Annotated in this window: 52 protein-coding genes (2 of these 52 running past the window's edge); 31 read left to right on the forward strand and 21 right to left on the reverse strand. The window is 76.0% G+C overall.

Translation table 11 applies throughout. The features are described 5' to 3' along the window. Window positions 1-666: the final stretch of an FdhF/YdeP family oxidoreductase gene (locus H505_RS0100395; protein WP_026400378.1), read on the forward strand. The gene continues 1,617 nt to the left of window position 1, outside the view; 666 of the gene's 2,283 nt are visible here — the last part of the coding sequence; the start codon falls outside the window, past its left edge; the stop codon is at window positions 664-666. A 38-nt stretch (window positions 667-704) separates the two neighbouring features. Continuing rightward, window positions 705-1,358, forward strand: coding sequence for a DUF1707 SHOCT-like domain-containing protein (locus H505_RS39040; RefSeq protein WP_051299962.1), 654 nt, complete (start codon window positions 705-707; stop codon window positions 1,356-1,358). A 33-nt stretch (window positions 1,359-1,391) separates the two neighbouring features. On the opposite strand, the gene H505_RS39045 is transcribed toward H505_RS39040, so the two are convergent. Next, entirely contained in the window at window positions 1,392-2,162 is a 771-nt protein-coding gene (locus H505_RS39045; protein WP_051299963.1) for a TetR/AcrR family transcriptional regulator, read from the reverse strand. A gap of 164 nt (window positions 2,163-2,326) precedes the next feature. On the opposite strand from H505_RS39045, the gene H505_RS0100410 reads away from it, so the two are divergent. Next, window positions 2,327-3,346: an alcohol dehydrogenase catalytic domain-containing protein gene (locus H505_RS0100410; protein WP_026400379.1), complete on the forward strand. Its 1,020-nt coding sequence runs from the start codon at window positions 2,327-2,329 to the stop codon at window positions 3,344-3,346. Window positions 3,347-3,361: 15 nt separating this feature from the next. On the opposite strand, the gene H505_RS0100415 is transcribed toward H505_RS0100410, so the two are convergent. Further along, window positions 3,362-4,753, reverse strand: a complete 1,392-nt coding sequence (locus tag H505_RS0100415) for an amidase (protein ID WP_026400380.1) — start codon at window positions 4,751-4,753, stop codon at window positions 3,362-3,364. Beyond that, entirely contained in the window at window positions 4,750-5,778 is a 1,029-nt protein-coding gene (locus tag H505_RS0100420) for a D-2-hydroxyacid dehydrogenase (protein WP_034516059.1), read from the reverse strand. Before H505_RS0100420 ends, H505_RS0100415 begins: the two co-directional genes overlap by 4 nt. Window positions 5,779-6,049: 271 nt before the next feature. Between H505_RS0100420 and H505_RS0100425 the strand changes: the two genes are divergently transcribed. The 6 genes from H505_RS0100425 (at window position 6,050) to H505_RS0100450 (ending at window position 11,577) form a co-directional block, all read left to right on the forward strand. After that, a complete protein-coding gene (locus H505_RS0100425) occupies window positions 6,050-6,532 on the forward strand; it encodes a DUF3830 family protein (RefSeq protein ID WP_199748066.1) in 483 nt (160 codons plus the stop codon). Between the two features lie 16 nt (window positions 6,533-6,548). Further along, complete coding sequence (locus H505_RS0100430) at window positions 6,549-7,310, forward strand: maleate cis-trans isomerase family protein (RefSeq protein ID WP_034516244.1); 762 nt, start codon at window positions 6,549-6,551, stop codon at window positions 7,308-7,310. Window positions 7,311-7,342: 32 nt separating this feature from the next. Then, window positions 7,343-8,125 (forward strand): maleate cis-trans isomerase family protein, encoded by a 783-nt coding sequence (locus H505_RS39050; protein ID WP_051299965.1) that lies wholly within the window; start codon window positions 7,343-7,345, stop codon window positions 8,123-8,125. Between the two features lie 16 nt (window positions 8,126-8,141). Then, on the forward strand, window positions 8,142-8,807 hold the full coding sequence (locus H505_RS0100440; RefSeq protein WP_026400384.1) for a GntR family transcriptional regulator: 666 nt from the start codon (window positions 8,142-8,144) through the stop codon (window positions 8,805-8,807). Between the two features lie 101 nt (window positions 8,808-8,908). Then, complete coding sequence (locus tag H505_RS0100445; protein WP_026400385.1) at window positions 8,909-10,162, forward strand: aspartate aminotransferase family protein; 1,254 nt, start codon at window positions 8,909-8,911, stop codon at window positions 10,160-10,162. Between the two features lie 275 nt (window positions 10,163-10,437). Continuing rightward, a complete protein-coding gene (locus H505_RS0100450; protein WP_026400386.1) occupies window positions 10,438-11,577 on the forward strand; it encodes an acyl-CoA dehydrogenase family protein in 1,140 nt (379 codons plus the stop codon). A gap of 12 nt (window positions 11,578-11,589) precedes the next feature. On the opposite strand, the gene H505_RS0100455 is transcribed toward H505_RS0100450, so the two are convergent. Then, window positions 11,590-12,264, reverse strand: coding sequence for a TetR/AcrR family transcriptional regulator (locus tag H505_RS0100455; protein ID WP_026400387.1), 675 nt, complete (start codon window positions 12,262-12,264; stop codon window positions 11,590-11,592). 71 nt (window positions 12,265-12,335) lie between these two features. On the opposite strand from H505_RS0100455, the gene H505_RS39055 reads away from it, so the two are divergent. Continuing rightward, entirely contained in the window at window positions 12,336-13,796 is a 1,461-nt protein-coding gene (locus tag H505_RS39055; protein WP_051299968.1) for an MFS transporter, read from the forward strand. A gap of 92 nt (window positions 13,797-13,888) precedes the next feature. Next, window positions 13,889-14,239, forward strand: coding sequence for a hypothetical protein (locus H505_RS0100465; RefSeq protein WP_157432848.1), 351 nt, complete (start codon window positions 13,889-13,891; stop codon window positions 14,237-14,239). Between the two features lie 56 nt (window positions 14,240-14,295). Here the strand turns inward: H505_RS0100465 and H505_RS0100470 are convergent, their stop codons facing one another. Then, window positions 14,296-15,432, reverse strand: a complete 1,137-nt coding sequence (locus H505_RS0100470) for a CaiB/BaiF CoA transferase family protein (RefSeq protein ID WP_026400389.1) — start codon at window positions 15,430-15,432, stop codon at window positions 14,296-14,298. 74 nt (window positions 15,433-15,506) lie between these two features. Beyond that, the gene (locus H505_RS0100475) at window positions 15,507-17,030 is read right to left on the reverse strand and encodes a hypothetical protein (RefSeq protein ID WP_026400390.1); all 1,524 of its coding nucleotides are present in this window, start codon (window positions 17,028-17,030) and stop codon (window positions 15,507-15,509) included. Between the two features lie 563 nt (window positions 17,031-17,593). Between H505_RS0100475 and H505_RS47170 the strand changes: the two genes are divergently transcribed. Next, window positions 17,594-19,219 carry a serine/threonine-protein kinase gene (locus H505_RS47170; RefSeq protein ID WP_051299970.1) on the forward strand — a complete coding sequence of 542 codons (1,626 nt, stop codon included), beginning with the start codon at window positions 17,594-17,596 and terminating at the stop codon, window positions 19,217-19,219. Between the two features lie 71 nt (window positions 19,220-19,290). On the opposite strand, the gene H505_RS0100485 is transcribed toward H505_RS47170, so the two are convergent. The 6 genes from H505_RS0100485 to H505_RS0100510 all read right to left on the reverse strand — a co-directional run bounded on the left by H505_RS0100485 (window position 19,291) and on the right by H505_RS0100510 (window position 29,051). Then, entirely contained in the window at window positions 19,291-21,387 is a 2,097-nt protein-coding gene (locus H505_RS0100485) for a fibronectin type III domain-containing protein (RefSeq protein WP_026400391.1), read from the reverse strand. A gap of 91 nt (window positions 21,388-21,478) precedes the next feature. Next, entirely contained in the window at window positions 21,479-22,420 is a 942-nt protein-coding gene (locus tag H505_RS0100490) for a threonine ammonia-lyase (RefSeq protein WP_026400392.1), read from the reverse strand. Between the two features lie 54 nt (window positions 22,421-22,474). After that, window positions 22,475-24,664 (reverse strand): transglutaminase TgpA family protein, encoded by a 2,190-nt coding sequence (locus tag H505_RS39065; RefSeq protein ID WP_157432849.1) that lies wholly within the window; start codon window positions 24,662-24,664, stop codon window positions 22,475-22,477. Beyond that, the gene (locus tag H505_RS52250; RefSeq protein WP_051299973.1) at window positions 24,661-25,797 is read right to left on the reverse strand and encodes a DUF58 domain-containing protein; all 1,137 of its coding nucleotides are present in this window, start codon (window positions 25,795-25,797) and stop codon (window positions 24,661-24,663) included. The genes H505_RS39065 and H505_RS52250 overlap by 4 nt, the downstream gene beginning before the upstream one ends. 10 nt (window positions 25,798-25,807) lie before the next feature. Continuing rightward, window positions 25,808-26,791: an AAA family ATPase gene (locus tag H505_RS0100505; protein ID WP_026400393.1), complete on the reverse strand. Its 984-nt coding sequence runs from the start codon at window positions 26,789-26,791 to the stop codon at window positions 25,808-25,810. Window positions 26,792-26,912: 121 nt separating this feature from the next. Then, window positions 26,913-29,051: a fibronectin type III domain-containing protein gene (locus H505_RS0100510; protein WP_026400394.1), complete on the reverse strand. Its 2,139-nt coding sequence runs from the start codon at window positions 29,049-29,051 to the stop codon at window positions 26,913-26,915. A gap of 277 nt (window positions 29,052-29,328) precedes the next feature. Here H505_RS0100510 and H505_RS39075 point away from each other — a divergent pair, with 277 nt between their 5' ends. The 11 genes from H505_RS39075 to H505_RS0100570 all read left to right on the forward strand — a co-directional run bounded on the left by H505_RS39075 (window position 29,329) and on the right by H505_RS0100570 (window position 41,023). Next, window positions 29,329-30,090, forward strand: a complete 762-nt coding sequence (locus tag H505_RS39075) for a M50 family metallopeptidase (RefSeq protein WP_034516260.1) — start codon at window positions 29,329-29,331, stop codon at window positions 30,088-30,090. Window positions 30,091-30,178: 88 nt separating this feature from the next. Continuing rightward, entirely contained in the window at window positions 30,179-30,616 is a 438-nt protein-coding gene (locus H505_RS0100520) for a hypothetical protein (RefSeq protein WP_026400395.1), read from the forward strand. A 152-nt stretch (window positions 30,617-30,768) separates the two neighbouring features. After that, a complete protein-coding gene (locus H505_RS0100525; RefSeq protein WP_051299975.1) occupies window positions 30,769-31,521 on the forward strand; it encodes a DsbA family protein in 753 nt (250 codons plus the stop codon). Then, window positions 31,518-32,387 carry a cytochrome c biogenesis CcdA family protein gene (locus H505_RS0100530; RefSeq protein WP_026400397.1) on the forward strand — a complete coding sequence of 290 codons (870 nt, stop codon included), beginning with the start codon at window positions 31,518-31,520 and terminating at the stop codon, window positions 32,385-32,387. Before H505_RS0100525 ends, H505_RS0100530 begins: the two co-directional genes overlap by 4 nt. Window positions 32,388-32,614: 227 nt before the next feature. Continuing rightward, the gene (locus tag H505_RS39080) at window positions 32,615-33,547 is read left to right on the forward strand and encodes an SWIM zinc finger family protein (protein ID WP_157432850.1); all 933 of its coding nucleotides are present in this window, start codon (window positions 32,615-32,617) and stop codon (window positions 33,545-33,547) included. A 10-nt stretch (window positions 33,548-33,557) separates the two neighbouring features. Then, window positions 33,558-35,108, forward strand: coding sequence for a DUF5691 domain-containing protein (locus H505_RS39085; protein WP_034516066.1), 1,551 nt, complete (start codon window positions 33,558-33,560; stop codon window positions 35,106-35,108). After that, entirely contained in the window at window positions 35,105-36,220 is a 1,116-nt protein-coding gene (locus H505_RS0100550) for an ATP-binding protein (RefSeq protein ID WP_026400398.1), read from the forward strand. The genes H505_RS39085 and H505_RS0100550 overlap by 4 nt, the downstream gene beginning before the upstream one ends. Then, the gene (locus H505_RS0100555) at window positions 36,217-38,430 is read left to right on the forward strand and encodes a DUF5682 family protein (RefSeq protein WP_034516068.1); all 2,214 of its coding nucleotides are present in this window, start codon (window positions 36,217-36,219) and stop codon (window positions 38,428-38,430) included. Before H505_RS0100550 ends, H505_RS0100555 begins: the two co-directional genes overlap by 4 nt. After that, window positions 38,427-39,602: a VWA domain-containing protein gene (locus H505_RS0100560; RefSeq protein WP_026400400.1), complete on the forward strand. Its 1,176-nt coding sequence runs from the start codon at window positions 38,427-38,429 to the stop codon at window positions 39,600-39,602. The genes H505_RS0100555 and H505_RS0100560 overlap by 4 nt, the downstream gene beginning before the upstream one ends. A gap of 42 nt (window positions 39,603-39,644) precedes the next feature. Continuing rightward, window positions 39,645-40,028 carry an ArsR/SmtB family transcription factor gene (locus H505_RS0100565; RefSeq protein WP_026400401.1) on the forward strand — a complete coding sequence of 128 codons (384 nt, stop codon included), beginning with the start codon at window positions 39,645-39,647 and terminating at the stop codon, window positions 40,026-40,028. Continuing rightward, window positions 40,025-41,023, forward strand: a complete 999-nt coding sequence (locus H505_RS0100570) for a cation diffusion facilitator family transporter (RefSeq protein WP_026400402.1) — start codon at window positions 40,025-40,027, stop codon at window positions 41,021-41,023. The genes H505_RS0100565 and H505_RS0100570 overlap by 4 nt, the downstream gene beginning before the upstream one ends. A gap of 4 nt (window positions 41,024-41,027) precedes the next feature. On the opposite strand, the gene H505_RS0100575 is transcribed toward H505_RS0100570, so the two are convergent. Next, window positions 41,028-41,927: an amidohydrolase family protein gene (locus tag H505_RS0100575; protein WP_026400403.1), complete on the reverse strand. Its 900-nt coding sequence runs from the start codon at window positions 41,925-41,927 to the stop codon at window positions 41,028-41,030. 163 nt (window positions 41,928-42,090) lie between these two features. Between H505_RS0100575 and H505_RS0100580 the strand changes: the two genes are divergently transcribed. After that, window positions 42,091-43,077, forward strand: coding sequence for a diacylglycerol/lipid kinase family protein (locus H505_RS0100580; protein WP_026400404.1), 987 nt, complete (start codon window positions 42,091-42,093; stop codon window positions 43,075-43,077). A 43-nt stretch (window positions 43,078-43,120) separates the two neighbouring features. Here the strand turns inward: H505_RS0100580 and H505_RS0100585 are convergent, their stop codons facing one another. The 4 genes from H505_RS0100585 to H505_RS0100600 all read right to left on the reverse strand — a co-directional run bounded on the left by H505_RS0100585 (window position 43,121) and on the right by H505_RS0100600 (window position 46,957). Next, the gene (locus tag H505_RS0100585) at window positions 43,121-43,807 is read right to left on the reverse strand and encodes a PadR family transcriptional regulator (protein ID WP_026400405.1); all 687 of its coding nucleotides are present in this window, start codon (window positions 43,805-43,807) and stop codon (window positions 43,121-43,123) included. 68 nt (window positions 43,808-43,875) lie between these two features. Beyond that, window positions 43,876-45,447 (reverse strand): MFS transporter, encoded by a 1,572-nt coding sequence (locus H505_RS39090; RefSeq protein ID WP_034516071.1) that lies wholly within the window; start codon window positions 45,445-45,447, stop codon window positions 43,876-43,878. Further along, entirely contained in the window at window positions 45,444-46,007 is a 564-nt protein-coding gene (locus H505_RS0100595) for a TetR/AcrR family transcriptional regulator (RefSeq protein ID WP_026400406.1), read from the reverse strand. Before H505_RS0100595 ends, H505_RS39090 begins: the two co-directional genes overlap by 4 nt. 77 nt (window positions 46,008-46,084) lie before the next feature. After that, window positions 46,085-46,957, reverse strand: coding sequence for an oxidoreductase (locus tag H505_RS0100600; RefSeq protein WP_026400407.1), 873 nt, complete (start codon window positions 46,955-46,957; stop codon window positions 46,085-46,087). Between the two features lie 97 nt (window positions 46,958-47,054). Here H505_RS0100600 and H505_RS0100605 point away from each other — a divergent pair, with 97 nt between their 5' ends. After that, on the forward strand, window positions 47,055-47,747 hold the full coding sequence (locus H505_RS0100605; protein ID WP_051299979.1) for a helix-turn-helix transcriptional regulator: 693 nt from the start codon (window positions 47,055-47,057) through the stop codon (window positions 47,745-47,747). A 2-nt stretch (window positions 47,748-47,749) separates the two neighbouring features. Here the strand turns inward: H505_RS0100605 and H505_RS0100610 are convergent, their stop codons facing one another. The 3 genes from H505_RS0100610 to H505_RS47180 are packed head-to-tail and all read right to left on the reverse strand — an operon-like array spanning window position 47,750 to window position 50,720. Beyond that, entirely contained in the window at window positions 47,750-48,154 is a 405-nt protein-coding gene (locus tag H505_RS0100610; RefSeq protein ID WP_026400409.1) for a hypothetical protein, read from the reverse strand. Further along, window positions 48,151-50,505, reverse strand: coding sequence for a DUF4132 domain-containing protein (locus H505_RS47175; RefSeq protein ID WP_051299981.1), 2,355 nt, complete (start codon window positions 50,503-50,505; stop codon window positions 48,151-48,153). Before H505_RS47175 ends, H505_RS0100610 begins: the two co-directional genes overlap by 4 nt. Next, window positions 50,472-50,720 (reverse strand): hypothetical protein, encoded by a 249-nt coding sequence (locus tag H505_RS47180; protein ID WP_026400410.1) that lies wholly within the window; start codon window positions 50,718-50,720, stop codon window positions 50,472-50,474. Before H505_RS47180 ends, H505_RS47175 begins: the two co-directional genes overlap by 34 nt. Window positions 50,721-50,817: 97 nt before the next feature. Here H505_RS47180 and H505_RS39100 point away from each other — a divergent pair, with 97 nt between their 5' ends. The 5 genes from H505_RS39100 (at window position 50,818) to H505_RS0100645 (ending at window position 55,403) form a co-directional block, all read left to right on the forward strand. Then, entirely contained in the window at window positions 50,818-52,275 is a 1,458-nt protein-coding gene (locus tag H505_RS39100; protein ID WP_034516267.1) for a flavin-containing monooxygenase, read from the forward strand. A gap of 9 nt (window positions 52,276-52,284) precedes the next feature. Beyond that, window positions 52,285-53,052, forward strand: a complete 768-nt coding sequence (locus tag H505_RS0100630; RefSeq protein ID WP_026400411.1) for an SDR family NAD(P)-dependent oxidoreductase — start codon at window positions 52,285-52,287, stop codon at window positions 53,050-53,052. A 100-nt stretch (window positions 53,053-53,152) separates the two neighbouring features. Then, on the forward strand, window positions 53,153-54,079 hold the full coding sequence (locus H505_RS39105; RefSeq protein WP_051299982.1) for a DMT family transporter: 927 nt from the start codon (window positions 53,153-53,155) through the stop codon (window positions 54,077-54,079). Between the two features lie 84 nt (window positions 54,080-54,163). Next, entirely contained in the window at window positions 54,164-55,072 is a 909-nt protein-coding gene (locus H505_RS39110) for an NAD-dependent epimerase/dehydratase family protein (protein WP_034516073.1), read from the forward strand. A 10-nt stretch (window positions 55,073-55,082) separates the two neighbouring features. Continuing rightward, window positions 55,083-55,403 carry a GroES family chaperonin gene (locus H505_RS0100645; protein WP_026400412.1) on the forward strand — a complete coding sequence of 107 codons (321 nt, stop codon included), beginning with the start codon at window positions 55,083-55,085 and terminating at the stop codon, window positions 55,401-55,403. On the opposite strand, the gene aztA is transcribed toward H505_RS0100645, so the two are convergent. Continuing rightward, the gene (gene aztA, locus H505_RS0100650; protein WP_034516084.1) at window positions 55,394-56,059 is read right to left on the reverse strand and encodes a zinc ABC transporter ATP-binding protein AztA; all 666 of its coding nucleotides are present in this window, start codon (window positions 56,057-56,059) and stop codon (window positions 55,394-55,396) included. The genes H505_RS0100645 and aztA overlap by 10 nt on opposite strands. Window positions 56,060-56,108: 49 nt before the next feature. Between aztA and aztB the strand changes: the two genes are divergently transcribed. Next, window positions 56,109-56,357 carry the 5' portion of a zinc ABC transporter permease AztB gene (gene aztB / locus H505_RS39115; RefSeq protein ID WP_034516086.1) on the forward strand. The gene runs 606 nt beyond the window's last position, so the window shows 249 of its 855 coding nt (coding positions 1-249); it begins with the start codon at window positions 56,109-56,111; its stop codon lies beyond the right edge, outside the window.

Genomic DNA, 56,357 nt, shown 5'->3' on the forward strand with positions numbered 1-56,357 from the left:
GCGTCCCGGGGCCGGCTCGCGCCGGCGTCGGAGCACCTGCTGTCGGAGGTCGCGATCGTGTGCCGGCTGGCCCGCGCGGCGCTGCCCGCCTCGGTCGTCGACTGGGCGGCGATGGAGCGCGACTACGACGTCGTCCGCGACCACGTGTCCCGGGTGGTGCCGGGGTTCGCCGACTACAACGCCCGCGTGCGCGCGCCGGGCGGGTTCGTCCTGCCGCACGCGCCGCGCGACGAGCGCCGCTTCCCGACCGCGACCGGCAAGGCAAACCTCACCGTCAACGGGCTGGAGGTGCTGCGGGTCCCGGAGGGGCGGCTGCTGCTGCAGACCGTCCGCAGCCACGACCAGTACAACACCACCGTCTACGGGCTGGACGACCGCTACCGGGGCATCAAGGCCGGACGCCGCGTCGTGTTCGTCAACCCGTCCGACCTGGCCGCCCTCGGCCTCCCGGACGGCGCCCTCGTCGACCTCGTGTCCGAATGGTCCGACGGGACCGAGCGGCGCGCACCGGAGTTCCGGGTCGTCGGCTACCCGACCGCGCCCGGCTGCGCGGCGGCCTACTTCCCGGAGACGAACGTGCTGGTGCCGCTCGACAGCACCGCCGAGATCAGCAACACGCCGACGTCGAAGTCGGTGGTGGTCCGGCTGGAGCGGCGCGCGGATTGACCCTGCACGCGGGCGTCCCGGCGGATTAGGCTGGCTCCATGACGAACCTCCCCGACCATGCCGGGACGTCCGGGACGCCGGAGATGCGGGCGTCCGACACCGATCGGGACCGGGTGGCGCAGATCCTGCGGGACGCGGCGGGCGACGGCCGGCTCACGCTCGCCGAGTTGGACGAGCGCCTCGACGCGGTGTACGCGGCCAAGACGTACGCCGAGTTGCAGCCCCTCACGCGGGACCTGCCCGCCACCGGCGCCGCCGCGGCCCCGCCGCCGGTGGTCGGGGCGGACCACCGTCCGGTGGACGGCGCGCCCACGTGGAAGACCGGGATCGGCGTCCTCAGCGGGTTCCGCCGGTCGGGCGTGTGGAACGCGCCCCGCTCCTTCTTCGCGTTCGCGTGGTGGGGCGGCGGCAAGATCGACCTGCGGGAGGCGCGGTTCACCGAGGGCGAGACGACGATCCACGCGTGGGCGATCATGGGCGGCGTCGAGGTGGTGGTGCCGGACGACGTCGCCGTGCACGTCCGCGGCCTCGGGATCATGGGCGGGTTCGACGGGCGCGCCAGCGGGCCCGGCGAGCCGGGCGCCCCCAAGGTGGTCGTCAAGGGGTTCGCGTTCTGGGGCGGCGTCAACGTCAAGCGCCGCGCCCGCAAGGGCACGAAGGACGACCGCGCCCGCAAGGCCATCGAGGACTGACGGGGCCAGCGGGACTGGCGCGGACGAGCGGGGCTAGCCGGGATCGGCGCCGGCCGGCGCGGCCGGGCGGTGCGCGGCGGGCCCGCCGACGATCCGGTCGAGCCACTCCCCCAGCAGGGCGTTCTCGGTCGGGGTGAGCCCGGCGGCGGGCTCGTCGGCGAGCGCGGCCCGCAGCGCGATGGCGAGGGCCGGCGCGCCGCCGTCCCCGGCGCCGTCCGCGCCGCCCGCCGCACCGCCGGACGTCCCGTCCCGGGGCCCGGCGGGGAGGATCAGCGCGGCGAAGAGGGCGTCGCGCATGCGCGCGGGCAGGGCCGGGTCGCCCTCACCGGCGATCAGCGCCAGCACCACGCCCGTCCCCGCCGCGTGGACCATGCGGGCGGCGATCTCGACCGGCACCCGCAGCCGCCCCGCGCGGGCGACGGCCCCGATGAGGCCGAGCAGGATCTCGTGGGCCTCGGCGGCGGCGGGCGGGCGGCGGGCGGTCCCGTACATGAGGGTGTAGAGCTCCGGGTTCGACAGGCCGAACTCGAGGTGCAGGTCCCAGCCCCGGCGCAGGTCCTCGACGGGGTCGCCGGTGCGGGGCTGCGCGCGCTTGCTCGCCAGGTACCGCTCGAACCCGTACGCGGCGACGGCGTCGAGCAGCCCCCGCTTGTCGCCGAAGTGGTGGTAGAGGGTCGGCGCCCCGACTCCGGCGGCGCCGCAGATGGCCCGGGTCGAGACGGCCTCGCCGCCCGACTCGGCGACCAGCCGCGCCGCGGCCCGCAGGATCCGCTCCCGCGCGTCGACGTCCTTCTGCACAGTCACAACAACGATGCTACAGAAAATTTGCGAGCACCGATATGGCGGTGTGACCTGCACAAACGCGCGCCCGGACCGTCGGCGCTCTATAGCAGAGCTACAAGAGTTGCTATATCGTCGTTAGCGGCGGTCGGCGCGGCCGCCACCGCAACGACGAAGGGAGCGCAGCCATGCGCAGCGCCGTTCTCACCGCACCGGGCAAGCCGCTGGAGATCGTCGAGCGCGACGTGCCCGCGCCCGGCCCCGGGGAGATCCTCGTCCGGGTCACCGCGTGCGGGATGTGCTTCTCGGAGGTCAACCACCTCCACGACCACTACCCCTTCGGGGCGTTCCCGACGGTGCCCGGCCACGAGATCACCGGCGTCGTCGAGGCGCTCGGCGACGGGGTGTCCTGGCCCGCGCCCGGCACCCCGGTCGGCGCCGCCTGGATCCACGACTCCTGCGGGCGCTGCGACAACTGCGTCCGCGGCGACCAGATCCTGTGCACCGGCGGCCCGAAGCACGTCACCGGCGTCAACCGGGACGGCGGGTACGCCGAGTACTTCGTCGCCCGCGCCGGATTCGTCACCCCGCTCCCCGACGGCCTCGACCCGGTCGCCGCCGCGCCGCTGATGTGCGCCGGGATCACCGCGTTCAACGGGCTCCGGCAGGGCGGCGCCACCGCCGGGTCGAAGGTCGCCGTGCTCGGCACCGGCGGCGTCGGGACGCTCGCCGTCCGGTTCGCGGCGGCGATCGGCGCCCGCGTCGCCGTCGTGTCCCGGTCGCGCCGCGCCGAGGCGGAGGCCGCGGCCCTCGGCGCCGAACTGTACGTCGCGACCGACGAGCAGGACCCGGCCGAGGCCCTGCGGGCCTGGGGCGGCGCCGACCTGATCATGAACACGGCGCCGAGCACCGCGGCGGCGCTGGCCGCGTTCGAGGGGCTGCGCCCGGACGGGACGCTGCTGTTCCTCGGCTTCGACGGCGCCGAGGCGTCGGTGCCGCCCGTCTCGCTCGTCCTGCACCGGCGGCGGATCATGGGCAGCCCGTCGGGGTCCCCGCACGACCTGCGCGACACCCTCGCGTTCGCCGCCGCGCACGGGATCGTCCCGGACGTCGCCCCGATCACGCTCGACGAGGCGCCCGGCGTGCTGGCCGCGATGGACGCGGGCACGCATCGGGGCCGCGCCGTGATCGTCTTCGACCGGCCCTGACCGGCGGGCGCGGCGTCAGGGCCACCAGGGGCGGGCGGCCTCGAACGCGGAGCAGGCCCGCATCACCAGGGCGTCGGCGTGGCGGGCGCCGACGACCTGCAGCCCGACCGGCAGCCCCGCCGCGGTCGTCCCGCACGGGACGCTCGCGGCGGGCTGCTGCGTCATGTTGAACGGGTACGTGAACGGGGTCCAGCCCGTCCAGCGCGGGGACGGCGACCCCGCCGGGACCTCCGCGCCCGCCTCGAACGCCGGGATCGGCATCGTCGGGGTGAGGAGCAGGTCGTAGCGCTCGTGGAACAGGCCCATGATCCGGCCCAGCTCCATCCGGCGGGCGGTCGCCGCGAGGTAGTCCAGCGCCGAGTACCGGGCGCCCTGCTCGCAGATCTCCCGCAGCCCCGGGTCGAGGGCCGCGAACCGCTCGGGCGTCAGATGCTCGACGACCTTCGCGGCCCCGGCGAACCACAGGACCTCGAACTCCGCCACGGGGTCGCCGAAGCCGGGGTCGGCCTCCTCGACCTTCGCGCCCAGCTCGGCGAAGGCTTCGGCGGCCGCCGCGGCCAGCGCCGCGACCTCCGGGTCGACCTCCGCGAACCCGAGCGCCGGGCTGTAGGCGACGCGCAGGCCCGTCAGGTCCGGCTCCCGCTCCGCGGGGGAAAGCCGGAACGGGGCCGCCGGCGGCGCGAGCGCCGACCAGTCGCGGGCGTCCGGGCCGCACACCGCGTCCAGCAGGAGCTCCGCGTCCTCGACGGTCCGGGTCATCGGCCCGACGTGCGCGAGCGTCCCGAACGGGCTCGCCGGGTAGTGCGGGATCCGCCCGTACGTCGGCTTGATCGTGAACGTGCCGGTGAAGCTCGCGGGGATCCGGACCGAGCCGCCGCCGTCGGTGCCGAGCGCGAGCGGCGCCATGCCCGCCGCGACGGCCGCCGCCGCCCCGCCGGACGACCCGCCGGCCGTCCGCGACGGGTCGGCCGGGTTGCGGGTGACGCCGGTCAGCGGCGAGTCGGTGACGCCCTTCCACGCGAACTCGGGCGTGGTCGTCTTCCCCGCGAACACCGCGCCCTGCGCGCGCAGCCGCGCCACCGACGGGGCGTCCTCGGTCCACGGGCCGGACGGGTCGATCGTCGTCGAGCCGCGCAGCGTCGGCCAGCCCTCGGTGAGCAGCACGTCCTTGATCGAGACCGGCACGCCGTCCAGCGGGCCGAGCACCGCGCCGCGCCGCCACCGCTCCGCGGACGCCCGCGCCATCGCGAGGGTCGTGTCCGGATCCACCAGGCAGTACGCGTTGATCCGCGGGTCGTCCCGCTCGATGCGGGCGAGGACGGCCTGCGCCGCCTCCACCGGGGACAGCGCGCCCGCCCGGTAGCCGTCGACCAGTTCGGCCGCGGTCAGGTCGGCCGGGTCCGTCATCGTCCTACCCCCTCCGGGCGGCGCGGGGCACCCGTCCCCACGTAGCCGAGTCGCTTGTCCACGACGTTGCGCAGCGGCCGTCCGGTCGCGAAGCGGTCGAAGTTCTCGACGAACAGCTCGACCAGTTCGTCCCGCCAGCCCACCGTGTCGCCCGACATGTGCGGCGACACGATCACGTTCGGCAGATCCCACAGCGGGGACTTCTCCGGCAGCGGCTCCTCCTCGAACACGTCGAGGGCCGCGCCCGCGATCCGCCCGTCCCGCAGCGCCGCCACCAGGTCGTCCTGGACGACCAGCGCGCCGCGGCCCACGTTGATCAGCCGTGCCGACGGCCGCATCCGCGCCAGCGCGGCGGCGTCGATCATGCCGCGGGTCCGCGGGGTGAGCGGGGCGGCGAGCACGACGTAGTCGGCCTCGGCGAGCGGCCCGGCCAGGTCGTCGGCGGCGTGCACGTCGCCGAAGTCGGGGTCGCCGGTGCGGGCGGTGCGGCCCGCGCCGCTCACCCGCAGCCCGCAGGCGGCGAGCCGCCGCGCGACGGCCCGGCCGATCGGGCCGGTCCCGACGACGAGCGCGCGCCGGCCGGTGACCCGCTCGGTCTCCCGGTGCCGCCAGCGCCGCTCCGCCTGCAGCCGGACCGTCCCGTGCAGGTCCTTCGCGAACGACAGCACCAGCCCGAGGACGTACTCCGCGATCGGCTCGTCGAACACGCCTCGCGAGTTGGTGAGGACGGTGTCACTCTCGATCAGCCCCGGGAACATCATCCTGTCGACGCCGGCGCTGGCGATGTGCACCCAGCGCGGCGTCCGGGCGCCGTCCCCCTCGGGCCACGCCGCGGCGAGGGCGTCGGAGAGGAAATCCCATACGAAGACCGCGTCGGCCTCCGAAACGGCGGCGGCGAGGTCGGGTGCGCGCACGTACCGGACGTCCGCCCGGCTCTCCACGTCGGCCATCCCGGACGGCTCGACGTCCCCCGTCAGCACCGCCACCACGGGCGGTGCACCGGCTGCGGTCGAAGGCTGCTGCATCGGCTCTGCTTTCGGGGTTCCGGGAGTTTACGAGATGGCAACTCGGGGAGGCATTGACACGCTAGGAAGGCTTCGTAGGATTGTCAACAATCAGCGCGGCCGACGATCGGCCCACCGACCGCGCTGATCGTGCTGCAAGACCGTCGCAACCGCTGCCCAAGCATGGCCAGGACGGATCCCAAAGCGCTCTAACGCAAGAGCAAGAGTCCTTTCGGGTGGCGACGCTCTCGCCCACCCCCTGTTCACGGGGAGGCCCGGCATGCCCAAGCTGATGACCATCTCCCTCGAGCGGCGCGGCGTCTCGTGCGTCGCGGAGCTCCTGGAGAAGGACGCGCCGCGCACCTGCGAAGCGGTGTGGCGCGCGCTGCCGCAAGGCGGCGACGCGTACCACGCCAAGTACGCGCGCAACGAGGTCTACACGATGGTCGAGTACTTCTCGGACGAGGAGATCGGCCAGGAGAACCCCACCGTCACGCCCATCCCCGGCGACGTCGTCCTCTTCTCCTTCCCGGGCGGGATGCTCGACCGGAAGTTCAAGGAGGAGAAGAACATCCACGAACTGCCCGGCGTCATCGACCTGGCGATCTTCTACGGCCGCAACAACCTGCTGCTGAACGGGGACGTCGGCTGGGTGCCGGGGAACGTGTACGCGACGATCGTCGACGGCCTCGACCGGATGGCCGAGGCGTGCAACGACGTCTGGCGCTCCGGCGGCGTCGGCGAGCGGCTCGTCTACCGCCGGCACGAAGGTTAGAGCGGTGGCCGCCCAGATGACATTCGACCCCACGCTGGTCGTCGGTCCCGAACTGCTCGCCCAGCAGGGGATCGGCGTGGTCGCGCCCTTCGACTTCGCGCTCGACCGCGAACTGTGGCGCTGGACGCCCGACGACGTGTCGCTGTTCATGACCCGGCTGCCGTACGTGCCGGTCCCGGTCACGGTCGAGATGGCGTCGGCGCTGTCGGACCACTCGATCGTCCGGCAGGCCGTCCGCGACGTGCTGGCCCCCGAGCCGCTCGCGGTCGCGTTCGCCTGCGCGTCCGGGAGCTTCATCCGGGGCCGCGCGGGCGAGGAGACCCTGCACGAGACGATGCTGGCGGCGGGCGCGCCCGCGGCGGCGACGACGTCCGGCGCGCTGGTCGAGTCGCTGCGGATGCTCGGCGTCCGCCGCGTCGCGGTCGTCACGCCGTACATCGACACGGTCACCGACCGGCTCGTGTCGTTCCTGGGCGAGCACGGCGTGGAGGTGGTGTCGTCGGTCGGGATGGGGCTGCTCAGCCACATCTGGAAGGTCGGCTACGGCGAGGTCGTCAGCGCGGTGTCCGCGGTCGACCGGCCGGACGCCGAGGCCGTGTTCATCAGCTGCACCAACGTGCCGACCTACGACATCATCGCGCCGCTGGAGCAGATGATCGGCAAGCCGGTGCTCACCTCCAACCAGGTCACGATGTGCTCCGCCCTGCGCGCGATGGGCCGGTCCGCCAACGGCGCCGGGCAGTCGCTGGTGCAGTTCGGCAGCCCGACCGCCGCCTGACCCGCACGACCTCGAGAGTAGGATTGTCGACAATGTCGCGAACCGAACTGAGTGCCGGTTTCCTCTACCCGGGCTACAGCGCCGAGGACGACTACCCGGCCATCGAGGCCGCCCTCGGCGACGTCCGCCTGCCCGTCGTCCACACGCTGATGCGCGAGGACGCGCACCGCGTGGACGCCCTCCTCGACGTCGGCGGCCCGGACGTCCTGGCCGCCGGCGCCGGCAAGCTGCGGGAGACCGGCGCGGCGGCGGCCGTGTGGGCCTGCACCAGCGGCAGCTTCGTCTTCGGCTGGGAGGGCGCCGAACAGCAGGTCGCGGGCGTCGCGCGGGCCGCCGGGATGCCGGCGTCCAGCACGTCGTTCGCCTTCGTGAACGCGGCCCGCGCCCTGGGCCTCACCCGGGTCGCGGTCGCCGCGACCTACCCCGAGGACGTCGCCGAGAAGTTCGGCGACTTCCTCGCCCGCGCCGGCGTCACGGTGGTGTCGCTGTCCTGCAAGGGCATCGTCACCGCCGCCGAGGTCGGCACCCTCGGCCGCGAGGAGGTCCTCGCCTTCGTCGCGGCCAACGATCACCCGGACGCCGAGGCGGTGCTGGTGCCCGACACCGCGCTGCACACCGTGTCCTGGCTCGACGAGCTGGAGGCACGGGTCGGCAAACCGGTCCTTACGGCCAACCAGGTCAGCGTCTGGGAGGGCCTCCGGCTCGCGAGCGGCGAGTCGCCCTCCGGCGGGTTCCGGCCGCGCACCGGCTTCGGCCGGCTGTTCGCCGCGCCCGTCCCCGAAGCGGCGCCCGGACGTCCGGCCTGGAGGCTCTGACGAAAGGTGACCTCCCATGAGCCGATTGGGCGAGCTTGAACCCGTTCCCCGCAAGTCCACCGTGGAACTCGTCTCCGACGAGCTCCGCGCCGCGATCATGTACGGCTCGCTCGAGCCGGGCGACCAGCTGGGCGAGGCCGAGCTGGCCGCCCGGCTGGGCATCAGCCGCGGGCCGCTGCGGGAGGCGATGCAGCGGCTCGTCCAGGAGGGCCTGCTGGTCAGCGAGCCGCACCGGGGGCTGTTCGTGATCACGTTGGACGAGGGCGACGTCGAGGACGTGTACCTGGCGCGGCTCGCGATCGAGCGCGCCGCCGGCAAGCTGATCATGGAGCGGAACCGGGGCGAGGCCGTCGCCCGGCTCACCGACGCCCTGGAGGGCCTGGTCGAGGCCGCGCGCGAGCGCGACCGCGTGAAGATGAGCGACGCCGACCAGGCGTTCCACGAGGTGCTCGTGAGCGCGTCCGGCAGCCAGCGCCTCGAGCGGATGGCGCACACGCTGCTGGTCGAGACGCGGATGTGCCTCAACGCCCTGCAGGACACCTACCCCGAGCCGGACGACCTCGTCGAGGAGCACCGGCGCATCGTCGACGCCATCGGCGACGGGGAGGAGGAGCGGCTGATGCGGCTCATCGAGGAGCACATGACCGACTCCATCCAGAGGCTTCGGAAGGAGGCCGGGTAAAGACTGGCCCCACGGCCACATTCATGGCCCCTCCCCCTCCGTCCGGAGGGGCGCGGTGGCCTAGGCTGTCGATTGTCGACAATCTACCGAGAGGGACTCCGATGGCGACGCTGTCACCTCTGCTGAAGCAGGCGACCCCCGTCCTGGCCGAGCGCGGCGAGGGCGTGTACCTCTACGACGGCGACGGCCGCCGGTACCTCGACTTCACCGCGGGCATCGGCGTCACCAACACCGGCCACTGCCACCCGCGCGTGGTCGCGGCCGCGCAGGAGCAGGTCGCCACGCTGATCCACGGCCAGTACACGACGGTCATGCACCGGCCGCTCCTGCGCCTCGTCGAGGCGCTCGGCGGCGTGCTGCCGTCCGGCCTCGACTCGGTGTTCTTCCTCAACTCCGGCAGCGAGGCCGTGGAGGCGTCCATCCGGCTCGCCCGGCACGCCACCGGACGGCAGAACATCGTCGTCTTCCACGGCTCGTTCCACGGCCGCACCATGGGCGCCGCCGCGCTCACCACCGCCGGCACCAAGTTCCGCGCCGGGATCGGCCCGCTGATGCCCGGCGCCGTCGTCGCCCCGTTCCCGCAGGCGTACCGGTACGGGTGGGACGAGGACGAGGCCGTCCGGTTCGCGCTCCGCGAGCTCGACTACGTCCTCGCGACCACCTCGCCCGCCGCCGACACCGCCGCGTTCGTCGTCGAGCCGGTCCTCGGCGAGGGCGGCTACATCCCGGCGCCGCCCGCGTTCCTCGAGGGGCTCCGCGAGCGGGCCGACCGGCACGGCGCCCTCCTCATCGTCGACGAGGTGCAGACCGGGTACGGCCGCACCGGGAAGTTCTGGGGCCACGAGCACAGCGCCATGCGCCCCGACGTCCTCATCACCGCGAAGGGGCTGGCCAGCGGATTCCCCCTCTCGGCGATCGCCGCGCCCGCCGCGGTCATGGAGAAGGCGTGGCCGGGGTCGCAGGGCGGCACCTACGGCGGCAACGCGGTGTCGTGCGCCGCCGCGCTCGCCACCCTGGAGGTCATCCGCGAGGAGGACCTCGTCGGCAACGCGGCCCGCCTCGGCGCCCGGCTGAACGACGGCCTGCGCAAGATCGCCGCCGACCACCCGGTCATCGGCGACGTCCGCGGCCTCGGCCTCATGCAGGCCGGCGAGTTCACGACCGCCGACGGCGAGCCCGACGCCGCGACCGCCCAGCGCGCCCACCGCGCCGCCGCCGACCGCGGCCTGCTGCTGCTCACGTGCGGCGCGCACGGCAACGTCGTCCGGCTGATCCCGCCGCTGGTGGTGAACGAGGAGCAGATCGACGACGCCCTCGCCGTCTGGGCCGACGCGGTGGCCGAGGCCACCGCCTGACCCGCCGCCCGGACGCCCCGCGAAGCCCCGGCTCCGCGGGGCGTCCCGCTCCCCCGGTCCCGACGCGAGATCCGGCTGCGGGGACGCCCGCGGGGTCGGTCCACTCGCCCCTATCGCGGGGTTCGCGCTGGGCGGCGTCCTGGTGGCTGCGCTGCCGGCGCGAGGCGCGCCGCTCGCGGCGGCGGGACTGAACCTGCTGGCGGCGGCTTCCCCCGCGACGACGCCCGCCTGACCGCTGTTACATTCCGAATTCGGTTCTCACGGCTGGAGGCGCGATGAGCATTTGGAACACCCCCGAACGCACGGCGCTGCGCGAGCTCGTCCGCGACTTCACCGCCAAGGAGATCGTCCCGCACCTGGCCGGCTGGGAGGACGCCGGGGAGCTGCCGCGCGACCTGCACGCCCGCGCCGCCGGGGCGGGGCTGCTCGGCGCCGGGTTCCCGGAGGCGGCGGGCGGGTCGGGCGGGGACGTCATCGATCCGCTGGTGGTGACGGAGGAGATCATCGGGGCGGGCGGGTCGAGCGGGCTCGTCGCGTCCCTGTTCACGCACGGGATCGCGCTGCCGCACATCATCGCGTCCGGGAACGAGGACCTCATCGGGCGGTTCGCGCGGCCGGTGCTGGCCGGGGAGATGATCGGCGCGCTCGGCGTCACCGAACCCGGCACCGGCTCGGACGTCGCGGGCATCCGGACGACGGCGGTGCGCGACGGCGACGCCTACGTCGTGAACGGGGCGAAGCTGTTCATCACCTCGGGGGTGCGGGCCGACTTCGTCACGACGGCCGTCCGGACCGGCGGGCCCGGCTTCGAGGGCATCTCGCTGCTGGTCATCGAGAAGGGCGCCCCCGGGTTCGGCGTCTCGCGGCCGCTGCGCAAGATGGGGTGGCTGTGCTCCGACACGGCCGAGCTGTCGTTCGACGACGTGCGCGTCCCCGCGGCGAACCTCGTGGGCCCGGAGAACGGCGGGTTCCTGCAGATCGTGCAGAACTTCGTCGCCGAACGGCTGTCGCTGGCCGTGCAGGCGTACGCGACCGCGCAGCGCTGCCTCGACCTCACCCTCGGCTGGGTGCGCGAGCGCGAGACGTTCGGCCGTCCGCTGGCGTCGCGGCAGCTCGTCCGGCACAAGATCGCCGAGATGGCCCGGCAGGTCGACGTCGCCCGCGTGTACACGCGCTCGGTCGCCGAGCGGTACGCGGCGGGCGAGGACGTCCTGACCGAGACGGCGTACGCGAAGAACACGGCCGTCTACGCGTGCGAGCACGTGGTGCACGAGGCCGTCCAGCTGCACGGCGGCATGGGCTACATGCGCGAGTCGGAGGTCGAGCGGCACTACCGGGACGCGCGCATCCTCGGCATCGGCGGCGGCACCAACGAGATCATGAACGAGATCGCGGCGAAGCGCCTCGGGCTCTGACCCGGCCGCCGTTCAGCACGCCCCGGCGCCCGCCGGGCGCGCGCCCGCGACGAGGCCGTCGACCAGCGCGCGGAGGCCGTCGAGGTAGGTGTCCTCGGCGGTCAGCTCCGCCCAGCGTCCCGCGACCGCCGCGACGCGCGGCAGCTCGGCGGCGTCGGCGTCCGCGAACACCCGCTCCCGGTAGGTGGGGCGGTCGTCGGACACGCGCCGCCGCTCCCCCGCAGCGCGGACGATCATCTCGCCGACGGTGTAGTACCAGACCGCCCGGTAGCCGTGCACGGCCCGCTCGGGCGTGAGGCCGCACGCGACCAGGCCGTCCATGATCTGCTCGACGAACCAGAGCGCGGACTCCGACATCAGGTCGTCGGCGGTGAGCACCTCGACGAGCCACGGGCAGGCCGCGAGCGTCCGGCGGATGGCGGCCGCCACGACGACCACCCGTTCGCGCGGGTCGTCCGGCAGGTCGGGCCGGAGCAGGTTGCGCGCCGCGTAGTCGTCCAGCAGCAGGACGAGGAGCTGCTCCTTGTCGCGCACGTGGTGGTAGAGCGCCATCGGCGTGCCGCCGATCTCCTTGGCCAGCCGGCGCATGGTCAGCCGGTCGACGCCCTCGGCGTCCACGATCCGGCGGGCGGTCTCGACGATCTCCGCGCGCGAGAAACGCGGCGGCCTGCCCTTGCGCTGCGACATCCCCCCATCATCCCGCACCCGCGCCCCGCCCCGGACTGGACGGCGGACGGCCGGGCGGCTATTTTTCTTACATGTACAAAAATACACGGGGGCGGCCCGGCGCGGTCCTGGCGGCGGCGTCCGTCGCACAGTTCCTCTTCGCCATGGACATGGCCCTCATGAACGTCGCGCTGCCCGACGTGCGCGCGTCCCTCGGCTTCTCGCCCGTCGACCTGTCCTGGGTCGTGCACGCCTACGCGCTCACCTTCGGCGGCTTCCTGCTGCTCGGCGGCCGGCTCTGCGACCTGTACGGACGGCGCCGCCTGTTCGTGTCCGGGCTGGCGGCCTTCGCCCTGTTCTCGCTGCTCGGCGGCCTCGCGCAGGCCCCGTGGCAGCTCGTCGCGGCACGGGCCGGGCAGGGCGCAGCGGCCGCCGCCGCGGCCCCGGCCGCCCTGGCCCTGATCACCACGACCTTCCCCCAGGGACGCGAACGCGTCCGGGCGCTCGGCGTGTGGAGCGCGATGAACGCGGCGGGCGGCGCGCTCGGCGTCCTGGCGGGCGGCGTGCTCACCGAGTACGCGGGCTGGCGCTGGGTGATGCTGGTCAACCTGCCGATCGTCGCGGCGGCCCTGGCGCTGGTGCCCGCGGGCGTCACCGCCGACGCGCGGGACGGGCGGCGCGAGCGGCTGGACGTCCTCGGCGCCGTCCTCGCGACCGGCGGCACCGGCCTCCTGGTGTTCGGCGTCGTCCGCACCGACGTCGCCGGCTGGGCGTCGCCCGCGACCCTGGGCACGCTGGCCGCCGCGGCCGCCCTGCTGGCGGGCTTCGCGGTCGCGGAGGCCCGGACGGCGTCGCCGCTCGTCCGGCTCGGCCTCCTGCGGAGCCGCTGGACGGCGGGCGCGAACGTGATCGTGTTCCTCGCCGCCGCCGGGCAGTTCGCGGCGTTCTACTTCGTCTCCCTGTACATGCAGGAAGTGCTGGGCATGGGCGCGGCGGCGACGGGCGCCGCCTTCCTGCCGTTCACCGTCGGCGTCGTGGCCGGGACGGTCGTCGCCACCCGCGTGGGCGCGGCCCGCTCGCCGCGCGCGGCGCTGCTCCCCGGCACGCTGCTGGCCGCCGCCGGACTCGGCTGGTTCTCGCTGATCGGCCCGGACGGCGGGTTCGCCGCCGACGTGCTCGGCCCGTCCGTGCTCACCAGCGTCGGCCTCGGCCTCGTCCTGGCACCGGTCGCCGCCGCCGCGACGACGGGCGTCGCCCCGCACGAGGCGGGCACGGCGTCCGGCCTGCTGAACAGCTCCCGGCAGCTCGGCGGGTGCGTCGGCCTCGCGGCGCTGGCCACCGTCGCCGCCCGGCACACCGCGGACCCCGCCTCCCCGGCGTCCGTCGCCGACGGCTACGCGACGGGCCTCGCCGTAGGCGCCGTCCTGTTCCTGGTGGCCGCCGCCGTCGCCCTCACCCTCCCCTCGACCCGCCGCCCCGAGCGACCAATCCGTCAGAACGGACAGAATTCTGCAGGGTTTAGAACCCAAAAACGCGACAAATCAACTACTTAATGTAATCACCCTTCACCGAACTCGTCCGGGCGCTAACTTCTCGTGTCCGAGTGCAGGACCGGCTACGAGCATGGAGAATGAACATGACGACCATGGACGAGCGAGTCACCAAGCTGGAGGACCGAGTGACGACACTGGAGACCTGGGCGGGCCCCGGTCAGGCAGAGGCGCTCAGCGGCCGGATCCAGGAGATCGGCAAGGCCGTCGGTCAGCTCCAGACGGACGTGAAGAAGATCCAGAAGACGCTGGAAACGCACGGCCGGACACTGGCGGAGCACAGCCGGCGGTTCGACCAGGTGGACCAGCGACTCGAAAAGATGGACGGGCGGCTCGAAAAGATGGACGGGCGGCTCGACCACGTGGACGGGCGGCTGGCGGCCCAGGATCGGAAGCTCGACGCGATCCTCAAGCACCTCGGGGTGCCCGACCCCGGTGCCGGATGAGGTGACGTCCGGTGACGACGCCCGGCGGCCCTTCGGCCGCCGGGCGTCGTCGCGGGTCACGCCTGGGCGACGGCGCCGGACTCGAGGAGGGCGTCGACGTCGTCGAAGCCGAGGTCGGTGAGGACGTCGCGGGTCTGGCCGCCGGGGAGGACGGGCACGCCGTCGGTCTCGGCGGGGGTGCGGGAGAAGCGCGGGGCCGGGGCGGGCTGGCGGCGGCCGCCGAGCTCCGGGAAGACGTCGCGGGACGTGTTGAACGGGTGCTCCTTCGCCTCCTCCAGGGACAGGACGGGCGCGACGCACGCGTCGCTCGGGAGGAAGACCTCGGCCCACTCGTCGCGGGTGCGGGCCTTGAAGGCGGTGGCGAAGCGGTCGCGCAGGTCGGGCCAGCGGTCCTTGTCGTGCTGCCCGGGGAGGTCCTCCCCGTCGAGGCCGAGCAGCCGGACGAACTCGGCGTAGAACTGGGGCTCGATCGCGCCGACCGCCATGTGCTTCCCGTCGGCCGTCTCGTAGACGTCGTACCAGGGGGCGCCGGTGTCGAGCATGTTGACGCCGCGGCGGTCCTCCCAGATGCCGCCCGCGAGGAAGCCGTGGATGAACGTGGACAGGTGCGCGGTGCCGTCGACGATGGCGGCGTCGACGACCTGGCCGCGGCCGCTCGTCCGGGACTCCAGCAGGGCCGACAGGACGCCGACGACGAGGTACATGCTGCCGCCCGCGAAGTCGCCGAGGAGGTTCATCGGGACCTGCGGCGGGCCGCCGGCGCGGCCGATGGCGTGCAGGGCGCCGGTGACGGCGATGTAGCCGATGTCGTGGCCGGCGCTCTGCGCGAGCGGGCCGTCCTGGCCCCAGCCGGTCATCCGGCCGTAGACGAGGGCGGGGTTGCGGTCGAGGCACGCGTCGGGGCCGATGCCGAGGCGCTCGGTGACGCCCGGCCGGAAGCCCTCGAGCAGCACGTCCGCCTTCTCGACGAGGCGCAGGACGACGTCGCGTCCCCGGTCGGACTTGAGGTCGACCGCGACGGACCGCTTGCCGCGGTTGGTGAAGTCGGTGGCCATCCCGCCGCCGACGGCCGAGGCGCGTTCCACCCGGATCACCTCGGCGCCGAGGTCGGCCAGCAGCATCGCGGCGAACGGCCCCGGCCCGATCCCGGCCAGCTCGATCACCCGCACTCCGGAGAGCGGACCTTTGCCCATCTCGCGACCCTTTCGCTGAACGTCGTTCGGTCCCCCCAGTGTGCACCATCGGCGTAAGCGGATGCTGACGCGGGTCAGCGGTCGCGGTCCCGGGCGGTGACCCGGACGGCGCCGCCGGGGTCGGGCGAGGTGCCGACGAGCAGCCGGCCCTCGGTGCGGGTGCGCAGTCCGCCGTCCGCGTGCGGGGTGAGGCCGCGCGCGGCGGCGGCGAGGTAGCGGCGGGCGCCGTCCGGCGCCGTCCACCACGTGCCGCTCACCGGGCGCCGCACGTCGCAGGCGCCCGTCCGGATCGGCTCGTCCCGGGTGAGGAGCATCGCCTCGGACGAACCGGTCCCGTCGGCGAACGCGAGGCGGGTGCACGTCCAGTCGGCGCGGCCCCCGCCGTGCGGCAGCCGTCCGGCCCAGAAGTCCCACGCGACCGCCTCGGCGACCGGCCGGTCCCGCTCGGCGGTGAGGCAGCCGAGCCGGTTCCAGAAGTCGCGGCCCGCGGGCCCGAGCCGCTCCGCGGGCGCGGCGCCGGACGTCCGGCGGTCGAGCGAGCGGGGGTCGGTCGTCCGGTGGTCGGGCGAGCGGTAGGCCAGGACGGGCGCGCGCGGGCCGCCGAGCGCCCCGACGGTGTGGGAGCCGACGTGGAACAGCGGACCGCGGCCGCAGGGCGTCGCGGGCGCGACGGGCGCGGTCACGCCGTCGCGGACCGCCAGGGCCGCACCGTCGAGGGTCTCGGGGGCGGCGTCCCAGGGCGCGAGCAGCCAGCGGCCTCCGGGCAGCGCGATCGGGGCGGCGGGGTCGGCGCCCGCGAGGCGTACCTCGAGCCCGGCCGGGGTGTAGCGGGCGAGGCGGGTGCCGCTGCGCATCACCGCGAGCGGCCCGCCGGCGGCACGCCCGGCGTAGAGGAGTTGGGCGGCGTCGCCGGGCCGGTCCGCGCCGGTCTCCGCCGCCCAGGCGGTGGCGGCCTCCCGCAGGAACACGTCGTCGCGGACGAGGTCGCCGCGCGCGGGCCAGGCGTCGAGGGACCGGACGGTGCGCCAGGCGTCCGGCGCGGCGGTGACGAGCCGCAGCGACGCGGCGGGCGCCGCGGGCGGGCGCTCGGTGACCACCAGGGCGCCGACCAGGACGGCGGTGAGGGCGGCGGCCGTGACCAGCGGCAGCACCGACCGGTTCCGGACGGGCCGGACCGGCACCGGCTCGAACCGCGCGGGCCGCCGCGAGGGCGGCGCCTCGACCGCGTCGGCCGCCTCGATCACCTGCCAGGGGCGGCGCACGCGCAGCTCGATGAGCTGGTCGCGGACGGCGAAGCGCGGCATCCCCTCGATGTGCAGGAGCACGTAGGCGACGCGGACGCCGGGTTCGAGCTTGGCGAGCGCGACGGTCAGCGCCGGGTCGGGCAGCCGGGCGGGCAGCGCGCGCAGCCAGGGGCCGAGGCCGATCTGCAGCCGGCGGGACGGCCGCATCGCGCGGCGCAGCACGCGGGTGCGGCGGCGGGCCAGCCCGGCCGCCGAGCGGTCGCGGGCACCGCGCGCGGTGCCGTCCACGATCCGCCGGGCGATCGCCAGCCGGTAGACGCGCTTGCCCCGGCCCGGCAGAACGAAATACGCCATTCGGACAAGGTCGCCGTACGCCGATTCGGCCGCGGGCGTTCCCGCCTCCGAACCCGTCAGGACATCTTCCATCACGGCGCGCCACTCCGCTCCCTGCGTTTCCCCGTTCGCGGACCCGAGATTATGGGGCGCACCGACCGGCGCGGAGCCGAATTGGGGGAACACTGACGAAGGCCAAAGAATATGTCGTGCGATTTCCGGACGAACAGGCGACGAATCCCCGGCCCCCATGCCCGCCCCACCATGGCCGCGCCCCGCGAACGACCGCCGTGGACGCGCTGCGCGGACGGCCCACGTCGCTGACCCGCCGTGGCCCCGCCCGCGGACGCGCCGCGCGGATGGTCCGCCGTGGACCCTCCGCGGGCTCGGCGCGCAGGCGGCATGCGTGGTGGACGTGCCGTGCGGACGACCCGTGCGGATGGCCGGCGTGGCCCCGCGAGCGGGTCGGCCGGAGATCGCCCACGCCCGTTTCGTCCCCGTACTACCCTGGGGGTTTCCGGGGGACGCCCCGGACGTCCGCGCCCCCGCCGCGGTGAACGCAACCGAGAAGGATCCCCCGACGCATGACCGAGGACGTCCCGGGCTACCGGGTGGTGGAACAGGTCGGCGAGGGCGGCTTCAGCGTCGTGTACCGCGCGCACCAGGAGCGCCTCGACCGCATGGTCGCCCTCAAGGTGCTGTCGATCAGCGCCGTCGACGACGCCGCGATGCGGCGCTTCCAGCGCGAATGCAAGATCACCGGACGGCTGTCGGGGCATCCCAACATCGTGACCGTGCTCGACACCGGCACGGCCCGCTCCGGCCGCCCCTACATCGCGATGGAGTACTTCGAGCACGGCGCGCTGTCCGACCGGCTCGCCCGCGAGGGCCCGCTCGGCGTCGCCGAGGTGCTCCGCGTCGGCGTCAAGACGGCGGGCGCGCTCGCCGCCACCCACGAGACGGACGTGCTGCACCGCGACGTCAAGCCGCAGAACATCCTGCTGTCCCGGTACGGCGAGCCCGCGCTCGCCGACTTCGGCATCGCGCGGCTGGTCGACTCCTTCGACGCCACCCACACCCAGGCGTTCACCCCGCACCACGCCGCGCCCGAGATCCTGCAGGGCGGGCAGCCCGGCGTCGGCGCCGACATCTACTCGCTCGGCTCGACGCTGTACCAGCTCCTCGCCGACCGGCCCGCGTTCAAGGGCCCGCCCGGCGAGGGCATCGCGTTCCTGATGCTGCGCATCATGAACGAGGCGCCGCCGGCCATCCCCCGCCCGGACGTGCCGCGGCGGCTGCAGGAGGTCATCGGACGGGCGATGGCGAAGACGCCCGAGCAGCGGTTCGGCAGCGCGGTCGAGTTCGCGCAGGCCCTGCAGAAGGTGCAGGCCGAACTGGGGCTGCCCGTCACCGACGTGGCGCACAGCGGCATGTCCACCCTGCCGCACCCGACGGGCGCCGGACCGGTGCCGTTCTCCGACACCGGCGGGACGTTCCCCGCGACCGGGCGGCCGTCGTTCCCCGACGCCTCGGGCCCGCCGCCCGTCCCGGAGTGGGCGCCGACGGCCCGCGGGCCCGCGCCGGCCCTCCCGGGCCCGGCCGCCCCGGCGCCGAACTCCGACACCTCGCCGTGGCACCCGGGCGCCGCGCCGTCCCGTCCGGAGTACGCGTACGACGGGGCCCCGCAGCCGCACCCGACCGCACCGCCCGCACCGCACACGGGGCCGCAGGACGGGCCGTCCCGCGGGCTGATCGTCGCCGTGTGCGTCGCGCTCGTCGGCGGCCTCGCGCTCGGCGTCGGCGCGCTCATCGCGTCCGGCGGCGAGCACCCGAGGTCGCGGACGCCGGCCGCGGGCGGCGGCGACCCGGCGCCACCGGCGTCGTCCGCGCCGCCCGAGCCGATCAGCGCCGAGCAGATCGCCGCCGCGCGCCCGCAGGGGCTGCGGGCCGCGGCCGCGGCGAACGGCGCGGTGCTCGCCTGGAAGCTGCCCCCGGCCGCGCGCGAGCTCCCGCTGCTGATCCAGCGGGACCCCGCCGGTTCGGAGCCGATCAAGTCGGTGGCCCCCGGCTCGACGAAGACGGCCGTCTCGCCGCTCGTGCCGAACGAGGACAACTGCTTCCGGATCGGCGCGGTCCTGCGCGTCAACCAGGGCGCCTCCCCGGACGTGGCCTGGTCGAAGGTCGCCTGCGTGCAGCAGGCCCGGAGCTGATCCCGGAACCGCGAAGGCCCCGTCCCGGGAGCGGGACGGGGCCTTCGACCTCGGGCGGCGCGGAGGGCGGCTCAGCCGGCGCACTCCCAGATCGGCGGCCCCGCGAGGACATCCCAATTGCCCGAGGTGTAGGTGTCCGCAAGGTAGTTGAGGATGTAGCCGGTTTTCCCCTTCCACGTGATCTGCGTGTAGGTGTTACCGGAGTAGTTCTTGTCCGAGGGGTGGGTGTAGGCGGCGCCCTTCACCTGGCAGTGAACGGTGATGCTGTCGCCGTTATTGTTGACCATTTCCCCAACAACGGCACCATTGTGGCCATCCGGCGTTGCGCGGATGTAACCGGTCGAGTTCTGGTTGAGGATGACCTTGTGCGCCTGGTCCGGTCCCTCCAACTGGACGTCGACGGTGGTGCCCGAGCCGGCTTCGGCGGCGTTCATGGAGGTGACCGTGAACGTGTAGGCGCCGTTCGTCCAGATGTCGGTGAGGGCGGTGGACGTTCCGGTGACGACCTTCGAGCCCGAGACGGGGCCGGTCCACTCGACCTTGTACCGGGACGCGCCGCCGCCCGCGGGTGCGGCCCACGTCACCGCGGTACCGGACGACGTCGCCTTCGCGGCCACGTTCGTGGGGGCGCCCGGCGTCAGGCACGGGCGCACGGGGTCGCTGGGCGCGGAGAGGACCTCCTTCGCCCGCCCTTGGGGGTCGGTGTAGCGGACGGCCACGCGGAACGTGTACTCCTGCCCGCAGTCGCCGCCGGTCACGGTGAAGGCGGGCGGGGCGTTCGGCGCGATGGCGGCGGGGGTCGCGGTGAGGCCGGCCGGGAGGTCCTTGAGCGTGTAGCCGGTGATGCGTTCGCCCTGGGAGGGCTGGAACGAGACCTGCATGGTCCCGTCGCCCGGCGCGACCGCGAGGTTGGACGGGGCGGTGGGCGCGCCCGGTTCCCGCGGGGAGCCGGACGGCGGCACCGGGTCCCGGCCGGGGCGGGGCGGGGTGCCGGGCAGCGGGGGCGCGTCCCCGGTGCCCGGGAGCGGGATCCGGCGGCGCTCGCCGCCCGCGACCTCCTCGCGGTACTTGTCGACGGCCTTGGTCTCGCCGCCGCGGTCGATGACGACGGCGCCCGGGCCGTCCGGGTCGTTCGCCCACAGCAGGCCGTCCTTGACGAACACCTCGAGGGGCGACTTCGGGCGGCCGACCGTGACCGGCTTCTCGAAGCGCTTGGCCGCGGTGTCGTAGACGATGAGGGCCCCGGCGGTCTCGTCCGGGATGTACACCTTCGTGCCGAGGACCTGCGGCGCCCGGTAGCGGTGCCGGGGCATCTGCAGGCGCGTGCTGGTGTAGCGGCCGGTGCCGGTGTCGAGGGTGACGAGGGAGCCGGTGCCGGGCACCAGCATCGGGACGATCGCGCCGTCGGCGACCGCGGGGGCGAGCACGCCGCCGCGCCCGGCCTCGCGGACGCTGGACGGCAGCGAGATCGTCAGCCGCGTGCCGGACGGCTCGACGACGGTGGCGGTCGCGGCGGTGGAGTCGACGACGACGGGGGTGCCGGCGGCGATCGTGAGGGCCAGGTCGTGGCCGGGCTCGCCGACGTCGACGGGCTCGCGCAGCCGCCCGTCCCGGAATCCGGCGAGGCGCCCGTGCACGGCCACCGGCACCCACAGGTCGCCGCGGGCGCCGATCCCGGCCTGCCCGAGGACGGGATCGAGCCGGGCGGGCTCGCCGGCGGGCTGCAGGGTGATCGCGTCGAGCTGCTGCACGCCGCCGTTCACCGAGTCGACGGTGTAGGCGCGGCCGTCCTGCGCGAGGACCTGGATCCCGGCGCCGAGCCCGGCGCTGCCGGCGATCTTCATCTGGGCGGGGTCGAGCCGGCTGACGACGCCGGTCTCCTGGTCGACGATGAGGATCGTCGTCCCGTCCTGCACGACCTTGATCCGGTTGCCGCGGGCGCCCGCGGGCAGCGGCGCCTTGCCGTCGACCTTGCCCGCGAGGCCGTTGACGTGGACGACCAGTCCCTTCGTCCGCGCGGACAGCCAGGCGCCGACGTCGGCGAGGTCGTACTTCGCGCTGGCCGCGCCGACCCCGTAGACGACGGCGGCGATCACGACCGCGCCGACGACGCCGACGGCGATCTGCCCCGTCAGCCGGTCGCGCTTGAAGACGGCACCTGCACCCACCCGTGGACCACCTTCCCCGATTGGCGCTCACCGTAGTGACTCCCGCCCGAACGCCGGGGGAATTGACCGGATCCGGTCGCCGATGACGGGTTTAGTCGCCGTTTCCCGCGTCGAGGGCCGCGGCGTACGTCGGAATCGTGATGTTGCGTCCGGACAGCACGACGACGAGCCGCCCCGCGGTCTCGACGCGGCCCGCCAGGACGGCGGCGACCCCGGCGGCGCCCGCGCCCTCGGCGACGAGCCCGTGCTCGCTCAGCAGCCACCGCAGCGCGGCGCGGATCTCGGCGTCCGTGACGGCCGTCAGGCCGGCGCCCCGGATCAGCCCGGGCGTGACGCAGCCCGGTTCGAGGTTGCCCGGCAGCCCGTCGGCGAACGTGTCGCCGACCGGCACCTCCACGACGCGTCCCGCCTCGACCGACGCCGCCACGCCGCGCGACACCGCCGACTCCACCCCGACGATCCGCACGTCGCCGCGCCCGCGCGCCCACAGGGACAGGCCCGCCGCGAGGCCGCCGCCGCCCACCGGCGCGACGACCGTCAGCGGGCCCTCGGCCTGCGCGTCGAGCTCCCGGCCGATCGTCCCCTGCCCGGCGATGACCGCCGGGTCGTTGTACGGGGAGACGTACCGGCCGGGCAGCGTCAGCGCGTGCGCCTCGGCCTCGTCGTAGGTCGTCCCGTGCCGGACGAGCCGCACCGGGAAGCCGGCGATGCGGTCGGTCTTCGCGCGCGACGCGCGGGTGGACACCACGACGGTGACGTCCGCGCCCGTCGCGGCCGCCGCGTACCCCATCCCGAGGCCGTGGTTGCCCGCGCTGGCCGTGACCGCCGGTTCCCCGGCGGGCAGCGCGTCCACCGCCGCGACCGCGCCCCGCACCTTGAACGAGCCGGTCGGCTGGAACGTCTCGAGCTTCAGCAGCGCGCCGGGCGCGAGGCCCGACGGCACCAGCGGCGTGGGCGCGAGGCGCCGCGACACGGCGCGCCACGCGCGGTCCAGGTCGTCCGGTCCGGGGACCCGGACGGGACGGGCGGTCATGAGCGTTCGCCGGGTCCGCCCGGCAGCGTCCGCGTGCGCATCCGGCCACCCTAGTCAGCGCCCGGTGAGGGAGCGGGGGTGCAGGCGGCGGCGGAGGCGGCGCAGCCGCCCGGCCTTCGCGGTGACCAGCCGCCCGACGGCGTCGGTGTGCCGCCAGGCGCGGTCGGCGGCGGCCGCGTCCGGCGGGACCGGCGCGAAGCGGGTGCGGTCGACGAGCTCGGCGAGCGGGTCGAGCTCGCCCTGCGCGGCGGCGCCCACGCCGGCCCCGCCGAAGCGCGCGACCTCCTGCGCGGTGAGGGCGCCGGACGCGCCGAGGCCGGCGTCGGCGAGATGGTCGAGGGCCTGCCGCCAGGCGCCCGCGATCCGCTCGGCGGGCGGCCCGGCCCGCCTGCGGCGGGTGCGCAGGGCGGGCGCGATGAGGACGGCGAGGACGTACCCGAGGACGAGCGCCGTCCCGGCGATCGACGCGAGCACCCACCATGGCGTCGGCTCGTCCGGTGCGGCCGTCCGCGCCGCCCCCTTCCCGGGCTTCTCGCCCGCCCCGGGGCCCTGCTGCCGGGACGCCGCGTTCTTCTGCGCCTGCTCAAGGGACTGCGCCGACTCCCCCGCCGCGACCGCGTCGCTGTCCTTCGAGCGCCGCGCGTTGTCGGGCAGCGGGTTGAAGCGCACCCAGCCGAGCCCCTCGAACTTGACCTCGGGCCACACCATCACGTCGCCCGCCCGCACCTGCACGGCGCCGCCCGCGCGCTTCCCGCCGGAGAACCCGACGACGAGCCGGCACGGCAGCCCCGCCGAGCGGGCGAGCAGCGCGTACGCGGCGGCGAAGTGCTCGGGCGTCCCGCGGCGGCCCTCGGCGAGGAAGTAGTCGATCTGCCGGTAGCCGTGCCCGGGCGCCGCCGTCACGTCGTACTTCGCGTACCGCTTGAGGTACTCGGCGAGCATCGCGGCCTTCTGCACGCCGGTGGACGCGCCGCGCGTCGCGGCCGCCGCGAACCGCTCGAACTCGTCGAGCTGCACGGGCTCCTTCGCCGCGCCCGGCCCCCACGGCAGCTTCAGGGCGGCGCGGGCCTCGGCGTCGCGGGCGACGCGCGCGCCCTCGAGGTCCTCGGCCCGCCACTCCGGGACGACGGACGTGACCGTGTACGAGCTTCCGGGCGCCGGCGGCTCCGCGGCGGCGAGCGTCCCGGCGGCGGGGTCGGCGACGACGGGCAGGCCCTCGACCCGGCGGGGCCGGTCGGGCGCCGGCACCCACACGCCGGGCAGGTCGCCGATGGTGACCCGCTGCGTCGTCGTGTGCGACCGCTCCGGCGCCCCCGGCTCCTCCGGCCGCTCCGGCACGCGGCTGCCCGTCGGGACGAACCGGGCGGTGGACGACCACGTCACCCCGTCGAACGCGTCGAGCACCGCGAGCCGCTGGATCTCCGGCCGGTCGGCGTCCACGGTGAACAGGACCTGGTCGGGGCGCAGCAGCCACCCGCCGACGCGGTCGAGGGGGCTGACGCCGTCGCGCTGCAGCGGCGGCGGCGCCGCCACCTGCTCGCGCGGGTCGTAGGGGTCGGCCGCGACCGGCACCACCGGCGCCACCAGGTACGCGACGAGGCCGAGGACGGCCGCGGACGGCACCCCGAGCGCGATCGGCCGCCACGCCGGGCCCGCGTCGGGCTCGCCGGAGCGGACCAGCGCCAGCACCGCGACCAGCACGACGGTCCCGGCGGCGAGCGGCACGTTCGTCCCCGGGCCGTCCACGCCGAGCAGCAGCGCGACCGCCCACACCGCCAGGGCCGGGACGCACGGCAGCGCCCGCCGCGACGTGCGCAGCGCCGTCTCGGCCGCCGCGAACGCCGCCGCCCACACCAGCACGCCGACGACGAGCAGCAGGCGCGGTTCGGCCGGGGCGGGCAGCAGGGTCGTCAGGATCTCCTTCCACCCGTTCAGCACCCCGTCCCGGAGCGTCTGCGGCAGGGTCCCCGCGCTCAGCGCGGGCCGCAGCACGGTGAGCGCGGACGTCCCGGCCCAGGCGGCGACCGTCAGCACCAGCGACGGCCACAGCGGCCACGGCCGCCCCTTCTTGCGGGGACCCGACAGCAGCGCGGACAGCAGCGTCGGGACGACCGCGGCGACCGCGGCCACCGGCACCACCGGCCCGTACCCGAACACCCGGTGGAACGCCAGGCCCGCGACGGCCGCCAGCGCGGCCGTGACCGCGAGCGACGCGTACCGGGCGGCCGGCCGGATCCCGCTCATCGGACCGCCCCCAGCCGCCGCCACGTCTCCGGCAGGTCGTCCAGCGCGGCGACGTCGGCGACCCGGACGCCCGGCGGCGCGGGCACGGGACCCGGCGGGCGCACGCGCAGCACCACCACCCGGTCGAACCGGCCGCGCACCGCCGCGATCCGGCCCAGCTCGGCGTCGCCCGGCGTGACGGCGACCAGCGCGCCGCCCGCGCGCACACGCCGCACCACGTCCATCGTCGGCTGCGGGCACTCCCGCGCGGCGACGCCGGTGAGCCGGTCCAGAATCTCCTCGACGTCGCCCGGGCCGCCCCGCGTCTCCGCGACCGGCCCGTTCCCCGTCAGCACCCGGACCGGGAAGCCCGCCGCCGCCGCGCCCGCCGCCACGCTCGCCGCCGCGTCCACCGCGAGCTCGAAGTCGTCCGGGTCCGCCCACCGGTCCGGCCGCGCCTCCAGCACCACCGTCGTGGTCGGCAGGCTCGCGTCCACGAGCTGCCGCACCATCAGCGTCCCCGTCCGGGCGGACGACTTCCAGTGCACGTGCCGCAGCTCGTCCCCGACGACGTACTCGCGCAGCGCGTGGAACGTCGCCGTCCCCGCCGGGGACCGGTCGCTCGTCGGCCCTTCCAGGTGGTGCGCGCGGCCCGACGGCAGCGGCGGCAGCACGACCGTCCGGGGGCGCACCAGCAGCGACCCCGGCGCGCCGTACTCGCGGACCCGCCGCGCCAGCCGCAGCGGGTCGGCGCGCACCAGCCGCAGCGGGCCGACCGCGATCCGGCCCCGCCGGTCCGTCGGCAGCGCGTACGACACCGTCCGGGTGGCGCCCGCCCGCAGGCGCGGGACGTCCACCGCCACGTCCGCCGAGCCCGCCGCGTCGCGCGCGGTCAGCCCCCGCACGCCGCGCCCGGCGCTCGTCACGTGCAGCACCCCGGTCGCGGGCTCGCCGCGGCCGACCTTCGCGGGCGTGATCTCCCGCCGCACCTCCAGCCGCGGCCGCGGCAGCGTCCACAGCACGGCCGCCAGCACCGCGACCAGCCCCGCCACGGCGAACGCCGCCGGCTCGGGGTACCCGAGCCACCAGCCCGCGGCGTACAGGACCGGCGACGCGGCCGCCATCCCCCGGCCCAGCGGCGTCAGCACGTTCACCCCGCGCCCCTCAGACAACGGCGGCCTGCGGCGTCGGCACGTTCGCGAGCGCCTCGTCCACGACGTCCGCCCCGCCCCGCCCCCGCAGCTCCGCCTCCGGCGTCACGACGAGCCGGTGCGCGACGACCGGCACCGCGAGCGCCTTCACGTCCTCGGGCACCACGTACCCGCGCCCGGCCGCCGCCGCCCGCACCCGCGCCGCGCCCAGCAGCGCGATGCTCGCCCGCGGGCTCGCGCCGAGCCGCAGGTCCGGGTGCCCCCGGGTCGCCGACACCACCCGCACCACGTAGTCGTGCAGCGGCGGCGCCACGTGCAGCCGCCGCGCGAAGTCGATCATCCGGGCGAGGTCGTCGCGCCCCATCACCGGCGGCAGCCGGTCGAGCATCGCGCCGGTCGGCGCGCCCGCGAGCATCGCCACCTCGGACCGGTGGTCGGGGTACCCCATCGAGATCCGCATGAGGAACCGGTCGAGCTGCGCCTCCGGCAGCGGGTACGTCCCGTCCATGTCCACGGGGTTCTGCGTCGCCACGACCATGAACGGGCGCGGCACCGGATGCGGCCGCCCCTCCACCGTGACGCGCCGCTCCTCCATCACCTCGAGCAGCGCCGACTGCGTCTTCGGCGACCCCCGGTTGATCTCGTCCGCGACCGCGATGTTCGCGAAGATAGGCCCCGGGTGGAACTCGAACGCGTTCTTCCCCTGGTTGAAGATCGACACCCCGGTGATGTCGCTCGGCAGCAGGTCGGGCGTGAACTGGATCCGCGCCCACTCCGCCTCGACCGACGCCGAGATCGCCCGCGCCAGCGTCGTCTTCCCCACGCCCGGGACGTCCTCGACGAGCAGGTGCCCCTCCGCGAGCAGGCACGTCAGCGCCAGCTCCACCCGGTCCCGTTTCCCGCGCACGACCCGCTCCACGTTGCCCGCCAGCGCGGCGAACATCTGCGCGAACCGTCCCGCCGGCGCGTCCGGGTCGACCCCGGCGTTCTCCGTCATTCCCTGCTCCCCGGTGCTCACCGCCCGGCCCCGCCGGACATGTCGTGACTCGGACGCCGCCACCCCGTCTTCGGTTGCGCCCGAAATCCGTCCGCCGCCCCGGCGCCGGACGGGCGGCCGATCACCCCTCGCATTCGAACAGCCCGTCCGAGGGGAAGCCCCGGCCCTTGGTCGTCCGCACGAGGGTGTCGTTGAGGTAGCCGTCGCCGTGCGGCGTCCGGACCTGGTTCCAGACGTCGCTGCTGCTCCCGCTCTCCGGATCGGTGTAGGGCTCGCCCCGCACCTGGCACACGACGGTCATCGTGACGATCCGGTCCTTCGGGATTTTGCCGTTCTGACCGCCGCCGGTTCCGGGAGTGGACCGGATGATGGTGTTCGTCTGGCCGTTGTTCTGGTTCTGGAACTGCCGCGTGGGATACGCCAGGTCGACGGTCGTCGCGACCGGCGTGGACGTTCCGGCGCCGTTGCGGGCGGTGACGGTGACCTGGTGGCGCGCGTTGTTCCGCAGGCCGCCGACCGTCGCCGACGTCGACTGCGTCTCGAGCGTCCCGGCGGGCGTGGTGACCGTGTAGGTCACATCGTGCCCCGGCGAGGCGTCCCACGTGAGCCGGGCGCCGTGGTCGACCGGTTCGGCGCGCAGGCCGGCGGCCGGGGGCGGGGCCTGGCAGGCGGCGGCGCCGACCTCGCCGGACGGGCTGAACTTCGTCTTCCCCGACGCGTCCTCGTACACGGCGGCGACCTTGAAGACGTGCGTGGTCGAGTCGCAGGTGAGGCCGCCGACGGTGAACGCGCCCTCGGTCGCGGTGCCGGGGTGCGTCCGCGGGGACGCGCCCGCGACGGGGCGGCCCGCGGCGTTCAGGAGCGCGAAGCCGGTGATCGGGCGGACGCCCTGCGGCTGCGGCGCGGCGGTGAACCGGACGACGACCGAGCCGTTCTCGCCGGACGCGGCCGGGATCGGCGGTTCGGGGGCGGTGGGCTCGGGCTTCTCGGGCCGGCGGGACGGGCCGCCCCCGGAGCCGCTCCCGCCGCCGCGCCCGCCGCCGGTGTTGGCGCCGTCCCCGCCGCCGCCCGGGTCCGCCTGGACGGGGAGCGGGCGGCGGGCGCCGCCGGGCACGTCCTCCTCGTACTTCCGCACCCGCTTCACCGCGCCGTCGCGGCTGAACGCGAGGGCGAAGGCGCCGTCGGGGTCGTTGAACCACAGCATGTGGTCGCGGACGAGCGCCTCGACCGCGCCGCCGGGACGGGTGGCGGCGACCGGCTCCCGCCAGGCGCCGGCGGCGGTGTCGAACACCAGGAGGCGCCCGGACGTGCGGTCGGGCAGGTAGACGCGCGACCCGAGGATGTGCGGGGGCGCGAACTCGTGGTCGGGGACGCGCAGGGCCACCGACTCGACGCGGCCGACGCCGGTGTCCAGCAGGTGCAGGGAGCCGCCCGCGCCGAGCATCGGCACGACCCCGCCGTCGGTCGCCGCGGGCAGCTTGACGCCCCCGCGGGTCCCCGCGACCGCCGCGGGCAGCCGGATCGTCTGGACGCCCTCGGGACGGACGACGTGCGCGGTCGCGGACGTGCTGTCGACGACCACCGGGGTCCCGGCGGCGATCGTGAGGGAGAGGGTGGCGCCGGGCTCGCCGACGTCGACCGGGGTGCCGGGGCCGCCGCCGTGGAACGGCACGACCCGCCCGTCCTGCGGGACCGGCACCCAGAGGGCGCCGCGGCCGTCGATGCCCGCCTGGCCGAGGGGGGCCGCGAGGGTCGCGGCGGCGCCGAGCGGCGCGAGGCTGACGGGGTCGATGCGCTGGACGACGCCCTTCACGAGGTCGACGGTGTAGGCGGCGCCGCCGCCGACGGCGACCTGCAGGCCGGGCCCGCCCAGCCCGCGCGACCCGGTGATCTCGAGCTGCGCGGGGTCGATGCGGCTGACGACGCCGGTGTCGGTGTCGACGAGCAGGACCGTGGTGCCGTCCTGGACGACCTCGATGCGGTGCCCGCGCATCCGCGCGGGCAGCTCGGCCCTGCCGTCGACCTTGCCGGCGGGCCCGTTGGCGTGGACGACGAGGCCCTTGGCGCTCGCGCCGAGCCAGGCGCCGACGTCCGACAGCCGGTAGCGGGCGCTCGCCGCGCCGACGCCGTACACGAGCGCGCCGACGACCAGCACGCCCGCGAGCGCGATGGCCGCCTGCCCCGTCAGCCGGTCGCGTCCGAAATACCGGATGATCCCGTGCGGCTTCCCCGTCCGCCCGGGAGAGCGTCCCCCGCCCAATCCCGTCACCTCTCGTCGCGCCACCGTCCGTCCCCACGGAGGTGGCGTGGCGCCCGCCGTACGGGAGGGCACCATAACGGTTGTGCGGGTCGTACCGGAACGGAACCGCACGACTCGGGCCTGCCGCGACGCGGCGGGGCGGCGAGATACGGGCGCGGACGCGTGACATGTCTCACAATCGGGGGCGGCGTCGGCGTTCCGGGGGTGCGGAACCGAACGCGAGCCTTGTCCGCGACGTCCTACTGTTGGGCATCGCGACGACGAATCCGGGGTGGACGTGGAGAACGCAAGCATCGCCGACCTGTGGGACCGCCTGACGGGCACGCAGCCCGACCCTCCGTGGTGGCTGGTCGCGCTCGTCGGCCTGGTGGCGCTCGGCACGGTGCTGCACGGCCCGACATGGCGGGTCGCGCGGAACACGGTGACGATCGCGCACGAGGGCGGGCACGCGCTGGCGGCGCTGCTCACCGGCCGGAAGCTGGACGGCATCAAGCTGCACTCCGACACGTCGGGAGTGACGGTGTCGCGGGGCAAGCCGCACGGCCCCGGGATGGTGTTCACGGCGTTCGCCGGATACGTCGCCCCGCCCCTGCTCGGGCTGCTGTTCGCGGTGCTGCTGGCGGCCGGGCGGATCACCCTGATGCTGTGGTTCACGCTGGCCCTGCTCGCGGGGATGCTCGTCATGATCCGCAACGCCTACGGCGTGCTGTCGGTGGTCGGGACGGGCGCGCTGGTGTTCGCCGTGTCGTGGTTCGGGTCGGCGGAGGTCCAGGCGGGCTTCGCGTACCTGGCGGCGTGGTTCCTGCTGCTGGCGGCGGCCCGCCCGGTGGTGGAGCTCCAGCGGATGCGGGCGCGGCGGATGGCGCCGACCTCCGACGCCGACCAGCTCGCCCACCTGACCGGCGTCCCCGGGGCGGCGTGGGTGACGATGTTCGGCGCGGTCGCGCTCGCCGCGCTGGTCGCGGGCGGCGCGCTGCTCGTCCCGTCCGACCTGTCGCTGCCCGACCTGCCCGGTCCCCCGCTCCTGCCCGGCGGCTGACCCGTCCGCCGGAACCCGTCGCGTTCGCTTTCGGCGCGGGCGTCCGTACAGTGGGCATGTACCGCACCCACGTGAACGGGAACGCTTCATGGTCTCCGGCAGTCTCGCCCGCACCGCCCGCCGGGCCGTGCGCGGCGCCGCCGCCGACCGGCCGCTTCCCGTGCGGGTGCTGGTGATCGCGCTGATGCTGCTCGCCGTCGCTGCGGCCGTCTGCCTGAAGCCGGTCGACCGGGCGGAGGCGTCCGCGCCTCCCCCGGCGGCCGGCCCCGGCGCGGCGCCCGCGGCCGTCCACGTCCAGGCCGGCGCGCCGGACGCGGACGGCACCGGCGACGAGCGGTACTGCTCGAAGCAGAAGACCACCCCGGGGCAGTCCGCCCCGGCCGCCGCGCCCGAGGCGCCGTCCACCCTCGTCCCGGCTACCCTCGCGCCGCCGCCCCGCGTCCCGGCCGCGCCCATCGCGCGGAACGAGAGCGGGCCGGCACCGCCCGAGCCCCGGCACATCCTGCTCTCCGTACTGCGGATCTAGAGCCGCGCGCCGCTCCGCGCGCGGCCCGTCGGCGCCCTCCCGGCGCCGCACGGACCGTCACGGTCACTGCACGGCCCGTCACGCCGTCCGGCGCACGCCGGACGCGCGCACCGGCCGCGATCCCGCATTCCCTTTCTCCGAGGAGCAGCATCGTGCCCAGCACCACTCCTTCCGGCCCGGAGTCCGGCCCGAACCGGAAGGTCACCGTCACCGCCGCGGCCGTCCTGATCGCCGCGCTCGTCTTCGGCGCCGTCTCCGCCTTCGGCGGAGGCGGCGGCCGCGGCGACCGGACGTCCGCGCCGCCGTCCCCCTCGGCCGCCCCGTCGGGCGGTGCGCAGGACGGCCCCGAGGTCGCCCGGCGGCAGGCCGGCGACCCGCGCGCCGTCGGCCGCGCGGACGCCCCGGTCGTCCTGATCGAGTACTCCGACTTCCAGTGCCCGTTCTGCGGGAAGTTCGCCCGCGACGTCCGTCCGAAACTGATGCGGTACGTCGAGAACGGCGACCTGCGCATCGAGTGGCGCGACTTCCCGATCTTCGGCGCGGAGTCCGAGGCCGCCGCCCGGGCCGGGTACGCGGCGGGCCTCCAGGGGAGATTCTGGGAGTTCCACGACGTCGCCTACGCGAAGGAGCGCAAGCGCAACAGCGGCGCGTTCTCCCGGGACAACCTCGCGAAGATGGCCGGCGAGGCGGGCGTCCCCGACCTCGACCGGTTCCGCCTCGACATGACGCTCGACCCCGCCGTCGAGGCCCTGCGGCGCGACATGGCCGAGGGCCACGAACTCGGCGTCCCCAGCACCCCGGCGTTCCTGATCAACGGGAAGCCGATGCTGGGCGCGCAGCCGTTCGAGGTGTTCGACGGCGAGATCCGCGCGGCGCTGCGGCAGGCGGAGGGGGCGGGCCGGTGACGCCCGACATCGGCATGGCGGCCGCGTTCCTCGGCGGCCTGCTCGCCCTGCTCAGCCCGTGCAGCGCCCTGCTGCTGCCGGCCTTCTTCGCCTACGCGTTCACCGGCACGCCGCGGCTCGTCGGGCGCACCGCGGTCTTCTACGCGGGCCTGTGCACCACGCTGGTGCCGCTGGGCGTGGCCGGATCGTTCGCGGGCCGGCTGTTCTACGGGCACCGCGACGTGCTGGTCGCGGTCGGCGGCTGGACGGTCATCGCGCTCGGCGTCGCGCAGATCGCGGGGCTCGGCTTCGCGTTCCGGCGCGTCCAGGACGCGGCGGCGCGGATCCGGCCCGGCTCGTCCGGCTCGGTGTACGCGCTCGGCGCGCTCTACGGCCTGGCGGGCTTCTGCGCCGGGCCCGTGCTGGGCAGCGTGCTGACGGTGTCCGCGATGAGCGGCACCCCGCTGTACGGGGGCGTCCTGCTGGCGGTCTACGCGCTCGGCATGGCGCTGCCGATGTTCCTCCTCGCGTTCTTCTGGGACCGTTTCGGGCTCGGCCGCAAGCGGTGGCTGCGCGGCCGGGCGTTCCGGGCGGGACGGCTGGAGCTGCACACCAACTCGCTGGTGTCCGGCGCGTTCTTCATCGCGCTCGGGGCGCTGTTCCTGCTGTTCGACGGCACGTCCGCGATGCCCGCGCTCCTCGACGTGGACGCCGAGTTCGCCGCGCAGCGGTGGGTGCAGGACGTCGCCGGGCGGGTCCCGGACGGCGCCGTCGCCGCCGCCGTCGCGGGCGCCGCGGCGGCGGGCGTCCTGCTGGCGCAGATCGTCCGGGCCCGGCGCGGCGCCGCCCGGGAGCGCGAGCCGGACGGGTCCCCGGCGCGGCGCTGACCCGGGGGCCGGATGCGGTCAGCGGGGTCGCCGCCGGCGCGCGGGCGGACCACGATGGTGCATGGCCGACACCAAGCTCGATCGCGGCAAGTACCACCGCAAGCGCAAGGCGCGCCTCCGCCGGGCCCGCCGCCGCTCCCGGCCCACCGCCGGACGGAACCGACGGCGCGCCTGACCGGGAGTCAGCGCCCCGGAGAATGTCGGACCCCGCCGGTATTTTCGGCTTCGTGAGGGACCTCGGGACGGGCGAGCGGCGGGGCCGCCGGGTCGACGACGGCCTCGCCGAGCTGGACCGCTGGCTGCGCGACCAGGTCGCGCACGGGCTCGCCCGCGCCGAACGGGCGCCCTACCGGCTCTGGGACGACGCGGCGCGGCGGCTCGTCGACGCGCAGGCGGGCGCGCTCGCGGGGCGGGTGCGCGCCCTCGCGGGCGTCCCCCGCGAACCCGGCTGGCCGGGCCGCCTGCTGGCGGAGTACGCGCTGCTGCGGCTGCTCGTCCGCGCGCACCGGCGGCGGAACGCCCTGCCGGCGGGGCTGCACGCCACGGTCCGGGCGCGCGTCGGGTTCCCCGTCGCGCGGGACGCCGTCCTGAGCGACGGCGAGCGCGTCCGGGACCGCTGGTGGGTCGTCGGGACGCGCGACGCCGCCCGGGACGTCCTCACCGCGCGGCGCGTCTGGCTGCGCGGCGAGCGGACGGGGCGCCCGGCACTGCTGCTCGCGTTCACCGGCCCCCGCGACGAGCCCGAGCCCGCGCCGCCCGCCGGCGCCCGGTTCGAGGCCGAACTGGCGTACTACCCGGGCGCCCTGCCGCTGCGCGCCCTCGTCGCCGAACGCCTCGCCGCGGACGACACGGGCCCCGGCGCGCCGCCGGGCACCGGCGTCCGGGCGTTCCTCGACGAGCACGCCGCCGCCGTGGCGCGCGACCCGTGGCTCGACCGGTACCCCGCGGCGCTCGCCGGCGTGCGCCTCGCGCGGGACGCGGCGGGCGCGCTGTTCGCGGTCGACGGGCCAGGCGACGCGCTGCCGCTGCGCGGCCCCGTCCCGTGGACGCTGCTCGCGGTCGCGGCCGGCGAGCGCGTCGCCCTCGCGGGCGAGTGGACGCCGCGCGGCCTGCGCCCCCTCACCGTCTGGCACCCCGCCGAAGGCGCGGTCCGGCTGTGAGGGGGCGGGTGTGAGCGGGCGGGACGCGGGCGGGTGGGACGCGGGCGGGTGGGACGAGCATGTGGCGGCGGCGCTGCTCGGAACCGAGCGCCGCGACCCGCCCGTCCTCGACGGGGAGTCCGGCGGGGAGCCGGGCGGGGACGACGCGGCGGCGCGGCTGCTCGACCAGGCCGCGCTGCTGGCGGTCCGGCGGCGCGCCGGGGCCGTCCCCGCGCGCGGCGGCGACCTCGAGCCGATCGCCCCGGCGCCGGCCGAGCACGCGCCCGCGGTCCCGGACGCGGCGGCGGCGCGGCTCGCGCGGATCCTGGCCGGGGAGCAGATCCGGGTGCTGCCGGAGTGGCTGGACGCGGCGGCGGCGCGCGGCCTGCGGGTGCCCGCGCGGCTGCTGCCCGCGCTGCTGGAGCGGGGGCGCAGCGACCGGATGCTGCGGCCTTCGATCGCGCGGGCGGCCGGGCGGCGCGGCATGTGGCTGGCGCTGCAGAACACCGACTGGGCGTACCTGGTGGGGGCGGGCCCGGTCCGGTCCGGCGACGACCCGGCGGGCGCGGAGGCGTGGCGGAGCGGCACCCGGCACCGCCGCGCCGCGTACCTGTCGGGGCTGCGCGGCACCGATCCGGCGGCGGCGCGGGACCTGCTCCGCGAGACGTGGGACCGCGAGCCCGCGCCCGACCGGGCCGCGTTCCTCGCGACGTTCGCGTGGGGGCTCTCCCCCGGCGACGAGGAGTTCCTCGAGGCCGCGCTGGACGACCGGGGCAAGGACGTCCGGCAGCTCGCCGCCGACCTGCTCGCCCGGCTGCCCGGCGCGGCGTACGGGGAGCGGATGGCGGCGCGGGCCCGCGCGTGCCTGCGGCTGCGGCCCGGCCCGGACGGCCCCCGGCTCGAGGTGGAGGCGCCGCACGAGCACGACGCGGGGCTCGCCCGCGACGGCGTCCCGTTCCATCCCGGCGGGTCGTTCGCGCCGCGCCCGGGGAGCGGTCCGGTGGGGACGCGGGCGGCGTGGCTGCGGGAGATCCTCGCCCGGACGCCGCCGGAGACGTGGCCGCCGCTGCTCGGGCTGCCGCCCGAGGGGATCGTGCGGCTGCCGGTCGCGGGCGGCGGGGCGGGCGACCTGCACACCGGGTGGGCCCGCGCCGCGCTGAACCGGCGGGACGCCGGATGGGCGCGCGCGCTGCTCGGCGGCGCCGCGGCCGTCGACGAACCGGAGGCGCTCGCCGACCTGCTGGGCCTCCTGCCGGAGGGCGAGCGGGGCGCGGCGGCGGCCGCGCTCGTCCGGCGGGCGCCGGACCGGGCGGAGCTGCTGCGGCTGCTGGAGCGGGTGCCGGGCCCGTGGACGGGCCCGCTCGCGGCGGCCGTCGTCACGATCCTGACCGGCGCGGCCGGGCTGCCGACGCGCGCCGCCGAGCACACGCTGGTGCGGCTGTGCCGGGTCGCCGACCTGCGCCTCGACCCCGGGGCGGCGGAGCGGCTGGCCGGGCATCCGGTGCGCCCGCACCCCCGGCCCCTCACCGACCTCGTCGAGACGCTGCGGTTCCGCGGCGAGATGCTGAAGGAGCTGAGTTGACCACTCCCCCGAACGGGCGCGGCGCCGCGTCCCCCGAGGCCGTCCTGCGCCCGCACGCGGAGCAGGAGCACGCGGCGGAGCTGGCCCGGCTCGCCGAGCACGACGACCGGCCGCGCCCGCCCGGCTGGCGGCTGTCGCCGCAGGCCGTCACCGTGTACCTGCTCGGCGGCGACCTGCCGGACGGGACGGCGGTCGTCCCGAAGTACGTGGGGCCGCGGCGGCTCGTCGAGGTCGCGGTGGCGACCCTCGCGACCGACCGGGCGCTGCTGCTCCTCGGCGTGCCGGGGACGGCCAAGACGTGGCTGTCGGAGCACCTGGCGGCGGCGATCAGCGGCGACTCGACGCTGCTGGTGCAGGGCACGGCGGGCACCCCGGAGGAGGCCGTCCGGTACGGGTGGAACTACGCGCGGCTGCTGGCGGAGGGCCCCTCGGAGGGGGCGCTGGTGGAGAGCCCGGTCCTGCGGGCGATGCGGCGCGGGTCGGTGGCGCGGATCGAGGAGCTGACCCGGATGCCCGGCGACGTCCAGGACGCGCTGATCACGATCCTGTCGGAGAAGGCGCTGCCCGTGCCGGAGCTCGGCACGGAGGTGCAGGCCCGCAAGGGGTTCACGGTGATCGCGACGGCGAACGACCGCGACCGGGGCGTGAACGAGCCGTCCAGCGCGCTGCGCCGCCGGTTCAACACGGTCGTGCTGCCGCTGCCGGACACCGTCGAGGACGAGGTCGAGATCGTCGCCCGGCGGGTCGCGCAGATCGGCGCGGGGCTGGAGCTGCCGGAGGCCCCGGCGGGGCTGGAGGAGATCCGCCGGGTCGTGACGGTGTTCCGGGAGCTGCGGTCGGGGCTGACCGGCGACGGCCGCACCCGGCTGAAGTCGCCCGGCGGGACGCTCGGCACCGCCGAGGCGATCTCGGTCGTGACGGGCGGGCTGGCGCTGGCGGCGCACTTCGGGGACGGGGTGCTGCGGGCGGCGGACGTCGCCGGCGGCATCGTCGGCGCGGTCGTCCAGGACCCGGCGTCCGACCGGGTGGCCTGGCAGGAGTACCTGGAGACGGTGGTGCGCGACCGTCCGGGCTGGGACGACTTCTACCGGGCGTGCCGGGAGGTCTCTTGACGGTCGAGGTGTTCGGCGTCCGGCACCACGGTCCCGGTTCGGCGCGCGCGCTGCGCACGGCTCTGGAGGAGTTCAAGCCGGACGCGGTGCTGGTCGAGGGCCCGCCGGAGGCCGACGCGCTCGTGGGCCTGGCGGGCGAACCGGAGATGGTGCCGCCGGTCGCGCTGCTCGCGTACTCGCCGGGGGACGCCGACGGCGAGGGCCGCCGGTCGGCGTTCTGGCCGTTCGCGGAGTTCAGCCCCGAGTGGCAGGCGATCCGGTACGGGGTGGGCGCGGGCGTGGCCGTCCGGTTCTGCGACCTGCCCGCCGCCGTCGCGTTCGCCGCCCCCGACGGCCCCGCCGCGCCGGACGTCCGGGTCGACCCGCTCGGGGAGCTGGCGCGCGCCGCCGGGCACGGCGACCCCGAACGCTGGTGGGACGACGTCGTGGAGCACCGCGACGGCGGCCCGTCCCCCTTCCCCGCGATCCTCGAGGCGATGGCGGAGCTGCGGGAGCGCGCGGGCCCGCCCGCCGGGGCCGAGGAGCGCCGCGAGGCGTGCATGCGGCGGACGGTGCGGCGCGCACTTCGGGACGGGCACGAGCGGGTGGCGGTCGTGTGCGGCGCGTGGCACGCCCCGGCCGTGCTCGCCGACGTCCCCGCCGCGCGCGACGACCGGACCCTGCGCGGCCTGCCCCGGGTGCGGGTCGCGATGACGTGGGTGCCGTGGACGCACGGCCGGCTCGCCGCCCGCTCCCACTACGGCGCGGGCGTCGCGTCGCCCGGCTGGTACCACCACCTGTTCACGGCGCCCGACCGGCCCGTCGAGCGGTGGCTCGCCGGGGCCGCGCGGGTGCTGCGCGGCGAGGACCTGCACGTCTCCCCCGGCCAGGTGATCGAGGCGGTGCGGCTCGCCGGGTCCCTCGCGGCGCTGCGCGGCCGCCCGCTGCCGGGCCTCGACGAGGTCACCGAGGCGGCCCGCGCGGTGCTGTGCGAGGGCGCCGAACCCCGCGTTGAGCTGCTGGAGCGGCGCCTCGTCGTGGGCGAGCGCCTCGGCTCGGTGCCGCCCCGCACCCCGATGGTGCCGCTCCAGCGCGACCTGCACGCGCGGCAGCGGCGGCTGCGGCTGCGGCCGTCGCCCCGGCCCCGCGACCACGACCTCGACCTGCGCCGCCCCTTCGACCTCGACCGCTCCCGGCTGCTGCACCGGCTGCGGCTGCTCGACGTCGACTGGGGCGTCCCCGCCGGGGGCCGCTCGACCGGGACGTTCCGGGAGACGTGGACGCTCGAGTGGCGGCCCGAGCTGGACGTCGCGCTGATCGAGGCGGGCGCCTGCGGGACGACCGTGCGGGGCGCCGCGGCCGTCCGCGCCGAGGCGCTCGCCGCCGACGCCGACGACCTCGCGGAGCTCACCGGCCTCGCCGAACGCTGCCTGCTCGCCGACCTCGGGGAGGCGCTGCCGGCCGTGCTGCGGGCTCTCGCCGACCGCGCCGCCGTCGACGCCGACGCCCTGCGCCTGATGGCGGCGCTGCCCGCGCTCGTCCGCACCCTGCGGTACGGCGACGTGCGCGGCACGTCCCGCGACCGGCTCCGCGCCGTCGTGGACGGCCTTCTCGCGCGGATCCGCGTGGGGCTCGCGCCCGCGCTGACCGGCCTGGACGAGGACGCCGCCCGCGCGGCCCTCGAGCACGTCGACGCCGTGCACGGCGCGCTCGCGCTGCTCGGCGACGAGTCCCGCCTCGCCCGCTGGCGCCGCGCCCTCGAACGCCTCGTCGCCCGCCCGGAGGGCCTGCACGGCCTGGTCGAGGGCCGCGTCACCCGGCTGCTGCTGGACGCGGGCGTCCTCGACGACGCGCCCGGCCGGATGGCCCGCGCGGTCTCCGCGGGCGTTCCGCCGGCCCGCGCGGCCGCGTGGGTCGAGGGCTTCCTGTCCGGCGGCGACCTGTCCGGCGGCGGGCTGATCCTCATGCACGACGAGGGCCTGCTGCGCCTCGTGGACGCCTGGCTCGCCGACCTGCCCGCCGCCGCGTTCACCGACGTGCTGCCGCTGCTGCGCCGCACGTTCGCGACGTTCTCCGCCGCCGAGCGCCGCTCGATCGGCGCCCGCGCCCGCCGCCTGCACGACCCGCGCCCCGCCCGCCCCGGCGCGTCCCCCGCCGGCGTCGACCCCGACCGCGCGGAGGCCGCCGCCACGACCGTCCGCGCCATCCTCGGCTGGGAGGCCCCCACATGACCCTTCCGGACGACGAGCGGATGCGGCGGTGGCGGCTGGTGCTCGGCGGCGGGCCCGCGGACGGGACGGGCGCCGCGCTCGCGGGGGACGACGCGCGGATGGACGGGGCGCTGGAGCGGCTGTACGGAAGCGACTCCGGGGAGCGGCGGGCGCGGCCGGGGCGGCGCGGGGCCGGGCTCGGGGACTCGGCGCCGTCGGTGGCGCGGTGGCTGGGCGACGTGCGCGCGTGCTTCCCGTCGACGGTCGTCCAGGTCATGCAGCGGGACGCGATCGAGCGGCTCGACCTGGCGCGGCTGCTGCTCGAGCCGGAGATGCTGGACGCCGTCGAACCGGACGTCCACCTCGTGGGCACGCTGCTGGCGCTGAACACCGTGCTGCCGGACCGGGCGCGGGAGTCGGCGCGGGCCGTGGTGCGGCGGGTCGCGGACGACCTGGAGCGGCGGCTCGCGCAGCGGACCCGGTCGGCGGTCGGCGCCGCCCTCGACCGGTCGGCGCGCACCGCCCGCCCGGCGCGGGCCGCCGACGTCGACTGGGAGCGGACGGTCCGCGCGAACCTGCGGCACTACCTGCCGGACCGGGGGACGCTCGTCCCGGAGCGGCTGGTCGGGCACGGGCGGCGCGGGCGCGCGGCGCTGCGGGACGTGGTGCTGTGCGTCGACCAGAGCGGGTCGATGGCGGCGTCGGTGGTGTTCGCCGGGGTGTTCGGCGCGGCGCTCGCGTCGCTGCGGTCGCTGCGGACGTCGCTGGTGGCGTTCGACACGTCGGTGGTGGACCTGACCGGGCGGCTGCGCGATCCGGTGGACGTCCTGTTCGGCACGCAGCTCGGCGGCGGCACCGACATCGGGCGGGCGCTCGCCTACTGCGCGGGGCTGGTCACCCGGCCGTCCTCGACGGTGCTGGTGCTGATCAGCGACCTGTTCGAGGGCGGTTCGCGGGACGAGCTGCTGCGCCGGGCGGCGGCGCTGACGGCGTCCGGGGTACGGGTGGTGGTGCTGCTCGCGCTGTCGGACGACGGGACGCCCGCGCACGACCACGGGAACGCGGCGGCGCTCGCCGCGCTGGGCGTGCCCGCGTTCGCGTGCACGCCGGACGCGTTCCCCGACCTCATGGCGGCCGCGATCGAGGGCCGTGACCTGCGAGGATTCGCCGGAGGAGGGCGGGCCGGGGGGTGAGCGCCCGGCCTCCGGCCGCGGACCTGCGCTATGGTTGCTCATATGAGCACTCCTTCAGATGTCGCGACCGCCGAGGAATGCGCCGTCCGGGTCGTCGATCCGGAGAAGGTCGCCCTGGTCCGGGCCGCGCTGCCGGACGGGGACACGATCGGCGAGCTCGCGCAGGTGTTCGGGCTGCTGTCCGACCCGGGCCGGCTGCGCGTGATCACCGCGCTGCTCGAAGGCGGCGAGATGTGCGTGTGCGACATCGCGGCGTCCTGCGGGCATTCGGAGTCGGCGGTGTCGCACCCCCTGCGGCTGCTGCGCGCGAGCCGGGTCGTCCAGGTGCGGCGGGCCGGGCGGCGGGCGTACTACCGGCTGGACGACTCGCACGTCCGGATGCTCCTGGACCTGGCCCTCGCGCACGTCGGGGAGGACGGGTCATGACGGCGGCGCGGCACGGGCACGGCGCCGAGCAGGGGCACGGCCACGGGCACGGCATCTCCGCGAGCGCGGACCGGCGGCTGCTCGGCGGGGCGCTCGCGCTGATCGTGGGCTACATGTCGGTCGAGGTGGTGATCGGCTTCCTCGCCGGGTCGCTGGCCCTGATGACCGACGCGGCGCACATGATGACGGACGCGTTCGCGATCGCGCTCGCGCTGGTGGCGATGCGGATCGCGGCCCGGCCGCCGAAGGGCGGGTACACCTACGGGCTGCGCCGCTCGGAGATCCTGTCGGCGCAGCTCAACGGGCTGACGCTGATCCTGCTCACGGTGTACTTCGTCTACGAGGGCGTGCACCGGCTCATCGACCCGCCGGAGGTGGACGGCCGGTTCGTCTTCTTCACGGCGCTGGCCGGGGTCGTGGTCAACCTGATCGCGACGTGGCTGATCGGCAAGGCGAACCGGAGCAGCCTGAACGTCGAGGGAGCGTTCCAGCACATCCTTAACGACCTGTTCGCGTTCATCGCCACGGCGATCGCGGGGCTGCTGGTCTGGACGGCCGGGTTCGCGCGGGCCGACGCGATCGCGTCGCTGGTGGTCGCGGCGCTGATGCTCAAGGCCGGGTACGGGCTGCTGCGGGACGCGGGCCGGGTGCTGATGGAGGCGGCGCCCGCGGGCATCGACCCCGCCGAGCTGGGTGCCCGGCTGGCGCGGCGGCCGTGCGTGGAGGAGGTCCACGACCTGCACGTGTGGGAGGTCAGCTCGGGCTACCCGGCGCTGTCGGCGCACGTGCTGGTGGACGGCGAGGGCGACTGCCACGCGGTGCGCCGGGACCTGCAGGAGGTCCTGCGGGCCTGGTACGGGATCACGCACACGACGCTGGAGGTCGACCACGCGGCGGCGTCCGCCGTCCACTGCGACGACGCGCACGGGCCCCGGCACGTGTCGGACTCGCCGGAGCCGCACCGGCACGCGGGCTCGGCGCCCTGCGGCCACTGACCGGTCAGCCGGGGACGCCGAGCAGCTTCGCGGGGCCGTCCCAGCAGACGGCGCGGAGCCAGTCGTCGCCGAGGCCGAGGCGGGCGAGGCCCTCGAGCTGGTGGGCGTACGCGTACGGGATGTTGGGGAAGTCGGTGCCGAGCAGGACGCGCCCGGCGAGGCCGAGGTCGCGCAGCCGGGGCATGAGGGCGTCCGGGAACTCGGACAGGCCGAAGTCGGTGAACACCATCGTGGTGTCGAGACGGACGCCCTCGTACCGGTCGGCGAGCTCGAAGAACCCGGCGCACTCGGGGGCGCCCATGTGCGCGACGACCGCCGACAGGCGGGGGTGCCGGGCGAGGACGCCGCCGAACGGGCCGGGCCCGGTGAAGCCGTTCGCGACCGGGCCCGATCCGGCGTGGACGAGCGCGGTGACGCCCGCGTCGGCGAGCGTCCCCCACACCTCGTCGAGTTCGGGCGCGCGGGGGTCGAACCCGCCGACCTGCAGGTGGACCTTGAACACGCGGGCGCCAGCGTCGATCGCCCGGCGGACGTAGCCGGCGGCGTCCGGCTCGGGGAAGAACGTCGCGGTCTGCACGCACTCCGGGACGCGTGCGGCGAACTCCGCGGCCCACGCGTTCAGCGACTCGGCCATGCCGGGACGGTGCGGGTACAGCAGGGACGTGAACGCGCGGACGCCGCGGTCGCGCAGGAACGCGATCCGCTCGTCCTCGGGGAGCCGGTACCGGATGGGCCACTCGGTGCCGATCAGCGGTCCGGCCCGGTCGAAGTACTCCCACACCGCGTCCATCAGGCGCGGCGGCATGAAGTGGGTGTGGACGTCGATCAGCCCGGGGAGGCCCAGCGCCCGCCAGAAGCCGGTGATCTCGGCGTCCGAACGCGGCCCGGAACGTGGTTCGGTCACGCCCGCACTCTACGTGATCTCTGTCGGGAGCCCCGGCTCACCCGGTGTTTCACCGTTGAGTAATCGGTTTATAAAATATCGGGCCGGGGATCGCGGTCCACGTCACCGGTAGGGTGGCGCCGAACGTGGAATGGGCGAGCGCCCGGAGGCGGAGCAACCTGAGATGCGCAGCAAGACCGAACTGGAGTCGGCCATCCGGTCCGGCGGCCGGGCCGTGCTGGTGGTCAACGCGCGGTCGCGCCGCGGGCGCCGGCTGTACGGGACGGCGCGGCGGCTGCTGGACGAGGCCGGGCTCGAGTTCGTCCGCGTGTTCCCGGTGACCGACCCCGGCACGCTGCGCGGCATGTTCGAGGACGTCCTGGCGCTGGAGCCCGACCTCGTCGTGGTCGGCGGCGGCGACGGGACGGTCGCCGAGGCCGTCGGAAACCTCGCGCACCGCGACATCGCCCTCGGCGTCCTGCCGCTCGGCACCACCAACAACTTCGCGCGCAGCCTGGAGCTGCCGCTCGACCTGCCGGGCGCCGTCCGCACCCTGCGGGTCGGCGGTCCGGCGGGCGGCAAGGTCGCGGACGTGGACGTCGGCTGGTTCGACAGCACCGACGACCCGCGCGCCGAGGGCCCCGGCGACGACCGCGCGCACATCTTCGCGAACATGGTCAGCCTCGGGCTGTCGGTGCACGTCGCGGGCAAGGTCCCGCACCTGCTCAAGCGGTACGCCGGACGGGCGGCGTACGCGCTGACGGCCGCGGGCCTGCTGCCCCGGCACCGGGCGTTCACGGCGCGGATCACCATCGACGGCGAGACCCGCGAGATGAAGACCCACCAGCTGAACGTCGCCAACGGCGCCCACCACAGCGGGACCCGCATCGCCCGCGACGCCAGCCCGGACGACCGGCTGCTGGCCGTCTACCGGCTGGGCGACGAGCGGCGGCTGCGGCTGGCGTCGGCGACGGCCCGGCACGTGCTGACCGGGCCGCGCCGCTCGCTCGCCGAGGACGTGTTCCTCACCACCGACCGCGTCGAGATCGAGACCGACCCGCCGCTGCGGGTCGACGTGGACGGCGAGGTCCGCGGCCGGACGCCGGTGACGATCCGGCTGCGCGGCAACGCGCTGCGCGTCGTCGTCCCGCAGACGTTCGTCGACACCTGATCCGGCCCGCACCCGGCCGCGCCGGGTACGGGCGGGACCGCGCCTACCCCGTGGTGCCGGCGGTCGCGGCGGCCTCGGACGCCCCGCCCGCCTCGGACGCCCCGCCCGCCTCGGACGCCCCGCCCGTCTCGGACGCCCCGCCCGTCTCGGACGCCCCGCCCGTCTCGGCGGTCTCGGCGGTCTCGCCCGCCATGACGTACGCGCCCGCCTCGAGCCGCTCGATCAGCCCGTGCGTCCACGCGGTCGCGGCGTCCGCGGAGTGCGTCCACCAGCCGAGCAGCTCCCGCAGGTGGTCGCCCGGGTCGAGCCGCTCCGCGGGCGGGGCCACCGACGCCCGCCAGGCCGCGAGGCCGTCGAGCCGCCCCCGCAGCAGCGCGACCGCCTCGGCGCGCGGCAGCTCGGTGAGGAAGCCGAGCCCGGCGGTCAGCATCTCGGGGTGCCGGACGTCGACCGTCCCGATCGCGGACCGCAGCAGCCGCAGGAACTCCTCCCGGCCCGCGTCGGTGATCTCGTAGTCCACGTGCGGGGGGCCCGCGTCGCTCTCCTCGACGCCGTGGGCGTGCAGCAGGCCCTCCTTGGCGAGCTGCCTGAGCGCGTGGTAGATCGAGCCGGGGTTCACGTGCGCCCACTCGTCCGATCCCCACGACAGCAGTTCGCGCCGGACCGTGTAGCCGTGCGCCCGCCCCGACCGCCGCACGCCGCCGAGCACCAGCAGCCGCGTCGCCGACATCTGGCTCCCTTCCCATCGGTGACGCACCAGGCTACGGCCTCGGCGGGCCCGCGCGCGGCGCGCGGCGCTCAGTGGTCGGCGGCCGACAGATCGAGATCGCGGGGGGTGAGGCGCCACACGACGGCCGCGGCGGCCAGCATGAGGAGCGCGCCCGCGAGGCCGGTCAGCCCGAGGGAGTGCTCGAACGCGGTCCGCGCGGAGTCCGCCAGGGACGCGTTGACCGAGCCCGCGACGTCCAGCGCGCCGGTGAGGGACTCGCGGGCCGCGTCCGCGGCGCCGCCGGTGACGCCCAGCGACGCCAGCTCGCCGGTCGACAGGTCGCTCCGGTACACCGCGGCGGCGAGGCTGCCGAGCAGCGCGATGCCGAGCGCGCCGCCGATGTCGTAGCTGGTCTCCTCGACGGCGGCGGCGCTGCCCGCCTTCTCCGGCGGGGCGCCCGCCATGATGACGGCGGACGCGATCGCGAGCGACCCCATGCCGAGCCCGATCAGCATCAGCGCGAGGGCGACCGGCCAGTACCCGATCGGCTGCGGGGCCAGGCCGAGGACGGCGAAGCCGAGCGCGGCGACCGCGAGCCCGCCCGCCAGGACGGTCCGGGCGCCGACCCGCGCGGCGACCGCGGGCGCGGCCGGGGACGCGACGATCGCGGCGAGCGCCGTCGGCAGCAGCCGCAACCCCGTCTCCAGCGGCCCGTAGCCCTGGACGAGCTGCATCCACTGGGCCATCAGCAGCATCATGCCCGCCATCGCCAGCTCGGTGGTCATGGCCGCGAGGGCGCCCGCGCCGAACGAGGGCAGGCGGAACAGCCGCAGGTCCAGCAGCGGGTCGGGACGGCGGAGGCTGCGGCGCACGAACCAGCCGAGCGCCGCCGCGGCGACCGCGGCCGACACCAGCGCGGTGGCGTCGGTGAGGCCGTACTTGCCGGCGTTCTTGATGGCGTAGACGAGCGCGACCATGCCGGCCATCGACAGCACGACGGCGGGGAAGTCGAGCGGCCCGGGGCGCGGGTGGCGCGCCTCCGGCAGCAGGAGGAGCCCCGCGACGATCGCCGCGGCCATCACCGGCACGTTGACCAGGAACGCCGAGTGCCAGGAGAAGTGCTCCAGCAGGAACCCGCCGACGATGGGGCCGAACGCCGCGCCGAACGCCGCCATGGCCGCCCAGACGCCGAGCGCGGTCGCGCGCTCGCGCCCGTCCGGGAACAGGGTGCGGATCATGGACAGCGTGGACGGCATGATCATCGCGCCGCCGACGCCGAGCAGCGCCCGCACGGCGATGACGTCGCCCGGGCTGTCGGCGAACACGACCAGGACCGACGCGGTGCCGAAGACCGCGAACCCGCTGATCAGCATCCGCTTGCGGCCCCAGCGGTCGCCCAGCGCGCTGACGGTGACGAGCAGGCCCGCGACGACGAGCGCGTAGACGTCCACCATCCACAGCAGCGAGACGGTGTCGGGCCGCAGGTCGGCGGAGATCGCCGGGAGGGCGACGTTGAGGATGGTGATGTCCATGACGACGAGCAGCAGGCTCGCCGACAGGACGGCCAGGCCCGCCCAGCGGCGCGGGTCCGGCGCGGCGGCCGCGCGGGGCGCGTCCGGGGCGTCGGAGGCGTCCGGGGCGGGCGGCGTCTTCGAGGTCACGGCCGGGCCCCCGCCCCGGTCAGGAAGGTCTCGGCCATCAGCCGGGCGACGTCGCGGGGCGCGACGTCGCCGCGCCGCAGGCTCTCCCGGGCCGTGACGCACAGCCCGTAGACGCAGTTGCTCACCCACCGGACGGGCAGGTCGGGGCGGAGCACGCCGGACCGCTGGGCGGCGGTGTAGAGGCGCATCTCGCGCTCCTCCAGCCGGTCCGACCGCTCTTGCAGGCGGGCACGGGACTCCGCCGGGGCGAAGGTGATCGACCAGCCGTGCTCGTGGGCGAGGTCGGCGAAGACCTCCAGGAGCGCGCGGACGGTCGCCAGGTGCACGTCCGGGTCGGCGGACGCCGCGGCGGCGTCCACCCCGGTGGAGTCCAGGGCGGCCTCCCAGCGGTCGAGCGCCTGGGTGCCGATCTCGTCGATCAGCTCGTCGCGTCCGGCGAAGTGGCGGTGCAGGGTGGCCCGGCTGATCCCGGCGGCCTCGGCGAGGTCGGCCATCGAGGCCGCCGGGTCCTCGTTGAGGCGGCGCAGCGCCGCCTCGATGATCTTTTCGCGCATCTGCATGCGCGATACCCCCGTATCAAGTGAGACATATTTGTCTCACACGATACGCACGAGTTTCACCGTTTCGGTACCGATTTTTACCGCTCTGCTCCGCCCGCCAGGTCCGCGAGGTCCTCCGCGGTGAGCCGCAGGTCGGCCGCGGCCATGTTCTCCTCCAGGTGCTCGACCGAGCCCGTGCCGGGGATCGCGAGCATCACCGGGGACAGCGCGAGCAGGCCCGCGAGCAGCACCTGCGCGGGCGTCGCGCCGTGCCGGCCGGCGATCCGCGCGACGCGGGCGTCGTCCGGGATCCCGAAGCCGCCCAGGGGGAAGTACGGGACGCACGCGATCCCCGCGGCCTCGCACTCGGCGAGCAGGGCCGCGTCCTGCGGCATCGTGATGTCGAACCTGTTCTGGACGCACGCGACGGGGGCGATCGCCCGCGCCTCCGCGAACTGCGCCGCGTCCACGTGGCTGACTCCGAGATGCCGGATGAGCCCCTCCTCGCGGAGCGCGGCGAGCGCCTCGAACCGCTCGGCGATCGACTCGCCGCCCGGGTCCGCCAGGCCGCCGGGGCGCAGGTTGACGAGGTCGAGCCGGTCGAGGCCGAGCTCGGCCAGGTTCTGCTCGACCTGGGCGCGCAGTCCGTCCGCCGCCACCTGCCCGGTGGGGAACGGGTCGTCCGGCCCCTTGAACGGGCCGACCTTGGTGGCGATCACGAGCCCCTCCGGGTAGGGGCCGCCGAGGGCCTCCCGGATCAGCCGGTTCGCCGCGACGCCGCCCCGCGCGTAGAACGCGGCGGTGTCGATGTGGTCGACGCCGAGCTCCACGGCCCGCCGCAGGACCTTCAGCCCCGTGTCGGGATCGCGCGGCGGCCCGTCGACGTTCCCCGCGGCCAGCCGCATCGCGCCGAACCCCATCCGGCGGACCCGCAGGTCCCCGCCCAGCATGAAATGCGTTTCATTCGTCATGACACCAACCGTGCCGTTTTGCCCCGGTACGGGCGAGCGGCTGGCAGCTTGCTGCCATCTGGCCGCCCGCACGGGCGCGGTGGCACACTGGATCCCGATGAGCGTCGGCACCCGTCCGGACACGAGCACCGGAAGCACGGACCTCAACGTCACGCTGCGCGGCGAGGCCGCGCTGCTCGAACGCGCCGGGCACCTGTTCGAGGCGCGCGAGGAGTTCGCCTGCGCGGCCCGCGACCTCGACACCTGGGCGCTCCCCGGCTTCCGCGAGCGGCTCCTCGCCAAGCGGCGGGCGATGCGGCACGCGCCCGCCGTCCGCAAGCTCTACACCCCGGCGGCGCTGGCGACCGAGGAGGCCGAGCGGCACCTGCTGGACGTCTCGCGCGCGGGCGTCGCCGTCCGCATCTGCACCGCCCCGCTGCCCCACGAGACCATCGTCGTCGACCGGCGCGTCGCGATCCTGGCGGGCCCGCCGCGCGCCGGGGTGCGCGAGTACACGGTCGTCCGCTCGCCGGGCGTGGTCGCGGGCGTCGTCTCGCTGCTGCAGGCCGCCTGGGACCGGTCGGCCGACCTCGCCGACCACCGCCGCGACCGGGCGCCCGCGCTCACCGACGAGAGCCGCCGCATCCTGCGGCTGCTCGCCGAGGGCCTGAAGGACGAGGCGGCGGCGCGGCGGCTCGGCATGTCGCTGCGCACCTACCGGCGGCGCGTCGCGGAGATCCTCGTGCTGCTGGACGCCGAGTCGCGCTTCCAGGCGGGGCTGCGCGCCCACGAGCTCGGGCTGCTCCCCTAGGGTCACCCGCCGGCGAGCGGGACGAGCCTGATGAAGACCAGCTCGGGATCGGCGGCGAGGTCGACCTCCTCGTCGAGGTCCTCCACCTGCCGGTCGCCGGCCAGCACGACGAACCCGTTCGCGGCGAACGCCCGCTCGGCGATCTCGGCCTGCCGCTCCCAGTCGAGCCGCCGCGGCTCCCGCGGCTCCCGCGGCCGGCGGCCGTCCGGTCCCGCCTCGGCGCCGCCCGGACGGACGAGCCCGTGGAACCGGTCGGACGCGGGCGCCGCGTCGTGCCGCGCGACCTCCTCCCGGACCCGCAGCCGGATCAGCTCCCGGACGGTCATCCGCGCGGGCAGCCCCGCCACGGCGAACTCCGCGACGGCCCGGCCGGCCGCGGTCTCGTCCCGGAAGGTCACCCCGGTCATCGCGCGCCCCGCCCGATCTGCTCCAGGATGGACGGGTCGGTGATCGCGTCGTCCGCGGCGAGCAGGAACGCCTTGCTGAGGATCAGCGCGAGCCGCTCCTCCTCGAACGGGAGGAGCACCCGCCCGGACGGCCGCCGGTCGGGGACGACGCACAGGTAGGCGTCGTCGGGGTCCATCCGGACGTTCGCCGACCCCAGGTGGATCCGGTACGTGCGCAGCGCACCGCGCACCACGAGGAACCGGCCGTCCAGCTCGCACCGGTCGGCGATCTTCGTGCAGGGCAGGACGCGGGCGAGGGCGTCGCGGCGGGTGAGCGCGCTCTCGTCCAGCTCGCCGAACCGGGCCCGCTCCCAGTACGCGAGGGCGGGGCCGTCGCCCGTCCAGTCGGGGTCGGCGGCGATGGAGGCGACGGAGACGAACAGGTCCACGTCCCGCATCGCCTCGCTGAACACGGCCGGGGGGACGTCGGGGAGTTCGGCCGCGCGCCACGCGCCGTCCGCGAACCGGTCGAACCGGACCCGGTCGGTGGCCGCGAGGTTTTCGGGCCCCGGCTCGGCCAGCACGTGCCCGAACCGGATCCGCCACTCCCCCGCCAGGACGCGCGACGCCTCGTCCGCCGAGCCGCCGTCCCACGGGCCGAGCATGCCGCTCGTCCAGCCGCGCGCCCGGAACAGCGCGTACATCCGCCGGTAGCGGACGAGGTGCCCGGCGAACCGGGCCGAGTCCGCGCGGGCCTCCCGCTCGGCGGGCGTGAGCCGGTAGGTCTCGCGGAACGCCTGCTTGAACGGCTGCCGCACGCCCCGCTCGACGACCGCGTCCCGCCAGGCCCGGACGTCCTCGGCCGGGGCGCCGACCGGGTGCCACAGGCGCACGGCGGCGTCGTCCGGCGCGTCCGGGAGCGCGCCGGCCTCGGGCAGGACCGCCGTCCACGCGCCCGGCGCCGTCTCGACCTCCCAGATCAGGGCGCGGACGGTCCCGCCCGCGACGGGGTGCCCGGCGAGCCGGTCGCGCCACCACCCGAACGGGTGCGCGGCCCGGCCGGCGAGGCCGCCCTCCAGCGCCCGGCAGAGCGTGGCGAGCTGGGCGCCGACCCGCTTGACGAGGTCGCGCAGCTCCTTCAGCGCGTCCTTGTGGTCGCGGCGGACGGCCGCCGGCGCGCTCCGCAGCTCCCGCCCGTCCTTGACGAACGCCAGCCGCGCCGCCGTGCCCTCGATCGCGACCACGGCGGTGTGCCCGCCGAGGTCGCGGCGGAGCACGCCGTCCGGGCCGAAGCCGAGGTCGGGCAGGCGGAGCGCCACCTCGGTCCGCTCGGCGAGGGCCGCGTCGGCCTTCTTCAGCATCCGGTCGAGCCGCTTGGGCACCGCCGCGTGCCGGACGGTCCCCCGCACGTCCCGCAGCGCCGTGACGAGCTCGGGCGTCGGGACGTCCTGGGCCGCGCGGGCGATCTCGTAGAGCAGCGCCTGGGACGGCAGCGTCTTCGCGGCGGTCGGGGCGACGGCGATGCCGGGCAGGAGCCGGTCGAGCAGGGCGGGGAGCCACGGCGCGTCGGCGGCGAGCGCGACGCGCGCGGCGCGACCGAGCGCGACCACCTCGTCCGCCGCGAACGCCTTGTCGGCCTTGTAGGGGATCGTCCCGTCCTGGACGGCGTCGGCGCGGTCGGCCGCCTCCCGCAGCGCGCTCTCGGCCCACGCCGCGTACGCGGGGATCGCGGCGGCGCGGTGCCAGGCGTCCGGCAGCGGCGGCGGCGCGGTGTGCGTGCGGCGGCGGTCCAGCTCGGTCAGCCCGACCCGGTCGGACGGCCGCAGCCCGGCGATGACGCCGATCTCGCTCCGCGCGATCGGCCCGGCGCCCCGCGAGAGCCGCCCGGCGACCTCCGCGAGGAGACCGCCCTCGACGCCCGGTTCCGGCGGGTCCGCGGCGAGGCCCGCGGCCGCCAGCAGGGCGAGCGGCGCGCCCAGGTCGTCCGCGTCCAGCAGGAACCGGACGAGCGTGCGCGCGGGGCCGCCGAGATCGTCCGGCCACGGGCCGGTGCAGCGGACGAGCGCCGCCGTGCCGAGCGTGAGGTCGGCCCACCTGCGGCGCTCCAGCCCGGTGACGAGCGCGTCGAACATGCGGCGGCACGCGTCGGGGCCGAAGGCGGGCTGCCGCTCCTTGGCCGCGTCCTCGACGGCGAACCGCGCGCTCGTCGCCTCCCACGCCTTCACCGCGGACGGCACCGCGTACGCGGCGGGGAGCAGGTCCCCGAGCGCCGCGTCGGGCAGCGCGGCCAGTTCGGCACCGGTGACCGTGAAGCCCGCGTCCTCGGGGGCGGGGCCGGTCAGGACGCGGTGCAGGCGGGCGACGAGGTCCATGCGGGGCTCCTGGGTCGGCGGGCGATCCGGCGGCGGACGGCCGGGTCGGTGATCTCGGCGGCGGCGAGGTGCGGGGCGGACGTGCCGCCGGTCAGCGCCGCCGCCCCCACGACGCCGCGCGCGAGGTCGGCGTCCCCGTCATGGACGAGGTCGTGCCGGGCGCGGCCGGGGAGAGCGCGGGTGCGTCGGACATGGGGGAGATCGTGGCAGAACATCCCGACAAAAACGCCCGTTCCGCCGCTCTGGTCAGTGACCTCATGGTCACCTACGCTCGGACCAGAGTTCACCAGAACGACATTCGGGACGGCGCCCATGACGCACAGCGTGGTGATCATCGGAAGCGGGTTCGGCGGCATCGGGATGGCGATCCGGCTCGGCATGGCCGGGGTCCGGGACGTGGTCGTCCTCGAGAAGGCCGGCGAGCTGGGCGGGACCTGGCGCGACAACACCTATCCCGGCGCCGCCTGCGACATCCCCTCGCACCTCTACTCGTACTCCTTCGAGCCGAAGACCGACTGGACGCGCCGGTTCCCGCCGCAGCCGGAGATCCTCGACTACCTGCGGCACTGCGCCCGCAAGTACGGCGTGCTCGAGAAGATCCGGTTCGGCACCGAGGTCACCGAGGCCCGGTTCGACGAGGACGCCGCGCTGTGGCGGATCTCCACGACGGGCGGCGCACTGGAGGCGCGCGTCCTGGTGTCGGCGTCCGGGCAGCTCAACCGGCCCGCGCTCCCCGACATCGCGGGCCGCGAGTCGTTCGCCGGCCCGGCCTTCCACTCCGCGCGCTGGGACCACGGCGTCGACCTGCGCGGGCGCCGCGTCGCCCTGGTCGGGACGGGCGCCAGCGCGGTCCAGATCGTCCCCGAACTCGCCCGGGAGGCCGCCGAGCTGCACGTCTTCCAGCGGACGCCCCCGTACGTCATCGACAAGCCCGACCGGCCCTACCCGCCGTGGAAGCAGGCCGTCCTCCGGAACGTGCCGGGCGCGTACGGGCTGAGCCGCGCCCGCATCTACGCGCAGCTCGAGTCGCGCGCGCTGGGCTTCTTCAAGTACCCGAAGCTGATGGGGCTCATGGAGACCCGGTTCCGGCGCGACCTGCGCGACGCCGTCGACGACCCCGGCCTGCGGCGCGCCCTCCAGCCCGGCTACCGCATGGGCTGCAAGCGGATCCTGGTGTCCAACGACTACTATCCGGCGCTCACCAGGCCCGGCGTCCACCTGGTCACCGACCCGATCGAGCGGATCACGCCGGCGGGCGTCCGGACGTCCGGCGGCGAGCACGCGGCCGACGTGCTGGTGTACGCGACCGGGTTCAGCACCACCGACTTCCTCGCCCCCATGAAGATCGTCGGACGGGACGGGCGGGAGCTGAACGAGGCGTGGCGGGACGGCGCCCGCGCCCACCTCGGCATCACGGTCAGCGGCTTCCCGAACCTGTTCCTGCTCTACGGCCCCTACACCAACCTCGGGCACAACTCGATCATCTACATGCTGGAGTCGCAGTTCCGGTACGTCGTCGGCTGCGTGCAGGCCCTGCGCCGCCACCGGCTCGACTGGATCGACGTCCGCCCGCACGTCGAGGACGCGTTCGTCCGGGAGATGCGGGAGCGGATGCGGGCCACCGTGTGGGAGGCGGGCTGCGACAGCTGGTACCGGCAGGCGGACGGGACGGTCGTGAACAACTGGCCCGGGTTCACGTTCGCCTACCGCCGCGCCACCCGGCGCCCCGACCCGCGGCACTTCCGCGCACGCCCCGCTACCACTGGGTAGGCTCGGCGCATGCCGACCGCCTTCATCACCGGCGCGACCGCCGGCATCGGCGCCGCCTTCGCCCGGCGGCTCGCGTCCGACGGTTTCGACCTCGTGCTGCTCGCCCGCGACACCGCCCGGCTCGACGAGGCCGCCGCCGGCCTGCGCGACCGGTACCGGGTGCGCGCCGAGACGCTGACCGCCGACCTCGCCACCGAGGAGGGCCTCGCCGCCGCCGAGGAGCGCGTCCGCAAGGACGTCGACCTCCTGGTCAACAACGCCGGGTTCGGAAACCGGGGCGTCTTCCTCGACGTCCCCGTCTCCGACGAGCTCACCATGCTGAAGGTGCACTGCGAGGCCGTCCTGCGCCTCACCCACGCGGTGCTGCCCGGCATGCTCGAGCGCGGCCGCGGCGGCGTCGTCAACGTGTCGTCGGTCGCGGCGTTCGCGACGCGCGGCACCTACGGCGCGTCCAAGTCCTGGGTGGTGGGCTTCAGCCAGGGCGTCGCCGCGGACATCGCGGCCCGCTCCGGCGGCCGCGTCCGCGTCATGGCGCTCTGCCCCGGCTTCGTGCACACGGAGTTCCACGAGCGCGCCCGAATGGACATGTCGGACGTCCCCGGCTTCATGTGGCTCGACAAGGACGCCGTCGTCGACGCCGGGCTCCGCGACCTGCGCCGCGGCGCGCGCGTCAGCGTCCCCGGCGTCCAGTACAAGGCGATCGTCGGCCTCACCCGGCTGGTCCCGCAGGGCCTCGTCGCGCGTCTCTCCTCCAAGCGCGGCCGCAGATACGACTGATCCCTTGTCACGCGGGGTTCGGCGGGGCAAGGTATGAGTGCACGTTGCTCTTCCGGCGCGCGAGCGGCGTCCTTCGCCCTGCACGCCGGGAGGTATACGCATGCACGAACCGGGCCACGCGGCCCTGGCGCTGATCGCGACCACCACCTACTACGTCGCGTTCCTGATCTTCCGGGTGTCCGCCCGCCGGATGGAGCCGCTGCGCGGCGGGCGGCCGTTCCGCGTCGCCCGGCTGATGCTGACCGACCCGATCTGGCTCGGCGGCGGGCTGCTGCTGTTCCTCGGCCTCGGCTACGAGATCGTCGCGTTCTCGCTGCTGCCGCTCACCGTCGCCCAGCCGGTCTTCGCCGTCGGCCTCGTCCTGCTCGTCGCGTACGCCGTGTGGTTCCTCGACGAGCGGCTGACGCCCCGCGAATGGACGAGCATGGCGCTGTTCGTCCTCGCGACCCTGCTGATCGGCATGTCCGCCGACCCCGCCGGCGAGCCGGTCGCGGACGCGACCCTCGTCGGCACCCTCGCCGCGCCGTGGCCGATGCTCGCGCTGTGCGTCCCGGCGTTCCTCGTCGCGGCGCTCGTCTGGCTCGTCGGCGACCGGCGGGCCGGCGGCCGGCACGCCCGCCGCCTGTCGGGCGTCGCCTACGGCATCGGCGCCGGGGCCTGCGCGGGCCTCGCCGAGGCCGGGATCCGCGGCATCGCCCTCGTCCACGCCGAGACCGGCGGCCTCCGCGCGATCCTGGAGTCGCCGTACCCGTACCTCACGCTCGGGTTCGCCGCGATCGCGCTCGGGCAGCTCCAGGTCGCGCTGCAGCGCTGCCGGGTGTCGATCGTCGCGGCCGTCCTGACCGTCATCGGACGGCTGTACCTGATCGTCAGCGGGACCGTGCTGTTCGGCGAGGCGTGGCCGCGCGAGCCCGGCCCGTTCCTGCTGCGCACGGCCGGGTTCGGCCTGGCCCTCGCCGCGCTCGCCCTCTTCCCCCGCTACGAGGAGGACGCGCGCCGCGAAGAGCGCGTGAAGGCCGCCGCGTGACGGCCGCCCGGCGGCGTCCGCTTCCGGCCGGGGAGCGCGCGGGTCGCCCCCGCATCGGCCCGCGCGATGGGCGATGCTGAACGCATGCGGATCCTGGTGACCGGGGCGGGCGGCTACATCGGTTACGCGGTGGCGCGGCGGCTCGCGGCGGCGGGCCACGAGGTGGACGGGCTCGTCCGCCGCGGCGCGGACCTCCCGCGCGGCGTCCGCCCCGTCGCCGGCGACCTGCTCGGCGCCCTGCCGGAGGGGCCCTACGACGGCGTGTGCCACCTCGCGGCGCTCACCCGCGTCCGCGCGTCGTTCGACGACCCCCTCGCCTACTACGAGACGAACGTGGGCGGCACCCTCGCCCTCCTGCGCGCCGTCGGCCGCGGCGGGACGCGCGTGGTGTTCGGCTCGACCGCCGCGGTGTACGGCGCCCCGCCCGGGGGCGGCCCCATCCCGGAGACGGCCGGGACGGCGCCGGCGAGCCCGTACGGCGCGACGAAGCTCGCCGCCGAGCAGATGATCCGCCACCACGCCCGCACGGGCGCGATCGGCGCGGCGGTCCTGCGCACGTTCAACGTGTCCGGGTCCGTCGACGGCCGTCCCGACCCCGACCTCACCCGGCTGATCCCGAAGGCGCTCGCGGTGGCCGCCGGGCACGAGCCGCACCTGGAAATCAACGGCGACGGCCTGGCGGTCCGCGAGTACCTGCACGTGGACGACCTCGCGGACGCGTACGTCCGCGCCCTGCGGGCCGTCCGTCCGGGCGAGGACCGCGTCTACAACGTCGGGACGGGCGCGGGCGCGGCCGTCCACGAGGTCGTCGCGACCGTCGAGCGGGTCACCGGGCGGCCCGTCCGCGCGCTGCGCCGCCCGGCCCGGCCGGAGCCGGCGGAGCTGGTCTGCGACGCCGCCGCGATCCGCGCGGACCTCGGCTGGCGGGCGTCCCGCGCCCTCCCGGAGATCGTCGCGGACGCCTGGAACGCCCTCACCCGCACAAACGACTAAACTCGCCCGCGTGTCCGAGCCGAAGTTCGAAGTCCAGATGCTTCACGACCGTGTCATGATCAAGGTTGAGAAGGACAGCGGGGAACGCCGCAGCACCGGCGGGATCGTGATCCCCGCGACGGTCGAGGAGACCAACCGCCTGGTCTGGGGCGAGGTCTGCGGGGTCGGCCACCACGTGCGCGTCGTCAAGCCCGGCGACCGCGTCCTGTTCCACCCCGAAGACCAGTACGAGGTCGAGATCAAGGGCGAGAACTACCTGGTCATGCGCGAGCGCGACCTGCACGCCATCGCCAGCGAGCGCCCCGAGCACGGGACCGGCCTCTACCTGTGATCCCGCGGTAGGGCCGGCCGCTCGGCGAGCAGCCGGCCCTCCTTCAGCGGCAGCCGGTGGTCGGCGCGCGCCGCCGCGCGGGCGTCGTGCGTCGCGTGGACGACCGTGACGCCGTCCGCGGCGAGGTCGTCGAAGATCTCGAGGAGCTCCTCCCGGGACTCCCGGTCGAGCCCCGCCCCCGGCTCGTCGAGCAGCAGCAGGTCCGACCGCTGCGCGAGCCCCTGCGCGATGAGCACGCGCTGGTACTGGCCGCCGGACAGCTCGCCGAGCTGCCTGCGGGCGAGCCCGGCGACGCCCACGCGCTCCATGCAGCCGGCGACCAGCGCCCGGTCGGCCCCGGTGAGCGGCCGCCACCAGCCGCGGTCCGCCCACCGCCCCATGGCCACGGCGTGCCGGACGGTCATGGGCAGGGCGGCGGGGACGTCGGTGTGCTGGAGCACCAGCGCGGGCCGCCGGTCCCCGGCGCGCTCCACCGTGCCCGCCGTCGGCGCGAGCGCCCCCGCGAGGACGCCGAGCAGCGTCGACTTTCCCGAACCGTTGTGGCCCACGAGGGCGGTCACGCGCGCCCGCGGCACGCGGGCCGTGATGTCGTGCAGCACCGTCGTGGCGCCGTAGCCCGCCCGGATCCCGCGCATCGTGATCGCCGTCTCGTCCATCGGCCCTCCCTTGCAAACGATAACGGTTTTCATTGTACGATCCTTGCCCATGGAGTGGCTTTTCGCCCCCTTTGGGGTGTCTTTTGTCGAGCGGGCGCTGGTGGGCGGGCTGCTGGTCTCCGGCATCTGCGCGCTCGCGGGCACCTGGGTCGTGCTGCGCGGCATGGCCTTCCTCGGCGACGCGATGTCGCACGGCATGCTGCCCGGCGTCGCGGCGGCGTCCCTGCTGAACGGGAGCCTGTTCGTCGGCGCCCTGCTCAGCGCGGCCGCGATGGCGCTGGGCGTGACGGCGCTGTCG

Origin of the sequence: Actinomadura rifamycini DSM 43936 (assembly GCF_000425065.1) — a bacterium.
Lineage (GTDB): Bacteria > Actinomycetota > Actinomycetes > Streptosporangiales > Streptosporangiaceae > Spirillospora > Spirillospora rifamycini.

Bases quoted from the DNA above. Each gene is read 5' to 3' on its own strand.
- H505_RS39040 (WP_051299962.1), top strand. From the start codon at position 705: ATGACGAACCTCCCCGACCATGCCGGGACGTCCGGGACGCCGGAGATG.
- H505_RS0100410 (WP_026400379.1), top strand. From the start codon at position 2,327: ATGCGCAGCGCCGTTCTCACCGCACCGGGCAAGCCGCTGGAGATCGTC.
- H505_RS0100415 (WP_026400380.1), bottom strand. From the start codon at position 4,753: ATGACGGACCCGGCCGACCTGACCGCGGCCGAACTGGTCGACGGCTAC.
- H505_RS0100420 (WP_034516059.1), bottom strand. From the start codon at position 5,778: ATGCAGCAGCCTTCGACCGCAGCCGGTGCACCGCCCGTGGTGGCGGTG.
- H505_RS0100425 (WP_199748066.1), top strand. From the start codon at position 6,050: ATGACCATCTCCCTCGAGCGGCGCGGCGTCTCGTGCGTCGCGGAGCTC.
- H505_RS0100430 (WP_034516244.1), top strand. From the start codon at position 6,549: ATGACATTCGACCCCACGCTGGTCGTCGGTCCCGAACTGCTCGCCCAG.
- H505_RS39050 (WP_051299965.1), top strand. From the start codon at position 7,343: ATGTCGCGAACCGAACTGAGTGCCGGTTTCCTCTACCCGGGCTACAGC.
- H505_RS0100440 (WP_026400384.1), top strand. From the start codon at position 8,142: ATGAGCCGATTGGGCGAGCTTGAACCCGTTCCCCGCAAGTCCACCGTG.
- H505_RS0100445 (WP_026400385.1), top strand. From the start codon at position 8,909: ATGGCGACGCTGTCACCTCTGCTGAAGCAGGCGACCCCCGTCCTGGCC.
- H505_RS0100450 (WP_026400386.1), top strand. From the start codon at position 10,438: ATGAGCATTTGGAACACCCCCGAACGCACGGCGCTGCGCGAGCTCGTC.
- H505_RS0100455 (WP_026400387.1), bottom strand. From the start codon at position 12,264: ATGTCGCAGCGCAAGGGCAGGCCGCCGCGTTTCTCGCGCGCGGAGATC.
- H505_RS39055 (WP_051299968.1), top strand. From the start codon at position 12,336: ATGTACAAAAATACACGGGGGCGGCCCGGCGCGGTCCTGGCGGCGGCG.
- H505_RS0100465 (WP_157432848.1), top strand. From the start codon at position 13,889: ATGGACGAGCGAGTCACCAAGCTGGAGGACCGAGTGACGACACTGGAG.
- H505_RS0100470 (WP_026400389.1), bottom strand. From the start codon at position 15,432: ATGGGCAAAGGTCCGCTCTCCGGAGTGCGGGTGATCGAGCTGGCCGGG.
- H505_RS0100475 (WP_026400390.1), bottom strand. From the start codon at position 17,030: ATGGCGTATTTCGTTCTGCCGGGCCGGGGCAAGCGCGTCTACCGGCTG.
- H505_RS47170 (WP_051299970.1), top strand. From the start codon at position 17,594: ATGACCGAGGACGTCCCGGGCTACCGGGTGGTGGAACAGGTCGGCGAG.
- H505_RS0100490 (WP_026400392.1), bottom strand. From the start codon at position 22,420: ATGACCGCCCGTCCCGTCCGGGTCCCCGGACCGGACGACCTGGACCGC.
- H505_RS39065 (WP_157432849.1), bottom strand. From the start codon at position 24,664: ATGAGCGGGATCCGGCCGGCCGCCCGGTACGCGTCGCTCGCGGTCACG.
- H505_RS0100505 (WP_026400393.1), bottom strand. From the start codon at position 26,791: ATGACGGAGAACGCCGGGGTCGACCCGGACGCGCCGGCGGGACGGTTC.
- H505_RS0100520 (WP_026400395.1), top strand. From the start codon at position 30,179: ATGGTCTCCGGCAGTCTCGCCCGCACCGCCCGCCGGGCCGTGCGCGGC.
- H505_RS0100560 (WP_026400400.1), top strand. From the start codon at position 38,427: ATGACCCTTCCGGACGACGAGCGGATGCGGCGGTGGCGGCTGGTGCTC.
- H505_RS0100565 (WP_026400401.1), top strand. From the start codon at position 39,645: ATGAGCACTCCTTCAGATGTCGCGACCGCCGAGGAATGCGCCGTCCGG.
- H505_RS0100570 (WP_026400402.1), top strand. From the start codon at position 40,025: ATGACGGCGGCGCGGCACGGGCACGGCGCCGAGCAGGGGCACGGCCAC.
- H505_RS0100580 (WP_026400404.1), top strand. From the start codon at position 42,091: ATGCGCAGCAAGACCGAACTGGAGTCGGCCATCCGGTCCGGCGGCCGG.
- H505_RS0100585 (WP_026400405.1), bottom strand. From the start codon at position 43,807: ATGTCGGCGACGCGGCTGCTGGTGCTCGGCGGCGTGCGGCGGTCGGGG.
- H505_RS0100595 (WP_026400406.1), bottom strand. From the start codon at position 46,007: ATGCAGATGCGCGAAAAGATCATCGAGGCGGCGCTGCGCCGCCTCAAC.
- H505_RS0100600 (WP_026400407.1), bottom strand. From the start codon at position 46,957: ATGACGAATGAAACGCATTTCATGCTGGGCGGGGACCTGCGGGTCCGC.
- H505_RS0100605 (WP_051299979.1), top strand. From the start codon at position 47,055: ATGAGCGTCGGCACCCGTCCGGACACGAGCACCGGAAGCACGGACCTC.
- H505_RS0100610 (WP_026400409.1), bottom strand. From the start codon at position 48,154: ATGACCGGGGTGACCTTCCGGGACGAGACCGCGGCCGGCCGGGCCGTC.
- H505_RS47175 (WP_051299981.1), bottom strand. From the start codon at position 50,505: ATGGACCTCGTCGCCCGCCTGCACCGCGTCCTGACCGGCCCCGCCCCC.
- H505_RS47180 (WP_026400410.1), bottom strand. From the start codon at position 50,720: ATGTTCTGCCACGATCTCCCCCATGTCCGACGCACCCGCGCTCTCCCC.
- H505_RS39100 (WP_034516267.1), top strand. From the start codon at position 50,818: ATGACGCACAGCGTGGTGATCATCGGAAGCGGGTTCGGCGGCATCGGG.
- H505_RS0100630 (WP_026400411.1), top strand. From the start codon at position 52,285: ATGCCGACCGCCTTCATCACCGGCGCGACCGCCGGCATCGGCGCCGCC.
- H505_RS39105 (WP_051299982.1), top strand. From the start codon at position 53,153: ATGCACGAACCGGGCCACGCGGCCCTGGCGCTGATCGCGACCACCACC.
- H505_RS39110 (WP_034516073.1), top strand. From the start codon at position 54,164: ATGCGGATCCTGGTGACCGGGGCGGGCGGCTACATCGGTTACGCGGTG.
- aztA (WP_034516084.1), bottom strand. From the start codon at position 56,059: ATGGACGAGACGGCGATCACGATGCGCGGGATCCGGGCGGGCTACGGC.